Below are 55,884 nucleotides of genomic sequence, written 5' to 3'. Positions count from 1 at the left end.
ACCAGGGCCTGCACCATCGGCGTGCCCGCCGTGCCGCCCGGCTCGCCGTCGTCGTCGCCCTTCTGGACGCGCTGCCCGACGACGTACGCGGTGCAGTTGTGGGTGGCGCCGGGATGCTTCTGCCGCCGCTCGCCGATGAACGCGACCGCCTCCTCGACGCTGCGCGCGGGCGCCAGCGCGCAGATGAACCGGGAGCGCTTCGCCTCCGTCTCGTGCTCGACGACGGAGGTGAGGGTCAGGTACGGCGCAGGCACATTCGACAGGTTATGCCCTTGCCGGACGAACTCCGGAAGCTACCATCTCGTCAATCCGTAAGGACCTACGGGAGGGTCTCATGGACACTGTGAGCGACCTCATGCCCTTCGTCTCCTCGGCGATCGACGCCTACGGCGTGGGCGTGCTGGCCAAGACCCGTGAGCTGGCCGCCGACACGGCCGTGGCCCGCGGCACCCGCATCCTGCAGCGGGTCTTCGGCCGCGGTGACGCCGCGTCCAGACAGGTGATCGAGACGGTGGCGGGCGCCAAGCCGGACGACGAGCCGAGCCGCGCGGCGTTGAAACTGGCGATCATGGAGGCGTTCCGCGCCGACCCGCACCTGGCGCGCGAGGTCGCGGCCATGTTGCCGAGGATGACGGATGACATGATCGTGGCAGAGGACAACGCCCCCGTCCTCTGACGCGAAGGAGGGACGTCCCTTGCCCAGCGAAGGCGGGAGCAGGCTGCTGGCCGTCAGCGATCTGCACGTCGGCTACGAGGAGAACCGGGCCATCGTCCAGGAGCTGAAACCGGACGACCCCGGCTACTGGCTGCTGGTCGCGGGCGACGTCGGCGAACGGCTGGAGGACATCGCCCGGACGCTGGGCCTGCTGGCCGCGCGGTTCGAGCGGGTGGTCTGGGTGCCGGGCAACCACGAGCTGTGGACCCCGCCGGGAGACCCGCCGGAGCTGCGGGGCGTGGCCCGCTACAACCACCTCGTCGCCATGTGCCGCGATCTGGGCGTGGTGACGCCGGAGGACGACTATCCGGTGTGGGAGGGAGCGGGCGGGCCGGTCCGGATCGTGCCCCTGTTCCTGCTCTACGACTACACGTTCCGGCCGGCCGGCCATCTCACCAAGGCGAGCGCGCTCGCGTACGCGCACAGCACCGGCGTGGTCTGCACCGACGAGTATCTCCTGCACCCCGACCCGTACCCGAGCCGCGAGGCGTGGTGCCGGGCCCGGGTGGAGCTGACCGGGCGGCGGCTGGCCGGGCTGGACGACGTGCCGCTGGTCTTCGTCAACCACTATCCCCTGGTACGCGAGCCGACCGACGTCCTGCGCTACCCGGAGTTCGCCCAGTGGTGCGGCACGACCGCCACCAGGGACTGGCACACGCGTTACCCGACCGCCGCCATGATCTACGGCCACCTCCACATCCCCCGCGTCACCTGGTACGACGGCGTGCGCTTCGAGGAGGTGTCGCTCGGCTACCCCCGTGAGTGGCGGCGCAGGCCGGGCGGCCGCAAGCTCCTGCGCGACGTGATCGTCACCTAGCGGCCCCGCCCTCGCAGACCACCGCCCCGGCCAGGCGCCGTCGGCGGTCTCTTCCGTGAACCGCAAACACTTCTTCGCGAAGAAGTGTTTGCGAAGAAGTGTTTGCGGTTTAGGCTTCGCATCATGACGCCCTCCCCTGACAACGTGGTCGTCCTCGACGCCAAGGGCCTGCGCGCGCTCGCCCACCCCCTGCGGGTGCAGCTCGTCGACCTGCTGCGCAAGCACGGCCCGTCCACCGCCACCCGCCTGGCCGAGCGCCTGGGGGTGAACTCGGGCACGGCCAGCTATCACCTGCGCAGGCTCGGCGCCGCCGGGTTCGTGGAGGAGGACACCGAACGCGGCAACGCGCGGGAGCGCTGGTGGCGTTCGGTCCACCGGACGACCCGGCTCACCGACGACGACGGTCTGTCCGACCGGGAGCCGGAGGCGGTGCTGGCGTACATGCAGTCCATCGCCGCCCTCTACAACCTGCGCACCCAGCAGGCGCTCAACGAGCTGCAGACCATGCCGCAGCCGTGGCGCGGCGTGCTCGACCTCAGCGCCGTCCCGTTCCGCCTCACCCCGGAGGAGGCGGGGCGGCTGCGCGCGGACCTGACGGAGCTCTTCGCGCGCTACCGGCGCGACGGCGACGAGGCGCCGGCGGACGCGGTCCGGGTCTACCTGATGACGCAGGTCATCCCCGAGCTGGACGACCCTGAGGAGGCATGATGGAGCCGCGCGGGTCCTTACGGCCGATGGCCGGGCTGCTGGCGGCCATCGCCGTGTCGACGACCGGGACGCGGGTCTCGGCCATCGCGCTGCCCTGGTTCGTGCTGACGAGCACCGGCAGCGCGGTGTGGACGGGGCTGGTGGCGTTCGCGGAGATGGCACCGTACGTGCTGGTCAAGGCGCTGACCGGGCCGCTCGTGGACCGGGTGGGACCGCGCCGGATCTCGTGGGTCGCCGACGTCGTGAGCGCCTCGGCCGCCGCCGCGATGGTCGTGCTGCACGCGCTCGGCCTGCTGCCGCTGGGCGTGATCGTCGCGCTGGTGGCGGTGATCGGCGCGGCCCGCGGGCCGGGCGACCTGGCTAAGGAGATCATGGTCCCGGAGGCGGCCGAACGCGGGCGGGTGCCGCTGGAGCGGGCCACCGGCCTGATGGGCGTGACGGAGCGGCTGGCCGTGACCGTGGGGCCGGGGCTGGGCGGCGCGATGGTGGCGCTGCTGGGCCCGCTGTCCGGCCTGGGCGTCAGCGCCGCCCTGTTCGCGCTCGGATCGGCGGTCGTGGCCGTGGTGCTGCCGCGCGACCTCGGACATCGCGCCCCCGCGCACGAAGAGGAGGAGGGCTACTGGCGGCGGTTCGGCCAGGGCTTCGCGTTCCTGCGCGGCGAGCCGCTGCTGCTCGCGGTGATCGTCATGATCGCCGCCACGAATCTGCTGGACGCGGCCTGGAGCCAGGTGCTCGCGCCCGTGTGGGCCAAGGAGTCCGGCCACGGGCCCGCCGTCCTCGGGCTGAGCGTCAGCGTGCTCGGGCTGGCCTCGGTCGTGGGCAGCCTGGTGGCCGCCGCGGTGGCGCACCGGATGCGGCGCAGGCCGGTGTTCTTCGTGGCGTTCCTGCTCGGCGGGCCGCCGAAGTTCCTCATGTTCGCCGTGGACATGCCGGTGTGGGGGCTGGTGGCGGCGTCCGTGGTGATCGGGTTCAGCGGCGGGTTCCTGAACCCGATCCTGAGCGCGATCTCGTACGAGCGCGTGCCCCGGCACCTCCTGGGCCGGGTGGGCGCGCTGCAGGGCGCGGTGATGTGGGCCGGCATCCCGCTGGGCGGGCTGCTGGGCGGGGCGGCGGTTACGGCGGCCGGGCTGGCGCCGGTGCTGCTGGCGTGCGGGATCGCCTACGCGCTCGTCACGAGCCTGACCGGGCTGCGTCCCGAGTGGCGCGAGATGGACCGGCTGCGCGGCCACGGCCCTCCCGCCGTACCGGCGCCAGAGGGCAGCGCCGGTGCGGCGGGACGTTCCAGCGTGTGATCAGCCGCTGGTCAGCGGGTGGTCAGGCCCTGGGACAGGTCGGTGGCCGTGGCCGTGTGGGAGCGGCGGGCGGCGGGACCGTAGCCGCCGCCACCGCCCGACTCGCAGCGCAGCACGTCCCCCGCGGTGACCGGCAGCGCGTTCACCTTGAGCATCTCGCGGGCGTCCGGAGTGCCCGGGTTGAGGGTGACGCGGGGCGGCACGCCCGGTTCGCCGCCCGCCAGGCCCCAGGCGGGGGTGACCGAGCGCTCGAACCAGAGCGACAGCGAGGTGTCCCCGCAGAACTCGTACTCGCGCACCACCCCGTTCCCGCCCCGCCACTGACCGGCCCCGCCGGTGTCGGGGCGGATCTCGTAGCGGCGCACCTGGACCGGGAACAGCGTCTCCAGCACCTCGATGGGCATGTCCCGCAGCGCGCCGTTGACGTTGTTGATCAGGCAGGTCTCGCCGTCGCCGCCGTCCCAGGCGCCCCAGCCGCCGACCGTGGCCTCCTGGGAGACGTACAGCTTGCCGGTACGCGGGTCCGTGCCGGTGAACTGCACGATCATCGAGTCCCCGTACGACGCCGCGGCCGCCTTGTCCGGCAGCACCGGCGCCAGCGCCTTGACCACCAGGTCGATGAGCAGCCCCAGATGCGAGTAGTAGTACTGGCAGGCGGCGGGCGACTCGGCGGCCAGCATGGAGCCGGGCCGGGTCTCGACCGACAGCGGGCGGAACGAGCCGCCGTTGAGCGGCACGTCGCCCGAGACCAGCAGCTTGTAGCCGACGCGGACGGCGGCCACGGCCTGGGCCGCGCCGCAGTTGACCGGGCCGAGCGCCTGGTCGGCGCAGTCGGTCAGGTCGACGTGCATCGACTCGCCCGACACCGCGACCGTGACGTTGACGGGCAGCGGGGTGCCGAGGTCGATGCCGTCGTTGTCGAGGAAGCCGGAGGCCTCGTAGACGCCGTCGGGGATGGCCGCGATGGCCGCGCGTTCCATGCGCTCGGTCTGGGCGAAGATCTCGTCGCGGGCGGCCAGCACGGTGTCCAGGCCCCACCGGGACACGATCTCCTTCAGCCGCCGCTGGCCCGTCATGGCGCAGCTCACCTGGGCGCGCAGGTCGCCGAGCGTGGCGTGCGGGAAGCGTACGTTGCGGGCGATCACCTCGTGCAGGTCGCGGCAGGGCGCGCCGCCCGCGTACACCTTGACCGGGCCCATCCGCAGGCCCTCCTGGAAGATCGACGTGGAGTCCATGGAGCCGCCCGGGTCCTTGGAGCCGACGTCCAGCCAGTGCGCCCGCGACGCCGCGAAACCGGCCAATTCCCCGTCCACGAAGATCGGCCCGTAGACCGTGACGTCGTTGAGGTGCGTGCCGCCGATGTAGGAGTCGTTGAGCACCCACACGTCGCCCTCCCGCCAGACCTCCCGCCCGTACAGGCGCTCGGTCTCGCGGGTGCACACCTCCAGGTTGCCCAGGAAGATCGGCAGCCCGGACGACTGGCCCAGCACGTTGTGGTCGCGGTCGAGCAGCGCGACCGCGCAGTCCTTGGCCTCGTAGATGACGGGGGTGTAGGAGCTGCGGATGAGGGTGGTGTTCATGTCCTCGGCCGCCTGCAGCAGCGCGCAGCGGATGATCTCCGTGGTGACGGGGTCGATCACAGGTTCACCTTCACGATGAGGAAGCCGTTGGGGTCCACGGTGGCCATGCAGCCGGGCGGGATGACCGTCGTCGCGGTCTCCTCGACCACGATCGCGGGCCCGGTCAGCTCGCCGTCGAGGCTGGAGCGCCGCAGCACCGGGGTGCTGTGCACGGCCCCGTCGAAGATCACATCCCGTACGTACGCCGCCCGCTCCTCGGGGGCCTCCTGCGTGGCGGCGGCGGTGCGCGGGAACGAGCCCAGCCCGGTGCTGCGCAGCATGACGAACTCCACCGGCGCCTCCGGGGTGGCGTGCCCGTAGCGGCCGGTGTGCGCCTCGGCGTAGCGGGCCGCGATCGTCTCCAGGAACCCGGGCTCGGCGGGCTCGGCCGCGTCGCGCAGCGGGATGGTCAGCGTGTAGTCCTGGCCCTCGTAGCGCATGTCCACGGCGTGCTCGACCCGGTGCCGCTCCTCGGGAACGCCCTGGGCGGAGAGCGCCGCCAGGGCATCTTCCTCCAAGATCACGAAATTTCGGGACATGTCGGGGCCGTCGAGCGTGTCCTGCGACCGGAAGTACGGATGCGTCAGATCCCGGCGTACGTCGGCCTCCAGCATCCCCCACGCCGAGAACGCCCCCGGGAAGCGCGGCACCACCACCTCGGAGATCCCCAGCTCGCGCGCGATGAACACGGCGTGCATCGCCCCCGCGCCCCCGAACGCCACCAGCGCGAACTCCCGCGGCTCGATCCCGTGCTCCACGGTCAGCGTACGGATCGCCTGCGCCATCTTGGCGTTGGCCACGTCGCAGATCCCCTCGGCCAGCAGCAGCGGATCCATGTCCAGCTCGTCGGCCAGCGTGGCCACCGCCGTGCCCGCCGCCTCCACGTCCAGCGTCATCAGCCCGCCCGCGAACCAGGCCGGGTCCACCCGGCCGAGCGCCACGTTCGCGTCGGTCACCGTGGCCCGCGTGCCGCCCCTGCCGTAGCAGGCCGGCCCGGGCAGGGCCCCGGCCGACTCGGGCCCGACCCGCAGCGCGCCCGCCTCGGCGTACGCGATCGAGCCGCCGCCCGCGCCGATCGTGTGCAGGTTCACGATGGGCATGAGCACCGGGTAGCCCTCGATGCGGGCCTCGGCGCTGACGTCCGGCCGCCCGTTCACCACGAGCGACACATCGAACGACGTCCCGCCCATGTCGATGCAGATCGCGTTCTCCCTGTCCATGAACCGGGCCGCCGCGACCCCGCCCATCGTGCCGCCCACCGGGCCGGACAGCAGCGTCTGCAACGGCCTGCGCATCGCGTAGGAGGCGTTCACCAGCCCGCCCGACGACTGCATCACGTGCACCGGCACCGCCAGCCCCCGCTCGGCGAAGCGCCGCTCGATCCTGGCCAGGTAGCGGCGCACCACGGGCCCGGTGTACGCCTCCAGCACCGCCGACGAGGTCCGCTCGTACTCGCGCCACTCCCGCGCCACCTCGTGGGAGAGCACGACCAGCACGTCGTCGCCCAGCTCCGCGCGCAGGATCTCGCCGGCCCGCAGCTCGTGCGCCGGGTTCGCGTAGGAGAACAGCAGGCACACGGCCACCGCGTCGAACCCCTCCTCCCGCGCGCGCCGCGCCGCTGCCCGCACCGACTCCTCGTCGAGCGGCTGGAGTTCGCGTCCCAGGTAGTCGAGCCGGCCGCCGGCCTCCATGACGTCCTGGCGCGGGACCAGCGGCGCGGGCTTGCGGTAACGCAGGTCGAACATGCGGTCGCGGTTGCCCCTGGCGATCTGGTAGACGTCCCGGCCGCCCTGACCGGCCAGCAGCAGCACCCGGGCGCCCTTGCGCTCCAGCAGCGCGTTGAGCCCCTGCGTGGTGCCGTGCACGAAGAACGAGATCTCGGCCGGATCCTCGACGACCCGGCCCAGCGCGGCGAACACCCCCTCGGCCAGGTCTCCCGGAGTGGTGGGCGCCTTCGAGGCGGTGACCGTCCCGCTGCGTTCGTCGTAGCAGACGACGTCGGTGAAGGTGCCGCCGATGTCCATGGCGACGCGATAGCTCATGCGCTGCACCGTACGCCGACGGGGACGCCGCCCGCATGTGCGGCCCGCACAGGAGAAGGGCCCTCCCAGTGCATCACGCACGGCACGGAGAGGCAGCGTGCGGGCTCAGCGGAGGAGGACGTGGCAGGCGAGTTGCAGAGCCAGGCGGGTGGCGGCGTCGTCCAGGTCGAAGCCCGCGGACTTGATGCGCTCCAGACGGGTCGTGATCGTGTTGCGGTGCACGCCCAGCCGCTCGGCCGCCTTCAGCGCGCCGCCCTCGTCAAGGACGGCGGCCAGCGTCTCCAGCAGAGTACCGTCCTTGTCGACCGCCAGCAGCGGCCGCAGCACGACGGTGGCCGGGGTGCGCAGGACGCCGGTCGGCAGCGCGCCCAGCAGTTCGGCCGGGCCCATCCGATCCGCTCGCGCCACCGTGCCCGGTCCCGCCACGAACGCCGCCGCCTCGGCTCCCAGCAGCGACTCCTCGACCGACCGCAGGCCCTCCACCCGCGCGCCGATCCCGGCGGCGCACGGCCAGGGCATCGTCCGCAGGCAGCGGCGGAGGCGTTCGGCCAGCTCGCCGGGGTCCAGCGCCGACCATCCCGCCCAGCCCTCGCCGCGCGGCAGCACGGGCACCTGGCCCACGGCCGCGGCGATGAGCGTCCCGGCCAGCGCGGCGTCTCCCGCCTCCGCCGTCGGCCGGACCTGGTAGGCGGTCAGCGCGCCCTCGACGGGCCAGCCCAGCGCGATCGCCTCCGACCTCGCCCCGCCCTCCTCCGGCTCCCCGGGCTCCTGCTGGGCGTCGGCGAGCAGGCGTTCGGCCAGGGCGCGCCGCAGGGCGAAGTCGCGGGAGGCGCGCAGCCGCTCCTGCGCGGCCCAGGCGGTCAGCGGGGCCACCGCCAGTCTCAGCACGGTACGGACGGCTGCCGGCCATCCGGGCGACCGGGACGACCCGCCGGCCACGAGCGTGCCCAGCACGCCGCCGTCCAGATCGGGCACCTCCACCTCGGCCGACCAACGCGCCCCCACCCCACCACCTGCCCGGGCACCCCCTTCGGGCGGCCCGTCGCGGTCCGGCCCTCGGCCATCGGCGCCCTGGGCCTCCGTGCTCAGGCGGGCGATGCCCGGCCGGTCGACGGCGCGGGCCCCGGCCAGGTGCCGGCCGTACCGGTCGATGAGGGTCACCGAGGTGCCGGGCAGCTCGGCGTTCAGGACGCCCAGCACGCGGCGGGCCGAGGGCCCCGCCTCGGCCAGGCGGGTGGCGCAGCGGGCCACGAGCTGGGTGCGGGCCGCCTCCGGGCGGGCGGCGGCCGAGGCGACCCGGACCGCGACGATGAGCGGATCCTCGTCCACGAAGATCAGCGTGACGCCGAGCCGTTCCGCCAGCACCTCGCCGGAGCCCTCGCTCAGCCCGCCCGCCGGCGCGATCACGCACGCCGCCGCCTGCTCCCATGCCCGCCGGGTGGCCATCTCGACGGCCCACCCGCCGCTGGCCGCCGTCCCGATGAGGACCACCGCCGTGTGCGGCGCCACCGTCCCGAACACCGACAGCTCGTCCACGATCCGCACCTGGTGCACGGGGTTCTCGCCCGAGCCGTACATCCTGGCCCCGGCCAGCGGCCCGGCGTTGACCAGCTCGGCCACCGTGACCGGCGCCTCCCACCCCGCCCGCGGCCCCGTCACAGCGGGATCCCGAACGCCTGCAGCCCGCCCAGCCGCTGCCCCCGATCCGTGTGCCACACCGGTGCGGCCTTCACGACCATGACGTCCACCTCCAGGCCGGGCACCGCCTTGTCGACGTCCACGACCATCCCGTCGGCCGTGGAGATCATGCAGATCTGGTCCGGCGTCATCGCCACCGCGGCCCCGTCGGCCAGGGCGAGCACGATCTCGTTGTGGGCCTCCAGCCGTACCAAACGGCGCAGCCCCTCCGTCTCCTGCACCACGATGCTCGATGGCAGCGACGGCAGCGACACGTCGGCGCCGTGCCCGGTGCTGCCCTCCACCGTCAGGATCCGCCCCCTGCACAGGGTCCGCACGCCGAACGGCGCCGCGGTCGAGCGGGGCGCGCCGGGCTCGCCCGCCCGCAGCAGCAGGCTCACCGTCCCGGGCACGAGCACCCGTGCCAGGTCGCCGGCCGCCATCGGGTAGCAGGCCGCCACCGCCCACCCGCCGACCGACAGCACGACGGGGCGCATCAGTTCCTCCACCCGGTCGCCGGCCGTCTCCAGCAGCACCAGCTCACCCGACCCGCCCGCCAGCGCCAGGGGCGCCGGGCTCATCCCGCCCAGCGCGTACGTCGTCTGCTCCAGCAGCGGGAACACCCGTCCCGTGCCGTCGCCGTCCACCAGCGGCACCCCCAGCTGGGCCGCCGCGATGAGCGGGACGAGGGCGTTCTCGGCGGCCAGGTTGAGCGCGACCACGGCCCCGGCCCGCTCCCCCAGCCTGCGCTCCAGCGCCCGCACGGCACGGGCGGGCTCGTCGCCCCTCGGCAGCTGCTCCCCCAGCGCGGTCGTGGACCCGACCAGGCTGACCGCCACGCACAACGTGTCCGTGGCCAGCCCTTCGGCCGTCACCAGCTCGACGCCCGGCCCGATCAGCGAGCCCGCCCAGTCGAGGGTGAGGGTGTGCGCCGACTCCGCCGCGCCGGTCGCGAACATCCTCGCCCCGGCCGAGAGCCGCGCGAGCCCGTCCTCGTCGATCACCACGGCCCCGAGCGGATTCATGGGCGGATTCATGGGCGGGTTCATGGCATCGTCCCCTCGGCCGTCACCCGCACCCGGTAGAGCCCGTCCGGCAGGTACGACAGCGGGTTCACGGTCGTCTCCGCGATCCTGGCCGAGCCGGGCAGGGCGCCCGCGCTGACCACGCGGGTGAGCGCCTCGTCCCTGGCGTCCTGGAGCACCCGGTCCAGCTCCGCCCGCCCCCGCGCCTGCACGATCCGCTCCACCTGCGCCTCCGGCCGCCCGATCGCCGCCCCGTACGCCGCCGCCACCTCGCCGGGGACGCCGGGGAGCACCGCCCGCCCGCGCGCCAGGCTCGCCGTCCCGCCCAGGTCGCAGGCCAGCGGGTAGCGCCGGAAGTAGTGGGCCGACACCAGCCCGCCGCCCGACCTGGCGAAGAACACGGGCACCCCCGGCAGCTCCCGGGCCGCCTCGTCGGCGATCCGCCCCGTCTCGGGGCCGAGCGCCGCGTTGCGGATCGTGGCCTCCTCGCGCTCGCGCAGCCCCGGATGGCCGAACTCGTACGACAGCGTGATCCGCGCCCGCGGCACCTCGGCCGCGATGATCGCGGCCACGGCCAGCTCGTGGTCGGCCAGCATGGGGGAGCCGGTCGCGGTCACCGCGAAGTCGGTCAGCCCGCACGTGGCGGCGAAGCGCCGGACCGCCTCGGTGTCCAGCGGCGCCAGCACGCGCCCGGTGAGGCTGTGGCCGCCGCGCACGATCGTGGCCGTCCCGGAGCCGACGCGCGGCCGCAGCGCCTCGGGGCACGGCCCGCCCACCCGGATCGCCGCCACCGCGGCGGTGGGCACGTCGCCCAGGTCCACGGCCACGCACGCCCGCGCCGCCGCGCGGGCGGCGGCGCGGCTCACCGGCCACTCGGGCGCGCCGTCCCTGACGGCCACCAGCACCGGCGAGGGCCGTACGAGGGCGACGCCGAGGATCACTCCAGCTCGCGTCCTTCGGTCTCCGGCAGCGGCACGGCCAGCAGCGCCGTGGCCACCATGAACGCGTTGATGATCAGCATGGTAGCGGTGAACCCGGTGGCGTGGGCCAGCAGCGCCCCCACCGCCGACGGCGCGACCGTGGTTGCCACGAGCTGCGCGGCCGTGGCCCACGAGTAGCCGGTGCCGCGCAGGGCGGTCGGGTAGAACTCGCCGTTCCAGGTGTTCCAGACGCCCCAGGCGCCGAGGCTGAAGAACGACAGCACGAAGTTGCCGAGGTACAGTCCGGTGGTCGAGGAGGCGGTGGCGAACCAGAGCCCGCCCAGCAGCGCCGCCACGACGTAGACGAGGAACACCTTCTTGCGGCCGAACCGGCCGGTCAGCAGGGAGGCGCTCACGTACCCGGGGATCATCATCAGCGCGCTCAGCGCCGCGAAGCCGAGCGAGGCCGACAGCGTCAGGCCCTTCTGCTGCAGCAGCGTCGGCAGCCACGTCTGCAGGCCCCAGTAGCCCCAGTTGAAGACGAAGTTCAGCAGCAGCATGACCACGGTGATCCGGGCGAGCCCGCCGCGGAACAGGTCCAGCGGCCGGCCCACCCTCTCGCTCGCCACCGTGAACGTGGCGTCGGCGTCGGGGCTGTTCAGCGTGCGCAGCACCGCGCGCGCCTCCTCCTGGCGGCCCCGGGCGGCCAGCCAGTACGGCGACTCCGGCACCCACGCCCGGATCGCGAACGCCCACAGCCCCGCCGCCGCGCTGGCGATCACCACGACGTGCCAGCCCAGGCCGCCCAGCGTCGTCGAGGCCCCGATCGCGGCCAGCATGCCGATCGGCCACCCGATCGACAGGTAGACCGCCGCCCGCCCGCGCGAGCGGGTCGGCAGCAGCTCCAGGAAGTAGGGGAAGGTGATCGTGTAGACGCCGGCCAGCGCCAGCCCGGAAGCCACCCGCAGCGTCACCAGCACCGGCATGTTCGGCGCGAACGCCGAGGCGAGCGCGATCACCCCGTACGCCAGCAGCGACCAGAACGCGACCGGCTTGCGACCGACGCGGTCGGCCACCGGCCCCCACACCAGCACGCCGGGGATCATGCCGAAGGCGACCGCCGACAGCACGACGCCGACCCCGGCCTCGTCGATCCCGAGGGCGGTGCCGAGGTCGCCGGAGACGTAGACCAGGGCGAGCTGCTCCCACGACTCGATGACGAACGCGATGAACAGCGCGAGCGCGATGAGCACGTGCCTGCGGGTGAACGGCATCCGATCGAATGCCGCGCCGATGGGGATCGTTCGGGAGTCGACGGCGGTCATGGAAGCTCCTCGGAGGGGGGCGCTGAATATGGCCGCACCATAAAGCCGCCCTCGTCCGGCGGCCCTGTGCATGCCGCACCGGCGGGCCGCACGATCTGTGCGGCCCGCCCTGCGTCAGGGGCGGGCGGCGTAATAAGGGCCCCGGGGGAACCGCCGCGGGCGCGTAGATCAAGACTCGATCCACCGCCGCAGCGTGGTCGTGGCCAGTGTCATGGCCGTCTTGCAGGCGTTCGTGTCGCGCAGCTTGTCGAGCATGACGAAGTCGTGCACGATGCCGGCCATCCGCACCGCCGTCACGTCGTTGCCCAGCTCGCGCAGCCGCGCCGCGTACAGCTCGCCCTCGTCGCGCAGCACGTCCGCCTCGCCCGTGATGATCAGCGCGGGCGGCAGGCCGCGCAGCTCCTCCGACCGGGCCCGCAGCGGCGAGGCGTGACTCTCGCCCCGCTGGGAGGACTCGGGGGTGTACTGGTCCCAGAACCACTTCATGCCGTCGCGGTTGAGGTAGTAGCCGGAGGCGAACTGCCGGTAGGACTCGGTGTCGAAGCTCGCGTCCGTGACCGGGTAGAACAGGCACTGCCCGCGCAGCTGCACGAAATTGAGCTTCCTGGCCATCATGGCCAGCACGGTCGCCATGTTGCCGCCGACCGAGTCCCCGCACACCGCCATCCGCGCCGGGTCCAGGTCCTTCTCCTTGCCGTGCTCCGACACCCAGCGGGCCGCGACGTAGTTCTGCTGGATCTGCGTGGGGTACTTCGCCTCGGGAGCGCGGTCGTACTCGGGGAAGACGACGGCGGCGCCGCAGCGCACGGACAGCTCCCGCACCAGCCGGTCGTGGGTGTGGGCGGAGCCGAACACCCAGCCCGCGCCGTGGATGTAGAAGATGACCGGCATGGTCCCCGTGGCGCCCTTGGGCCTGACGATCCGGACCGGCACCAGGCCGGTCGGGCCGCCCTGGACCTGGATCCACTCCTCGTCGATCTCCGGCCTGGGCACGTTCGGGTCCGACTGGAGCCGCTCCAGCGCCTCGCGACCGTCCTCGGGCGGCAGCTCGTAGATGAACGGGCGCCGGGCGGTGGCGTCCGCGAACTCCTGCGCCGCCGGCTCCAGGACGACCCGCTTGATCATTGTGGTCACGATGACCCCCCGGTGAATGTCACGCCGAGGGATTTGTGCCTATTCGCACCTCCAGACCACCGCCCAAAATCGTCAAATTCCCCCCAAAATGGTCACTCCCGTCGCAGCTCGTGCGCCAGCTCCTCCAGCTCCGCCCCGCCCGCCATGAGCGCGGTCAGCTCCTGCGTGGTGATGTCGGCCTTGCCGTACTCGCCCACACTGGCACCCCGGTTGAGCAGCAGGAACCGGTCGCCCACCGGGTAGGCGTGGTGGGGGTTGTGGGTGATGAAGACCACGCCGAGCCCGCGGTCGCGGGCCCTGGCGATGTACCGCAGCACCACCCCGGCCTGCTTGACCCCCAGCGCGGAGGTGGGCTCGTCGAGGATGAGGACGCGGGCGCCGAAGTAGACGGCCCTGGCGATGGCCACCGACTGCCGCTCGCCGCCGGACAGCGTGCCGACCGGCTGGTCCACGTCGCGGATGTCGATGCCCATGGCCCGCAGCTCCTCGCGGGCGACCTTCCTGGCCTTGGCCACGTCGAAGGCCAGGCCCTTCGTCGGCTCCGAGCCGAGGAAGAAGTTCCGCCAGACCGACATGAGCGGGATCATCGCCAGGTCCTGGTAGACGGTCGCGATGCCGCGGTCGAGCGCGTCGCGGGGGCTGGCGAAGCGCACCTCCTGGCCGTCCACCAGCAGCGAGCCGGCGTCGTGCTGGTGCACCCCGGCGAGGATCTTGATGAGCGTGGACTTGCCGGCGCCGTTGTCGCCGAGCACGCAGGTCACCTCGCCGGCCCGCACGCCCATCGACACCTCGCGCAGCGCCAGCACCGACCCGAACGTCTTGCCGATGCCCCTGGTCTCCAGAATCAATGCTTCACCTCCTCGGCGTACCGCCTGACCAGGCGGTTGGCCAGCGTCGCCAGCAGCAGCATCGCTCCCAGGAAGAACTTGAACCAGTCGGCGTTCCAGCCCAGGAACACGATGCCCTTGTCGGCCATGCCGAAGATGACCGCGCCGATGGCCGCCCCGATCGCGGAGCCGTACCCGCCGGTGAGCAGGCAGCCGCCGATGACGGCGGCGATGATGTAGATGAACTCCTGCCCGATGCCGATGTTGGCCTGCACGGAGGTGTAGCGCAGCGCGAGGATCGAGCCGACCAGCCAGGCGGCGAACGCCGTCGTCATGAACAGGGCGATCTTGGTACGGGCGGCGGCCACGCCGACCGCGCGGGCGGCCTGCTCGTTGCCGCCCACCGCGAAGATCCAGTTTCCGGCCTTGGAACGCATGAGCACCCAGGTGGCCACGGCGGTCACCAGGATCCACCACAGGATCGCCACCCGGAACGAGGTCCCGCCGATCTGGATCGTCCCGGCGAGGATCGCGTTCGCGGCCTCGAAGCCGGAGGCCCGGCGCAGGCCGCTGACCTGCACCGTCCCGGTGATGGCCTTGGTGACGCCGAGGTTGAGGCCCTGCAGCATGAGGAACGTGCCCAGCGTGACGATGAAGCTGGGCAGCCTGGTCCTGGTGACGACCAGGCCGTTGGCCAGCCCGATGGCCAGCGCCACGACCAGCCCGACGAGCATCGCCGCCCACACGCTGAACCCGTAGCGGGTGGCCAGCGTGACCAGGATCAGCCCGCTCGTGCCGGTCAGCACGCCGGCCGACAGGTCGAACTCGCCGCCGATCATGAGCAGCGCGACCGCGACGGCCATGATGCCGAGGGTGGCGGCCGGGTCGAGCCAGTTCGCGATGCCGTCCAGGGACCGGAACACCGGCGACTGGGAGGCGAAGAACACGAACACCACGACCAGCCCGACCACCGCGCCCAGCTCGGGCCGGATCAGCAGCCGGCGGGCCAGACCGACGTCGGCGACCCGCTCGTCGGCCGCCAGGGTCATCGCGTGCCCGCCTCGGCCAGCTTGGCCACCTGCTCGGCGTTGTCCTTGGTCACGAAGCCCGGCCCGGTGTTGACGGGCAGGCCGCCGCCGACGGTGTTGAGGTTGTTCTTGTACAGGTTGAGGAACGTGATCGGCAGGTAGCCCTGCAGGTACTGCTGCTGGTCCACGGCGAACAGGATCTCCCCGTCCTTGATCGCGCTCACCACGTCGCCCGACAGGTCGAACGTGGCCAGCTTGGCCGGCGAGCCCGAGTCCTTGATGGCGTCCCTGGCGGCGATCGCGACGGCCGGGTTGAGCGCGAGCACGCCGTTGACCTGCTTGTCCGACTGGAGCTTGGCGGTGACCTTGGAGGTGACGTCGGCCAGGTTGCTCACGTCGACCTGCAGCCGCTCGACCGTGCCGCCCAGCGTCTGCTCGGCGCCCTTGCAGCGCTGGTCGAGGCCGACGTTGCCGGCCTCGTGGATGACGCAGAGCAGCTTGGTGACGCCGGCGGCCTTGAGCTGCTCGCCCGCGCCGCGCCCGGCCACGTCCTCCGACTGCCCGACGTGCGTGATCGCGCCGAACGCCTTGGAGGAGTCGGCGCCCGAGTTGATGGTGACCACCGGGATCTTCGCCGCGACGGCCTTGCCGATGGCCTCCTTGAGCGCGTCGGGGTTGGCCATGGAGACCACGATGCCGTCCACCTTCTCGGAGACGGCCTGGTCGATGAGCTGCGACTGTTTGGCGGGGTCGCCGTCACCCTGGTAGGTGACCTTCACTCCGTACTGTTTGCCCGCGGCCTCGGCGCCGTTCTTGACCACGTCCCAGAAGGAGTCGCCGGCGCCTGCGTGGGTGATGACGGCGAAGCTGGCGCTCGCGGCGGCCGGGGCTGCGGCGGAGCTCGCGGCGGGAGCGCTCTGCGCGCTCTGCCCTCCCGAGGAGGAGCAGCCGCTCACGGCGAGCGCGCCCAGCAGGGCCAGCACGATCGGGGTACGTCTCATAGGACACCTCCAAGACCAACGGGCTCGCCCTGGTTCTACCTCAATATCATTTCTATGTATAGACATGCGGACTTGTTCACACTAGAACGGAATCTTACGTTCCGATATACTGGCGGGTATGACGAGCGCACCCATGAGCGGCCGCAAGGCGCAGGCCGCCCGCAACGACGAGTTGATCCTGCAGGCGGCCCGGGCGGTCTTCACCGCCGACCCCGGCGCCCCCATCGCGGCCGTGGCCGAGAAGGCGGGCGTCGGGATCAGCGCGCTCTACCGCCGTTACCCCAGCAAGGAGGCGCTGCTGCAGAAGCTGTGCGGCGACGGTCTCCAGCTCTACAGCGAGGTGACCGAGCGGTCGCTGGCCCAGGAAGGCGACCCGTGGGAGGCGTTCGCCGCCTACCTGCGCGGCATCGTGGACGCCGACACCAACTCCCTGACGATCAAGCTGGCGGGCACGTTCACGCCGACCGAGGAGCTGGGCCGCGCCGCGGTCCGGGCCTCGTCGCTGGCCACCGAGGCGCACCGCCGGGCCGTGGAGGCCGGCGTGCTGCGGCCGGACGTGACCACGGCGGACATCGCGCTGCTGTTCGAGCAGCTGGCCTCGATCAAGCTCGGCGACGAGGAGCGCACCGCACAGCTGCGCCACCGCTACCTGGCGCTCGTGATGGACTCGCTGCGGGTGCCGCCGGCGCACCGGGAGCTGCCGGGCCCTCCCCCCGTGGACGAGGAGCTGTCGGTGCGCTGGTACCCGTCCTAACCCTCCGGGCCGGCCAGGCGGCTCGCCAGCGCCACGGTGCGGCGGGCCCGGGCGACGATGGGGGCGTCCACGAAGCGGCCGTCGGGTAGCGCGACCGCGCCGAGGCCCGCGCGCTCGGCCTGCTCGGCCGCCTCAACGATCTCCGCGGCCCTGGCCGTCTCCTCCTCCGAGGGACGGAACGCCCGCCTGATCACGGGGATCTGGCGGGGGTGGATGGCGGTCCTGCCGAACATGCCGAGCCTGCGGCCCGCCAGGCAGGAGGCCAGCAGGCCGGCCTCGTCCTTGACGTTCGGGTAGACGGCCATGGGCACCTGCGGCAGGCCGGCCGCCGCCGCGGCGAGCACCACCTGGAGCCGCAGGTGGTCCATGGCCCGCTCGTCGGTGATGGCCAGCTCGGCGGACAGGTCCTGCTCGCCGAGCGCCACGCCGGCGACCTTCGGGTGCGCCGCGATCTCGCGCGCCGCGACGATCCCGGCCGCCGACTCCAGCAGCGCGTACGCCGGAGCGCCGGTGACCGCGTCGAGCACGGCCACGGACTCGACCTTGGGCAGCCGCACGGCGTCGGCGAGCTCCCCGACGGCCTCGAGGTCGGCCAGCCCCCGCCCGGTGGCCAGGTCGTTGACCCGCACGTGCACCCGCGCCTCCCCCTCGGAGCCGCGACGGGCGCGCAGGTAGGCGACGGCGTTGGCGCGGGCCTCGTCCTTGCGGGCGGGCACGACCGCGTCCTCGAGGTCGATGATGACGACGTCCGCCCCGGAGGCGACGGCCTTGTCGAAGCGCTCGGGCCGGTCGCCGGGCACGTACAGCCAGGTGACGTTCACGCGATCACGCCCTCTTCGCGCAGGGCGGCGATCGCCTCGCCGGTGTAGTCGAGCTCCGCGAGCACCTCGTCGGTGTCGCGCCCGAGCCGCCGTCCCGGCCAGCGGATCTCTCCGGGCGTGTCCGACAGGCGGAACAACACGTTCTGCAGGGTGACCGAGCCGAGCTCCTCGTCCGGCACCTCCACGAACGTCTCCAGCGCCGCGTACTGCGGGTCCTCGGCGATGTCGGAGACGTCGTAGATGGGCGCGATCGCGGCCTGCGCCTCCTCGAAGCGGGCGATGACCTCGTCGGCGTCCCGCTCGGCGATCCAGGACGCGACGGCCTCGTCCAGCTCGTCCACGTGCCGCACGCGCCCGGCGCCGCTGGCGAACCACGGCTGCTCCACCAGGTCGGGCCGCCCCACCAGGGCGACCACCCGCTCGGCGACGGGCTGGGCGCTGGTGGAGATGGCCAGCCACCGCCCGTCACGGGTCCGGTACGTGTTGCGCGGCGCGTTGCTGCTGGACCGGTTGCCGGTGCGGCGCGGCACGACGCCCAGCGCCTTGTACGCCGTCATCTGCGGCCCCAGGATGCCCAGGATCGGCTCGATGATCGCCAGGTCGATGACCTGCCCCCGCCCGCTCTGCTCCCTGGCGCGCAGGGCCACCATGATCGCGTACGACATGGCCAGGCCCGCGATGCCGTCGGCGAGGGCCAGCGGCGGCAGCGTGGGCGGCCCGTCGGGCTGCCCGGTCATGGCCGCGAACCCGCTCATCGCCTCGGCCAGCGTCCCGAACCCCGGCTGCTTGGCCATCGGCCCGAACTGCCCGAACCCGGTCATCCGCGCCACGATCAGCCGCGGGTTGAGCTCGAGCAGGTCTTCGGGGGCGAGGTTCCAGCGTTCCAGGGTGCCGGGACGGAAGTTCTCGATCAGCACGTCGGACCGCTCGGCCAGGCGGCGCAGGATCCCCTGGCCGTCGGGGTGCGACAGGTCCACGGCCGCCGTGCGCTTGTTGCGCGCGAGCGTCTTCCACCACAGCCCCACGCCGTCCACGGACGCGCCGTGCCCGCGCGACGGGTCGCCGCGCCGGGGATGCTCGATCTTGATCACGTCGGCGCCGAAGTCGCCCAGCATCATCGCGGCGGAGGGACCGGCGAACAGGGTCGCCGCGTCGATGACCCGAAGGTCTGCGAGGCTCGTCATAGGTATGTAACTTATAAGAAATATGTCATAGGTCAATCTATGGAAAATGGGGACATGTCGCCTACTGAGCCGCGGCCGCCGATGAGCAAGGCCGAGTACGTCTACAGCGTGCTGCTCGACGAGATCCGCACCGCGCGGATCCCGGGCGGCACGGCGCTGCGGGCCGGGGAGGTGGCCCGCCGGCTGGGCGTGTCGGTCACCCCCGTGCGCGAGGCGCTGCGCAGGCTGGAGAAGGACCGGCTGATCAGCTACGAGGCGCATCACGGCGCGACCGTCGTGGACCTCGGCGACGAGGCCCTGGCCGAGTACTACGGCCTGCGCGCAGTGGTCGAGGGCCTGGGCGCGCGCCTGGCGGCGGGCCGGATCACCCCGGAGGAGCTGGCCGGGCTGCGCGAGCTGCACGCGTCGATGGCCGAGGACGCCGCGCACGGCAGGCACGACCGGCTCGGGGAGCAGAGCGTTCGATTCCACCTGCGCATCGTGGACATCGGCGGCCCGGCCTTCCTGGGCGCGCACGCCAGGTCGGTGCGCACCAGCGTCCCGGTGCCCGCCGACGCGTCGCTGTGGCTGGACGAGGCCCAGGTGCGGGCCCAGCTCGACGCGCACGAGGGCATCCTGGCCGCGCTGGCGGCCGGCGACGCCGAAGCCGCCGAACGCATCATGATCGACCACGTGCGCCGGGCCGGGGATTACCGGCAACAGCACTGACCGAATACGTACGTCACGGCCGCCGATGACAAAAATCAGCGTTCGGCCCTGCTCTATTGCAACTCGATTACACCTGTTGCACGATGGCCACTCAAGTGGTCTGGCACCCGAGGGGGCAGGGACTGTGGCGGACGCGTGGATACTGCATCCCGACTACCGGACCCCTCCGGTCCCCGCAGCCGCCGGCATCGTCCCGGGCCCCTGGCGGCACCCCGACGACGACCAGATCATGAACGGCACCTACGAGCGGCCCCTTCCCCACCGGCGGGTCGAGGTCGTCACCATCTGGTACGGCTACGCGCTCAGCCACTGGAGCGGGCCGCGCATGCCGCGGTTCAGCAGCCCGCTGGTGTCGGCCTGGAACCCGGTGCTGGCCCAGGGGCTGGCCGTCGACCCGGGCTCCCCCTCGCCTTACCACGACGAGCTGTGGTGCGACCGGTGGATCGCCGACGCCCTGCTGTACGGGCGCAAGCCGTACGGGGCGTTCACGCTGCCCGCGGCCGAGGCGCTGCGCTGGTTCGCCAAGAGCGGCGGCACCGGCCTCGTCTACCACGCCGAGCCGGTCGGCGGGCTGATCAGGGTCGTGGCGGGCACGGCCGAGCGCTACGCGCAGCTGTTCGACCTGGATGCGCTGATCGCCGACTACCGCGGCGCGCTGCCGCCCGACCTGGCCGAGCCGGAGGTGGCGGCGCTGGAGGCGCACGGCGGCCACTCCCCCGCGCTGCACTACATCCTCAGCGAGAACGGCGAGGCCCGCTTCGCCCGGGCGCCGCTGTCGGTCCGCGGCCTCACCCTCGGATACCCTCCACGGGAGACGGCCGCCCGCATTGCCGCCGCGGCCCTTTCGTGACCGCACCCACCACCGGAGCGCCGCCGTGACCGCGAGACCCATGCCGGGCGTCAAAGGGGTCCTGTTCGACCTCGACGGCACCCTGTTCGACCACCGTGGCGCCGCCGACGCCGCGATCATCGCGTGGGTGACGGCGCACTCCCCCGGTCATCCGCGCCTGGACGAGGTACCCGCGCTCTGGGCCGGCTTGGAGGCGGTGTACCTGGCGATGTGGCAGGCGGGCGAGTGCTCCGCGCAGGAGCAGCGGCGCCGCCGTCTGCGCGCGCTCTGCCAGGAACTGGCCGTGCCGGCGCCCGGCGACCTGGACGCCGCCTACGCGGACTTCGGCGAACGCTACCGGCAGGGCTGGATCGCCTACCCGGACGCGGCGGGGGCGGTGGCGGAGCTGGGCGGGTTCGCGCTCGGGGTGCTGACGAACGGGGTGCTGCCGATGCAGGAGGCGAAGGTCCGCACGATCGGGCTGGCCGACCTGGTCGGGCCGGTGCTGACGGGCGAGGTGCTGGGCGGCCACTTCAAGCCGTCACCCGCCTCCTACACCGGCGCCGCCGCGGCGCTGGGGCTGGCGCCGGAGCAGGTGCTGCTGGTGGGCGACGACGTGATCAACGACGTGACGGGGCCGGCGGCGACCGGGATGCGCTCGGTCTGGCTCGACCGGCTCGGGGTCGAGCCGCCACCCGCCGGCTTCCCGCGCATCACCTCACTGACCGAGCTCCCGCGGCTGCTTCGCTAGCGGCGTCACCGGGGCGCCAGCTCGGCCAGCACCGAGCCGTCCAGGTCGAAGCCGCCTACATGCGCCAGGTAGGACCCCTGTGCCAGCGGGTCGCCGAGGTAGACGCCGCCCGCCTGGCGCACCAGCAGCGCCCCCGCGGCCACGTCCCAGGGGTGGGCGCGGGTGCCGTAGGCGGCGTCCGACCAGCCGGCGGCGACGTGCGCGAGCTTGAGCGCGGCGCTGCCCGGCTTGCGCACGGCCGAGAAGGACTCCAGGAACCGGCCGTAGCGGCGCAGCGCCTCCTCGCCGTCCGCCTCCAGGTCCGCGGGCGTCGGATAGCTCGACAGCAGCATCGCCTCCCGGTCCCTCGTGGCTCCGGCGCTCCTCAACGGCGTGCCGTTGCACCAGGCCCCCTCGGTGGAGGCGCCGAACTCGTCCTCGCGTACGGGGTCGTACACCACGCCGGCGACCAGCTCGCCGCGCGCGGCCACCGCGATCGACACGCAGAAGAACGGCAGCCCGGCGGCGAAGTTGGCGGTGCCGTCGATGGGGTCGATGTACCAGACGAGGTCGCCGGAGCCGGTCGTGCCGCCCTCCTCGCCGACGATCACGCTCTCGGGCACCCGAGCGGCGATGACCGCGCGGATCGTCTCCTCGGCGGCGCGGTCGTGCTCGGTCACCGGGTCGTGGAAGTCCCGTTTGGTGGACACCTCGGGCCGGGATCTGAAGGCCTTGCGCAGCCGGGGCCCGACGGCTCTGGCCGCCTCGGTGGCGATGTCCAGCAGGTACGTCACGTCCATCTTCACTCCTGAAGCAGGGGAAAGGGCATCATGACCCTCTATGCCCACTTCGCCCGGCCCGGTTGTTTGTCAGGACATTCTGACCTGCGTTAAGCTGATCAGCATGACCGCGAATCTCGCCATCGACCTGGACCGATCCAGTCCCGTGCCGCTCTACTTCCAGGTGGCCGAGCAGATCGCCGAGGCCATCCGGCGAGGGGACCTGGCGCCCGGCTCCCGGCTGGACAACGAGATCCTGCTGGCCGACAAGCTGGGCCTGTCGCGGCCCACGATCCGCCAGGCCATCCAGTATCTCGTGGACAAGGGCCTGCTGGTGCGCAAGCGCGGCGTCGGCACCCAGGTCGTCCACGGGCAGGTCAAGCGCTCGGTGGAGCTGACGAGCCTCTACGACGACCTGCGCAGGGCGGGCCAGGAGCCGGCCACGCAGGTGCTGGCGCTGGAGCCGCGCCCGGTCGAGGAGGAGGTCGCCCAGATCCTGGGCGTGGAGGCGGGCGCGGAGATCCTCTATCTCGAGCGCCTGAGGTTCGCGGCCGGGGAGCCCCTGGCGGTGCTGCACAACTGGCTGCCGCTCGGCCTGGCCCAGCTCACCGCCGCCGACCTGGAGAGCCGCGGCCTGTACGAGCTGCTGCGCGCCGCAGGCGTGCGGATGCGGGTCGCCAACCAGCGGATCGGCGCGCGGGCCGCCACCCAGGCCGAGGCCAGGCTCCTGGACGAGCGCCGCGGCGCGCCGCTGCTGACCATGATCCGCACCACGTACGACGACCAGGGCCGGGCCGTCGAGCACGGCTCACACGTCTACCGGGCCTCGCACTACTCCCTCGAGGTCACTCTCATCGAGCGCTGAGGCGGCCCGCCGCTTCAGGTAGAGCGTGGTGCAGATCCCGAACACCACGGCCACCACGAGCCCCACCCACGAAAAGCCCTTCAGCCACTTCTCGGCGACGAGCCCGAGATAGAAGATCACCGTGGTGGTGCCGCCCGCCCACACGATCCCGCCGAGCACGTTGGCGACGGCGAACTTCCAGTACGGCATGCGCAGCGCCCCCGCCAGCGGCCCGGCCAGGATGCGCAGCAGCGCGATGAAGCGCCCGACGAAGACCGCCCACACCCCGAACCGCTGGAAATACCCTTCGGCCTTGGCGATGTGCCGGGGCCCGAAGTGCTTCGGGAAGCGCCGCCCGAGCCGCTCGAACAGGGGCGCGCCGCCCCTGCGCCCGATCGCGTAGCCCGCGGAATCCCCCAGGATGGCCCCGGCGCTGGCGCACGCACCGACCCAGAAGGGGTGCACCACGCCCTTGGAGGCCAGGATCGAGGCGCTGACCAGGACGATCTCGCCGGGCAGCGGGATGCCGAGGCTCTCGAACCCGATCACCAGCGCGACCATGGCGTAAAGCCAGCCGGCCGGGATCGCCTGCAACCATTCGTCGATATGCACGGCCGCAACCCTAGCGCCGTCACATCACCACAAGACCCGCGATCGAGACCTTCCTTCCGCACCGGACGGTCAGCGTTCGCTGTCCAGCATGGACATCTGCGCCTCGGCGTACCGCGAGCCGGCGGCGGCGCCCTCGGGGACGGCCGCCTCGATCGCCGCCAGGTCCTCGGCAGTCAGGCTCACGTCCAGCGCGCCCAGGGCCTCGGCCAGCCGCTCGCGCCGCCGCGCCCCGACGAGCGGGACGATCTCCCGGCCCCGGGCCAGCACCCAGGCGATGGCCAGCTGCGCGACCGTGGCCCCCTTGGCCTCGGCGAGACTCCGCAGCGCCTCCACCAGCGTGAGGTTGTGCGCCAGGTTGTCGCCGGAGAAGCGCGGGCTGGCGGCGCGGAAGTCACCGGCGACCACCTCGCGGTCCTTGGACCAGTGGCCGCTGAGCAGCCCCCTGGACAGCACCCCGTACGCGGTCACGCCGACGCCCAGCTCGCGGCAGGCCGGCAGGATGTCCCGCTCGATGCCCCTGGACAGCAGCGAGTATTCGAGCTGCACGTCGGCGATCGGGTGGACGGCGTGGGCCCGCCGGATGGTCTCGGCCCCGGCCTCGGACAGCCCGATGTGCCGCACGCGTCCCTTGGCGACCTCCTCGGCGATGGCGCCGACGGTCTCCTCGATCGGCACGGCCGGGTCGACCCGCGCGATCCGGTAGACGTCCACGTGGTCGGTGCCGAGGCGGCGCAGGGTGTAGGCGAGCGAGCTCTTGACGGCCGCGGGCCGGCCGTCGTAGCCGAGCCAGTTGCCGTCGTAGTCGCGCTGCGCCCCGAACTTCACGCTGATCCGCACGTCGTCGCGCGAGCGGCCGTCGAGCGCCTGGCGGATGAGGAGCTCGTTGTGGCCCATGCCGTAGAAGTCGCCGGTGTCGAGCAGCGTGATGCCGGCGTCGAGGGCGGCGTGGATGGTGGCGATGGACTCGGACGTGTCGGCCGGCCCGTAGAAGTCGGACATTCCCATGCAGCCCAGCCCGAGGTCGGACACGACTGGTCCGCCGGTTCCCAGAGTTCTCATACGGCCAGTATGCCTATTGGACTGACAGATTTCAATTTTTGTCAGCCCGTCCGAGCCGCTCGGCGTCGGCCCGGGAGGCCACGCGGACGAAGGTGAGATGCGCGTTGGCGGGATCCTCGGCGGCCCGCCGGTAGCGCTCCCGGTAGACGGCGTGCCGCTTCCAGGCGAACCGGATGATCGACTCGTCCTTGTCGAGGAGGAAGCGGAAGGATTCCCTGTTGCCGTTCCACAGCTCGGCGCCGGTGGCCATCCGGCGGAAGGTCCTGACCAGGAGCTGGCGCATGACCGCCGGCCTGGGCAGGTCGATCCAGACCACGGTGTCGGCCCGCGACCACACCAGGTCGCGTACGGCGGAGTAGTTGCCGTCGACCACCCAACCGTCGCCCGCCGTGAACGCGTCGACCTCGGCCCGGAACTCCTCCCGCGGGCGCGGCGTCCACCCCGCCATGTGGAAGACGGAGTCGAGCTCCAGCCACGGCACCCCCAGCCGCCCGGCCAGCGCGGCCGCCAGCGTCGACTTCCCCGACCCGGAGTTCCCCACCACGGACACGCGTCTCACCCGGCACAATCTACTGCCGGGCGGGCCGGCCAAAGGAGCCGCGCTCCACGTACAGCAAGTTCACGTGGGAGTGGCCGCAGCGCTTCGACGGGCTCGTCACATGCTGAGGTCCCCCGTCTCCATGTAGATCTCGTCGACCACCTCCACCTGGGCGTGGAAACCGTGCTCCCCGGTACGGGAGACGCCCAGGTCGAAGGCCCCCTCCACCGTGTCGCCCACCACGAGCCGCCGCCGCGGCGTGTCCACCCGGCCGAACGTCACCGGCACCGGACGCTCGAAGTCCGCGGGCGGCTCGCCGGTGACGCCGGGCTCGTGGCGCACGGTCCCCCGGACGAGGCGGACGGCGAGGACCTGGTCGAAGTCGGGGCGGGCGGTGATCTCGTGCGCGAGGTGCAGCCCGCCCGCCCGGCCGAAGCACAGGTAGCTCAGCGGCGCCTGGTCGTCGTGACGCGTCGCCGGGTCGAGCCGCCGGAAGAAGAAGACGCGCTTGATGCGCGCCGTGACGTCCTCGGCGATCGGGGTGCCGCCGCGCTCGAAGTGCCCCCGGAAGACGGTGCCCCGCACCGAGGTCCGCACCGGCCCGCCGTCGGGGTCGAGCTCCAGGATGTCGAACGGGTCCGGCACGAACGTGCGCAGGTCGTCGACCTTGCGCACCGCCTCGCGCACGTCGTCGCGGAACCCGACCTCCATGAGCACCTGGAAACGGTGCGCCGGGACGTGGAACATCGGCAGGTGCGAGAAATAGAGCGGGTCGTCGCCGAAGAGCAGCATTCCGTGGACGTCGAACGTCTCGGGCTGGGCCCGGTCATGGCCCTGGTCATGGCCCTGTTCATGGCCCTGTTCATGGCCCTGGTCGTGGTGCGCGTGCATGGTCGCCTCCGGTTTTCCGCTGGGCACCCAGTACAGCCCGGCGGCGCGATGAACGCCTGAGTACGGGCTACTCAATCGCCCCCGTGTAATCGGCGATCAAGTGACGTGCAATCCGTCCCGCGTACAACTCGGGAAACGCCTGCGGCGGGCGAGGAGAGGGCGGGGAGAGCGATGGGCACGGGACTGGGGCTGGCCATGGCGATCACGGGGGCGACGATGCTGGTCCTGGCGTGCGTCGGGCTGCCGTTCCTGATCGCCTCCTGGACCGGCCGGCAGCTCCTGGCCGCCGGCATCGCCGCGCAGGCGGTGATCGAGTCGATGGCCGACACCGGCGTGACGATCAACGGGCAGCCGCTCGTCAGCTTCGTCCTGGGCGTGCGGACGCAGGACGGGCAGGTGCACCGGGTCACGCACCGGCAGTCGCTGCCGCGCCTGCCCATGGGCATGGTCGTGCCCGGCGCGGTGGTGCCGGTCAAGGTGGATCCGCAGCGGCGCGACCGGGTGCGCATCGACTGGGCGTCCTGGCGCCCCGCCCCGTACGGCGCATAGGCGCCCAGCGCCAGACCGACCCGTCCGGTAGTTTCCGGACGGGTTACGTTCTTTTTTCCATCCGGTCCTAACCCTTGGCAACTTACCTCCCAGACACCTAAGGTTCAGTGCAATGCCACACATTACTGGGAAGGTTCATGACGTCCAAGCAGGTCAGGCCCCTGGCCGGCGCCGTACGCACCATCGCAGGAGCAGTTCGGCCGCTGTCCGGAGCACGTATCACCGGCGGACTGCTGCATGACTGGCAGCGCCGCAACCGCAGGGCCACAATCCCCCACACCGTCGAGCAGCTCCGCGCGGCGGGCAACGTCGCCAACCTGAGCCGCCTCCTGGAGGACGACCCCGCCCCCTACCGGGGCCGGTACCCGTTCCTCGACACCGACCTGTACAAGACCCTCGAAGGTCTGGCGTACGAGCTCGGCGACGGAGACACCTCGGCCGGGGAGTTCTTCGACGAGGTGGTCGGCCTGCTGGAGCGGGTCCAGGCCGGCGACGGCTACCTCAACTCCTTCTTCCAGGACCCCTCCTCGGACAAGAAGCCATGGGAGGACCTGGCCTGGGGGCACGAGCTGTACAACCTGGGCCACCTCATCCAGGCGGCCGTCGCCGCGAACCGGCGGATGGGCGACGACCGGCTGCTGCGCGTGGCCACGCGCTTCGCCGACCTGGCGGTGGAGCGATTCAACGAGACGGGCGTCTGCGGCCACCCCGAGGTGGAGATGGCGCTGGTCGAGCTGTACAGGGAGACGGGCGAGCGCCGCTACCTGACGCTTGCGGCGGCGTTCGTCGACCGCCGCGGCACCGGGCAGATGGAGCACCGCATCTTCCCCGGCGAGTACTTCCAGGACCACGTGCCCTTCCGCGAGCTGCCGTCGGTGACCGGCCACGCGGTGCGCATGGCCTACCTGGCGGCGGGCGCGGCCGACGTCTTCCTGGAGACCGGCGACCGGTCGCTGTTCGAGGCGCTGGAGCGGCTCTGGGACGACATGGTGGCGACCAAGCTGTACGTCACCGGCGGCCTGGGCAGCCGCCACTCCGACGAGGCGATCGGCGACCGGTACGAGCTGCCGTCCGAGCGCGCCTACAGCGAGACCTGCGCGGCCATCGGCGTCATGCAGTGGGCGTGGCGGATGTTCCTGGCCGGCGGCGACGCGAAGTACCTCGACGTGTTCGAGCGCGTGCTCTACAACGCCTACGCCGTGGGCCTGTCGGCCGACGGCACGGCCTTCTTCTACGACAACCCGCTGCAGCGCCGCCCCGACCACGCGCAGCGCAGCGGCGCGGAGGCGGGCGGCGAGGCGCTGCGCCGCGCCTGGTTCACCTGCCCGTGCTGCCCGCCCAACATCGTGCGGTGGATGGCCCAGCTCGCCGACTACGTGGCGGCCGAGCGGGACGGCGCCGTGCTGATCGCCGCCTACACGCAGGCCACGATCCGGACGGCCGGGCTGGAGCTGGCGATGGAGACGGCCTACCCGTGGGACGGCGACGTGCGCATCACCGTCGAGCGGGCAACGGACGGGCCGTACGGGCTGGTGCTGCGCGTCCCCGGCTGGGCCAGGAACGTGACCGTCACCGTCAACGGCGAGCCCTGCGACGCGCCGGAGTCCGGCGGCTGGGTCACCCTGCACCGCACGTGGTCGCCGGGCGACGAGGTGCGCCTCACCCTGCCCATGCCGGTCCGGGCGCACGGCTCGCACCCCTACCTGGACGCCACCCGGGGCGCGGTCAGCCTGGCCCGGGGGCCGCTCGTCTACTGCGTCGAGCAGCACGACAGCCCGCAGGCCCCCGTCGACGACCTGCTCGTCGGCGCCCACGACGTTGTTAACGCGCACACCGAGCGCCGCGACGCGGCCGTCGTGCTGCGCGTGGAGGCGGACGCGGCTCCCCCGCCCACCGCCGAGCTCTACCCCGAGCTCCCTCTGCACGAGGCGCTCCCGGAGACGAGGGCCGCGGCGACCTTCGTCCCCTACTTCCTGTGGGGCAACCGCGGCCCCCAAGCCATGCGGGTCTGGGTCAGGACCCCCTGGACCAACGGAAAGAAGGCATCATGATGAGGAGATCGGCGGCGCTCGCGAGCGTCACCATGACCACCGTGCTGGCGCTCAGCGCCTGTGGCGGGGGCGGCGGCGCGGCGGCCCCCGGCGCGGGCACGGGCACGGGCGCCTCGGGCGGGCCCGGCGCGCCGGCCGCGACGGGCGGCACCGTGCGCATCCTGAACAAGGCGGATTTCTCCCATCTGGACCCGACGCGGGGCTTCGACGGTGGAGTGAACAACTTCTACCGGCTCATCTACCGGGGGCTGACGATGTTCGGCGCGGGTCCGGGGGCCGAGGGCACGAAGATCGTGCCCGACCTGGCCACCGACACCGGCACGCCGTCGGACGGCGGCAAGACGTGGACGTTCAAGCTCAAGGACAACCTGTTCTTCGAGGACGGCTCGCCGATCAACAGCGAGTCCGTGAAGTTCGGCTTCTCGCGCACGTTCGACCCGGAGGCCGGGATCGGCTCTCCGTACGGGAAGCTGCTGCTGGACGCGCCCAAGGACTACAAGGGCCCGTACCTGGACGGCGACCTGAAGACCATCGAGACGCCCGACGACAAGACGGTCGTCTTCCACCTGAAGAAGCCCTACGCCGACTTCCCGAGCGCGCTGGCGCTGGCCAACTTCACCCCCTTCCCCAAGGGCACGGGGGCGGGCGCGGCCTTCGACACCAAGCCGATCGCGAGCGGGCCGTACAAGGTGGCGAGCTACCAGCGCGGCGTGTCGCTGAAGCTGGAGCGCAACCCGCAGTGGAAGCGTGAGACCGACACCGTCCGGGCGGCCAAGCCCGACGCGTTCGAGTGGACGTTCGGCCTCGACGCGGCCACCATCGACGAGCGCATGCTGGCCGGGCAGGGCACCGACACCGACGCCATCGGCCCGTCGATCCAGGCGGCGACCGTGGCGCGGGTGCAGGCGCCGCAGATCAAGCAGCGCACGCTGGCCGGGCTCAACGGCTGCACCACGTACATGGGCCTGAACACCACCAAGAAGCCCCTGAACGACGTGCGCGTGCGCCAGGCGATCAACCTGGCGATCAACAAGGACACCGTGGTCGCGGGCATGGGCGGCGGTGCCCTGGCCGCCAAGGGCACCTCGATCCAGCCGCCCACGGTCGCGGGCCGGGTCGACTACGACGCGTACCCGTACAACCCCGAGGAGGCCAAGAAGCTGCTGGCCGAGGCCGGCCAGGCAAACGGGTTCACGCTGACGCTCGACACCCGGCCGGACCCGAAGATGGCCGCGGTGGCGGTGGCGATCCAGGACGCGCTCAAGCAGGTGAAGATCGACGTCAAGATCAACAACATCGACACCTCGACGTACTACGAGGTCATCGGCACCCCGGCGCAGCAGCACGACGCCGCCGTCACCGGCTGGTGCCCTGACTGGGCCTCCGGCGCGACGTTCCTGCCCCCGCTGTTCGACGGCCGCAACATCACCGACAAGGGCAACGCCAACCTCGCGCAGATCAACGACAAGGGCATCAACCAGCGGATCGACGAGATCGCCGCGATGACGGACGTGCAGGCGGCCAACGCGGCCTACGGCGAGCTGGACAAGCAGATCATGAAGGAGGCGCCGATCGTCCCGCTGGCCTACGAGAAGCTCATCCTCCTCGTCGGCTCGAACATCGCGGGCGCCTACCAGTCCAACTCCTTCTCCGGCGGCATCGACCTGATCTCCGTCGGCCTGGCGAAGCCGACGAAGTAGATGGCCGTCGTCGCTTACTCCCCGAGCACGTCGAGGGCACGGGTCACGAGCGCGCTGCTGCATGACAAGGGCGCGGTGCTGAGCACCGCGTTCCTCGCGCTCATCGTCCTGATGGCGATCGGCGCGCCGCTGATCAGCGCGATCACCGGCCACGGCCCGAACGACTTCGACACCGCCGCCGTCAACACCGACCTGGGCGGGGTGCCGCGCGGGTCCCTCGGCGGCATCAGCGCCGACCACCTGCTCGGCGTCGAGCCGCAGAACGGCCGCGACATCCTGGCCCGCATCGCCTACGGCGCGCGCGTCTCGCTGCTGATCGCGGCCTCCGCCACGGCGCTGACGACCCTGCTGGGCGTGGTGCTGGGCATGCTGGCCGGGTTCTACCAGGGCTGGGTGGACCAGGTGATCTGCCGGGTCATGGACTTCCTCATGGCCTTCCCCGCGCTCATCTTCATGATCGCGATCCTGTCGTCGCTGCCGCAGGGGAACCGGCCGGTGCTGCTGGTCCTGGTGATCAGCTTCTTCGGCTGGCCGTACCTGGCGCGGGTGGTGCGCGGGCAGACGATGACGCTGGTGAACAGGGAGTTCGTGGAGGCCGCCCGCGCGTCGGGCGCCTCCACGAGCGCGCTGGTGTTCAAGGAGATCCTGCCGAACCTGCGCAGCTCGCTGATCGTGATGACCACCCTGTCCGTGCCCGGCTACGTCGGCACCGAGGCGGGGCTGTCGTTCCTCGGCGTCGGCGTGACACCGCCGACGCCGTCGTGGGGCCAGATGATCGCGAGTTCGGTCGGGTGGTACGCCGTCGATCCGATGTACTTCGTGATCCCCGGCATTCTCCTGTTCCTCACCGTGCTGTCGCTGACGGTGCTCGGCGACCGACTGCGGGCCACGCTCGACGCCGGGGAGGCCTCATGATGGCGCGCTACATCGCCGGGCGGCTCGGCGGGGTGCTGCTGGTCCTCTTCCTGGTGTGCCTGTTCACGTTCATCATCTTCTTCACGCTCCAGCCCGACCCTGCGGTGATGATCTGCGGGAAGACGTGCACGTCCGAGCGTATCGACCAGATCCACGCCGTGCTGGGCCTGGACGAGCCGTTGCTGACGCAGTTCTTCGCCTTCCTCGTCGGGATCTTCGCCGGGCGTGACTACGGCGAGGGCGCGAATCTGGTGCACTGCGCCGCTCCGTGCCTGGGCTACAGCTTCCAGACCGGCCAGTCCGTGTGGGACATGGTGGTCGAGCGGCTGCCGGTCAGCGCCACGGTCGCGATCGGGGCCGCGGTGCTGTGGCTGCTCATCGGGATCGTCGCCGGCCTGGTCAGCGCGGTCAAGGAGGGCACCTGGTGGGACCGCACGGCCATGGGCCTGGCGCTGGGCGGCTCCAGCGTCCCCAACTACGTGCTGGCGCTGGCGCTGCAGTACGTGCTGGTGGTGCAGTTGCAGGTGCTGCCCTTCCCGCAGGCGGTGGCGTTCGCCGACGATCCGGTGGTGTGGTTCCAGTCGTACCTGATGCCGTGGGTCGTGCTGGCCACCGTCTACGCCTGCCTGTACGCGCGGCTCACCCGGGCGAACGTGATCGACACCCTCGCCGAGAACTTCATGCGCACGGCCCGGTCCAAAGGACTGAGCCCGGCCCTGACTCTGCGCAGGCACGCCCTGCGCCCGGCGCTGACGCCCATCGCCACGATCTTCGGCATGGACTTCGCCGCGCTGCTGGGCGGCGCGCTGATCACCGAGAAGGTGTTCGGGCTGAACGGGGTCGGCAAGATGGCGGCCGACTCCATCGACAAGAACGACCAGCCGGTGATCATGGCGGTGACGCTGCTGGCGGCGTTCTTCGTGGTGGTCGGCAACCTGGTGGTGGACCTCGTCTACACGATGCTGGACCCGAGAGTGAGGATCACGGCGAAATGAGCGACCTGCTTGTCGTGGAGGACCTCACCGTCACCTTCCCCACCACGCGCGGCCCGGTGGACGTGGTCAAGGGCGTGTCCTTCACCATCGGACGGGACGAGACCGTCGGGATCGTCGGCGAGTCCGGGTCCGGCAAGTCCATGACCAGCCTGGCGGTCATGGGACTGCTGCCCAAGGGCGCCAGGACCAGCGGGAGCATCCGGCTGGACGGCACGGAGCTGCTCGGCCGCCCGGACCGGGAGCTGCGGCGGCTGCGCGGCGACCAGATGTCGATGATCTTCCAGGATCCGCTGTCGTCCCTGAACCCGTACTACACGGTCGGCCTGCAGATCGAGGAGATGTACCGCGCCCACCGCGGCGGCTCGCGCGCGCAGGCGCGGAAGGTCGCGGTCGAGGCGCTGCGGCAGGTGGGCCTGCCGGAACCGGAGCGGCGGGTGGGCTACTACCCGCACCAGTTCTCCGGCGGGCAGCGGCAGCGCATCATGATCGCGATGGCCCTGGTGTGCTCGCCGGCTTTGCTGATCGCCGACGAGCCGACCACGGCCCTGGACGTGACCGTGCAGGCGCAGATCCTGAAGCTGCTGGCCGGCCTGCGGCAGGAGCGCGGCATGGGCATGGTGTTCATCACGCACGACCTGGCCGTGATCAGCTCGATCGCCACCCGCGTGCTGGTGATGCGGCAGGGCGAGCAGGTCGAGTACGGCACGGCCGAGCAGGTCTTCGCCGAGCCGCGCCACGAGTACACCCGGATGCTGCTGGAGAGCATCCCGCGCATCGACGATCCAGTAGACGGCGAGGTGAAGGCATGACGCTGCTGCGGGCCAAGGACCTGACCAAGCGGTTCGTCTCGCGCGGCCCACTGGGCGCCAAGGCCGAGTTCACGGCGGTCGACCAGGTCAGCTTCGAGGTACGGCTCGGCGAGACGCTGGCCGTGGTCGGCGAGTCCGGCAGCGGCAAGTCGACGACCGCCCGGATGATCGCCAAGCTGATGGACCCGAGCGAGGGCACGCTGGAGTTCGACGGCGAGGACGTCACCCACGCCAAGGGGGCCGCGCTGGCCCGCTTCCGCGCCAACGTCCAGGTCGTCTTCCAGGACCCGTTCTCCTCGCTCAACCCCCGCCACACGGTGGAGCGGATCCTGATGGCGCCGCTGGACTACCAGGGCATCGCGCCCGACGGCGGGCGGCGGGCGCACGCCAAGGAGCTGATGGAGCGGGTCGGCCTGAACCCCGACCACTCGCTGCGCTACCCCGCGCAGTTCTCCGGCGGGCAGGCGCAGCGCATTGGCATCGCCCGCGCGCTGGCCGTCAACCCCAAGCTCGTGATCTGCGACGAGGCCGTCTCGGCGCTGGACGTGTCGGTGCAGGCACAGGTGATCGAGCTGCTGCGGCGGCTGCAGCGCGAGAGCGGCTTCAGCTACGTGTTCATCGCCCACGACCTGGCCGTCGTCCGGCAGATCGCGCAGCGGGTCGCGGTGATGAGCAAGGGGCAGATCGTCGAACTGGGGGACGCCGAGCAGGTCTTCGGCGAGCCCCGGCATGATTACACGCGTACGCTGCTGGCGGCCATCCCGCGCATCAACCCGGAGTGGGACCGCCGCAGGAGGGAGAAGCTGTGATCACCGCGACCTACACGATCCCGGGGATGCGGGTACGCGACCACGTCGTGGAGGTGCCCCTCGACTGGTCGGACCCGGAGGCCACGATCAGGGTCTTCGCCAGGGAGCTCGTGGACCCCACCCGGGACGGCCACGACCTGCCGTGCCTGCTCTACCTGCAGGGCGGGCCCGGCGGCAAGGGGCCGCGTCCCGTCGGCACGTCGGGCTGGCTCGGCCAGGCGCTGGAGAAGTACCGGGTGATCCTGCTCGACCAGCGGGGCACGGGCCGCAGCTCGCGGATCGACGGGCGGGTGATGAGCGCGCTCGACCCGCAGGAGGGCGCCGACTACCTGGCCCGCTTCCGCGCGGACTCGATCGTGGCCGACGCCGAGCACCTGCGCAAGACCGTCTTCGGCGGGCGGCGCTGGTCGACGCTCGGGCAGAGCTACGGCGGCTTCCTGACGCTGACGTACCTGTCGCAGGCGCCCGAAGGGCTGAGCGCCTGCTACGTGGCGGGCGGGCTGCCCTCCGTGGACCCCGACGCGTCGGAGGTCTACCGGCGCACCTATCCCCGGGTCGCGGCCAAGAACGCCGAGTTCTACCGCCGCTACCCGCACCACGCCGAGACGGTGGCCCGGCTGGCCGACCGGCTGGCCTACGGCGACGTGCTGCTGCCCGACGGCGACACGCTCACCGTGCGGCGGCTGCAGTCGCTGGGGATCGACTTCGGCATGAAGCCGGGGTACGAGCGCATGCACTGGCTGCTCGACGAAGCCCTGCTGGAAGGAGGGGAACTGCCGGAGACGTTCCTGCACCAGGTGCTGACCCGCTCCTCCTACGCCGACAACCCGCTGTTCGCCGCGCTGCAGGAGAGCATCTACGGCTCCGGTCCCGGCGCGACCGCCTGGGCGGCGCAGCGCGAGCGCGCCAACCACCCCGCCTTCGCCGAGGACGCCCGGCCGCTGCTGTTCACCGGCGAGATGATCTATCCGTGGATGTTCGCGGAGATCCGCGCGCTGCGCCCCTTCCGCGCCGCCGTCGACCTGCTCGCCGAGCGGGCCGAGTGGCCGGCGCTGTACGACCTGGACCGCCTGGCGGCCAACGACGTGCCGGTGGCGGCGGCCGTGTACTTCGACGACATGTACGTCGACTCGGGACTGCAGCTGGACACCGCCTCCAGGGTGGGCAACACGCAGGCCTGGGTCACCAACGAGTACGAGCACGACGGCATCGGCGAGGAGCGCGTCTTCGCCCGCCTGACCGGACTGGTGCGCGACATAGGAGGAGGAATCACCAGTGAGTGACGGCAGACCCCCCAAGCTGACAGAGGTCCCCGCGTTCCGCGAGTTCATCGCCCAGGGCTGGGACGCCCCCGCCCGTACCCCCGACCTCGTGCCCGGGGCGGCCGAGGCGGCCGCCGCGCACCGCGAGCGCCTGGCCGCCGCGCTGCCCGGCAGGACCGTGGTGGTGAAGGCGGGCCGGGCTCCGGTACGCAGCAACGACACCGCCTACGACTTCCGCGTGGACAGCGACTTCTACTGGCTCACCGGCTGCGCCATGGAGAACGCCGTCGCCGTGATCGCTGACGGCGCCGCCACCCTCTACCTGCCGCCGCCCGCCCGCCCCGGCGACACCGGCTTCTTCGCCGACGCGGCGTACGGGGAGCTGTGGGTGGGCCCGTCCCCGTCCCTCGCCGAGTGGTCGGCGGCGCTCGGGGTCGCGGTGAAGCCGCTGTCGGAGTTCACGGAGACCTCCGAACCGGTGGAGGAGCTCCCCCGGGTGCTGGCCGAACTGCGCATGATCAAGGACGAGTGGGAGATCGGCCAGCTGCGCGAGTCCGTGGACCGCACGGTCGAGGGCTTCGCGGCCGTGCTGGCCGAGGTCCCGGCGGCGATCGAGGGGGCGGGCGAGCGGTGGCTGCAGGGCACGTTCGACCGCTACGCCAGGGCGTACGGCAACGGCCCCGGCTACGCCACCATCGTCGGCAGCGGCCCGCACGCCCCCACCCTGCACTGGGTGCGCTGCGACGGACCCGTCCTGCCGGACCAGCTGCTGCTGCTCGACATGGGCGTGGAGGTCCGCAGCCACTACACCGCCGACGTCACCCGCACCTTCCCCGCCTCCGGCGCCTTCTCCCCCGCCCAGCGGCAGGTGCACGACCTGGTGGAGAAGGCGCACCGGGCGGGCCTGGCCGCGGTCGGCCCCGGCCGGCGCTTCACCGACTTCCACCACGCGGCGATGGAGGTCATCGCGCGCGGGCTGGACGACTGGGGGCTGCTGCCGGTCTCGGTGGACGAGGCCCTGTCGGACACCGGCCAGCACCACCGCCGCTACCTGATCTGCGGCATCGGCCACCACCTGGGCCTGGACGTGCACGACTGCGCCCAGTCCCGCCCGGAGGCCTACCACGGGGCCGCCATGGCGCCGGGGATGGTGCTCACCGTCGAGCCCGGCCTGTACTTCCACGCCCACGACCTCACGGTCCCGCCGGAGCTGCGCGGGGTGGGGGTGCGGATCGAGGACGACCTGCTGGTGACGCCGTCCGGCGCGGAGATCCTGTCGGACGCCCTGCCCATCGACGCCTCCGGCCTGGAACGCTGGGCCAAGGAGTCCACCGTCTGACCCCCGCGGGTTCTTCCGGCACCACCCCACACGGCGCCGGAAGAACCCGCCCCCACCCCCGGGGCGGGCCACCGGGTCAGGGTGAGCCGCTGTAGCGGGCCTGGCGGGCGGTGGCGGTGAGGGCCGCCGCACGGGCCGCCTCCGTCGGCGTGAACGGCAGCTCGGGACGCCGGATCAGCAGCGCCCGGTCCGGATTGACCGAGATCACCATCGTGGTGTTGAGCTCGGCCCCCTCGTCCACCGTGTCCCCCGGCCGCCGCCACTCCACCTCCGGCACCCGCAGCAGCTCCCCCATCGCCTCGGGCAGCCGGTCCGGGTCCGCGCTCACCCGCTGAGCCAGCACCAGAGCCTGGACACCGGGATCGGTGAGGTCCTTGACCTGCGCGGCCACGATCACGACGTCATGCCCGCCCGCCTCCGTCAACGCCCCGGAAAGCGCCTCCAGCGCCAGCCCCGGCGGCGCCTCGATGACGAACTCGTCCAGCGCGTCACACCCCGCGGGCGTGATCGCGCTGCTGCCGGTCGGCGCGATGTGCAGCGCCAGGATGTTGCAGCCCAGCCGCCCGAACGCCCCCGCGACCGAGGCGAGCCGCCCCGGCCGCTCCACCACCCGCATGCGGATGCGCCACAGCACCATGGCCGCCCCCGCGCCCTCCCCCACGGGCAGCGCGGGGACCTTGCGTACGGGGCGGTGGCCCATCCGCTTGTGGACCGCCGCCCCCACGATCAACGCCGCCCCCAGCCCGACCATCACGACCGGACCCGGTTCGCGGTGGCCGAGCAGGGTCGCGAGCAGGTGCGCCAGGCCGACCGCGAGGAACAGCGCGGCCAGCTCGACGATCTCTCGCCGCCAGGAGCGCCGATTACCGTTCATCACCTTCGGTGCATCGCTCATGCACCCCAGTGTCTGCGGGGCGTGTTTCCCGATCACGAACGGCGCGGTTGCGGCGGCATTAAACCGCCCTAACCGCATGGCCCGTTCATGACGGGCCCCTTACACCCGCTCGACCTCGAAGACCAGCGCCGACTCGGCCCGCAGCACGGGAGCGGGCAGCCCCAGCTCGCCCAGGACCGCGCCGCTCAGCCGCACCGGGCCCGAGGTCCACTCCGGCAGCCCGGCCGCGCGGGGCTTGGGGCCCGCGACCCGCACCTCGTACGTCGCCGCCGGGTCGAGCCCGGGCAGCCGCAGCGGCGCGGGCCCGATCGCGACCCTGGAGGTGAGCTGGACGAACGCGAACACTCCGCGCTCCGGCAGCACCGCCCCGTGCAGCAGCGCCGACGGGTCCGGATGGTCGGCCCGCACCACCCGCCCGGCGTGCAGCGTCGGCCGCAGCCGCTTGTGCAGGGCGATCCACTCGGCCAGCTCCTCCAGCTCCACCTGGCTCGCCGAGGTCAGGTCCCACTCCACGCCCATGTGCCCGAACAGCGCGGTCGCGGCCCGGAAGGCCAGCGGCAGCGACCGGCCCGTGCTGTGGTCCTGCGGCGCGCCGACGTGGCTGCCCATCCGCTCCGGCGGCACGAGCAGCCCGGTCCAGCGCTGGATCGCCTGCCGGTCGAGCGCGTCGTTGCAGTCGGACGTCCACACCCGGTCGGTGCGCGCCAGGACGCCGTAGTCGACGCGGGCGCCGCCCGACGAGCACGACTCGATCTCCAGCCCGGGATGGCGGGCCCGCAGCTCGTCCAGCAGCCGGTAGGCCGCCAGCGTCTGCGCGTGCACCCCGGGCACCCCGTCGTGCACCGGCTCGGCGATGTCGCGGTTGTGGTCCCACTTGATGTAGTCGAGCGCGTACTCGCTCACCAGGCTGTCCAGCCGCTCCAGCAGGTAGTCGTACGCCTCGGGCCTGGCCAGGTCGAGCACCTGCTGGTTGCGCTGCGGCGGCGGCACGCGCCCGGCCTGCCCGAGGATCCAGTCGGGGTGCGCGCGCAGCAGGTCGGAGTCCGGGTTGACCATCTCCGGCTCGAACCACAGCCCGAACTGCATGCCGAGCTTGCGCACGTGCTCGGCGAGGGGGTTCAGGCCGTCCGGCCAGACACCCTCGTCGACGTACCAGTCGCCGAGCCCGGCCCGGTCATGGCGGCGGTGGCGGAACCAGCCGTCGTCGAGCACGAACCGCTCGATCCCCGCCGCCGCGGCCTTGTCGGCCAGCTCCAGCAGCCGGTCGAGGCCGTGATCGAAGTAGGTGGCCTCCCAGTTGTTCAGCGTGACCGGGCGGACCCCCAGCGGGCGGGCGGCGCGCAGGTGGTCGTGCAGCCGCGTGCTCGCCGCGTCCAGCCCGCCGCCCGACCAGGTGAAGTACACCAGCGGCGTGCGGTAGCTCTCCCCCTCGGCCAGCACGATCTCGCCGGGCTCCAGCAGCTCGCCCGCCGCCACCAGCGCCGGGCCCTCGGCCAGCCGCTCGGCGTAGTGGAGGTGGTTGCCGCTCCAGCCCGCGTGCACCCCCCACACCTCGCCGCCCCGGAACCCGAACCCCGCGGTCCCGGCCACCAGCAGCCCCGTGCCGTCGTGCCCGGTCCGGCCGCGCCGGTTCTCCCGCGACCACACGCCGTACCCGAACGCCGTGCGCTGCGGCACCTTCTCCAGCGCCCACCGCCCGGTGAAGTCCAGCAGCTCACCGGCGCGCGCCGGCACCGGCAGCGCGCAGACCAGCCCTTCCAGCCGGTATGGGGCGGCGGCGGTGTTCGTCAGCGTGTGCCGCATCGTCACCAGGCCGCCGGCGTCCATGGCCAGCTCGCTGACCAGTTCCAGGCCCGCGCGGGCGTCGGAGGCCGCGACGGTGACCGTGCCGCCCTGACCGGGCGTCGCGTCCACGTCGAGCCGGTCCAGCGTCCAGCGCACCGGCCAGTGTTCGCCGTCCCGGCCGCCCGACAATCCCGGCCTGCCGTACCAGCTGTCTCCCTGGGCGGGCAGCAGCGGCGGCGCGGCGGTGAGGGAGGCCAGCGCGGGCGTCAGGTCGGCGCCGGTCGCGGACCCGAGGTCGGCGCCGAAGTGGCGCACGCGCGGCAGGCCGGGGCCCGAGGCGTCCAGCACCAGGGCGGCCCCCGCGGCGGAGAGGATGAGGGGTGACAAGTCAGGCTCCTCGTTCAGCTCGGCGTTACGACGCGAACCTACATGAACAGCACACTTGCCTCGATCATGGGGCGGCCCCTCCGGGGCGGGAGCCGGAGGGGCCGCGAGGGGGGTGAGCGTCAGACGGAGATCCGCCCGGCGCCGGCGCCCGAGGTGACGACGGACTTGACGGTGGAGGCGGTGTCGAGCGAGTAGGAGTAGGGGATCGAGCCGACGCTGCCGCCGCTCTGGCCGCTGCCGGAGTTGACGAAGTGGTTGTTGCGCGCGACCAGCGTGCCGGGGCCGGAGTCACCCTCGCCCAGGTGGAACGGGTCCTGGGTGTTCTCGAAGTAGTTGCCCTCGACGAGCACGCCCGCGCCCTCGGTGGAGGCCACGCCGTAGCTGCCGACGCTGCCGTAGTAGTTGTTGTAGACGTGCACCGGGTTGCCGAACCGCACGCGCGGGTGGCGCTGGTTGGTGCCGTCGAACCAGTTGTGGTGGTACGTCACGCGCAGGTGACCGCGGTCCTCGCCGCCGTTGTCGTCGCTGTGGCCGAGCAGCATGGTCTTGTCGTGGTTGGAGAACTTGTTCCACGAGACGGTGACGTAGTCGCTGGCCCGCTTGATGTCGATGGCGCCGTCGTAGCCGTGGCTCAACGAGTTGTGGTCGAGCCAGACCCGGGTCGAGTACTGGACGTTGATCGCGTCGTCGCCCCAGTCGCGGAAGGTGAGGTTGCGGACGATCACGTTCGAGGCCTGGGAGATGTTGAACCCGCAGCCCGCGATCGTCGCGCCCGAGTTGCCGAGCACCGTCTTGTTCGAGGCCACCTTCAGCATGCCCGAGCAGGAGATCGTGCCCGACACCCGGATCACCGAGGCGCCGCTCGCCGACAGCGCGCTGGTCAGGGCCGAGGCGCTGGTGACGGTGACCGGCGAGGCGTTGCCGCCGCCCGTCGTGCCGCCGCCCTGCGTGGCCCAGCCGACCAGCCCGTTCGCGTTGCCCGGAGGCGTGGTCGGCGGTGGATCGGTGGGCGGGTTGGTCGGGTTGCCGCCGGCGGGGACGAGCCGCCACTGCTTGGTGGCCACGGAGTCGCAGGAGTTCTGCTGCACCAGGGCGCCGGAGGAGGTCGCGTTGTCCTTGGTGTTGAGGCACTTGCCGCCGTTGGCGTTGACGATCCTGACGGTGAAACTTTCAGCACAGCCGGGATTCCACGCTGTGCGGAGCCGTACTGACCTGCGGATATCCGCCGTGGAGCAGGACGTCAGGCGGGCTCGGGCGTGCTGCCGAGCACGACGCGCAGGTCCGCCTGCGTGGGCGGCTTCGTCCAGGTGAGCCCCGGCCCACCGGCGGCGATCAGGCGCGGCGCGACCTCGCGCAGCAGCTCCCCGGCCGCGGCCTCGGGCTGCTTCTCCCGGGCCTCCCGGTACAGCTCGAGCACCCTGGCCAGGTCGAGCATCATCGTGTTGGTCTCACGCACGGTGACCTGCAACGCTCCAATGGCGGGCTCGGCCGACCAGGGGCACTCGCCGGACACGGCCTCGCGCACCGCCTCGGCGAAGGCGGCCCGGTCCATGCCGTCCACCTCGCCGTCCAGCCAGTCCTCGCGCAGGTGCAGCACGCCCGGCCGCTCCACCGCCCCGAGGTGCGCGATCAGGGCCACGACCGTGCCCTGCGGATCGTGCAGCGCGGCGTCCCCCCTGGCCGCGAAGGCGTCGGCGAGCAGGTGCAGCGAGATCAGCCGGGGCGGCTCGTACGTCGTGAGCACCCCCCGCCGGCCACTCACCCGCAGCGGGTAGGCCCGCAGACCCTCCATGAACGCGGGCTCGACCTCCGCCGGGATCCCGAGGTCCATGTCCGCCTCGACCGTGGTGGAGGCGGCACCGGCGGCACTGCCGGCCGGGTCACGGCGGAACCACCAGACCATCGCCCCCACGACAATGGCGGCCAGCGCCACGACTGCGATCCACACGATGTTGTTTGCTTTCCCCTCGTACCTGCCAGCGGTAGCAGCGTAGTGTGCTCCGACCGGATGAATGCACAAATTTCTGCAAATGTGGCTGGCCGCACCCGTGGGTCGTGTATACCCGGGCGGCTGACAGAATTGGAAAGGTGACAGATGGCATCCTGACACCGGACCAGATCCTCGCCGCGGCCCAGGACGTCCTGCGCCGCTACGGTCCGGCCAAGGCCACGGTCGTCGACGTCGCCCGGGCGCTCGGCGTCAGCCACGGCAGCGTCTACCGGCACTTCCCCAGCAAGACGGCCCTGCGCGAGGCTGTGACCCAGCGCTGGCTCGACCAGTCGCACGCCGAGCTGGCCACCGTGCTGGCCTCTGACGCCCCGGCTGGCGTGCGGCTGCGCGAATGGCTGGGCGCGTTGTTCCGCTCCAAGCGCAAGCGGGCGCTCGACGACCCCGAGCTGTTCGCCACGTACGTGGCGCTGGTGACCGAGTCCAGCCAGGTCGTCGAGGGGCACGTCGCCGACCTGGTCGGCCAGATCCGGCAGATCCTGGACGCCGGGCTCGAGCGGGGCGAGTTCGCCGCCCCCGACCCCGCCGCCACGGCCCGCGCCGTCTTCGACGCGGCGGTACGCTTCCACAACCCGGCGCACGCCGCCGAATGGAGCCGGCCGGGCATCGAGGATGACTTCACCGCTTTGTGCGATCTCATCCTTCTCGGGCTGGAAGTCCGCTGATGGTGTGATGTTTTTACATCTGGTAACCGGAATTGTTGTCCTGGGGGATTAGTCCTGTCCCCCGCATGTCTGTTCAGCCCTGAACAGACATGTACACTCAGAGCCAACACTGTCGCTCTCAGTGACGCCTTCATGGCAACAAGTGCCCAACGCAAGGGCTGGCCCGCGCAACCGGCAGGAGGTTCCCGGCCCTGACAGAGCGCGGAGCCGATTCATGGAGCCACTACAGCTGACCACCACCCGCCGCAACGGGAGCCTGACCGTCAGCGTGTCCGGCGAGCTCGACATCGCCACCACCGAACAACTCCGCGCCCACCTGCTCGACCTGCTGCAGGAGGCCGGACGCGCCCCGCACAAGCAGGTCGCGCTGGTCATCGAGGTGAGCCGGCTGACCTTCATCGACGCCGCCGGGCTCGGCATCCTCGTCTGCGCCCGCAACCACGCCCAGGCCCAGCAGACCCCGCTGCGCCTCACGGGCGTCCCGCCCGCCATCCGGCGGCTGCTGCGCCTCACCGGCCTGGAGGCGCGCCTCACCTGAACACCCGCCACCTGTAGGTTGTCAGGCGTGATTCAGGTTCCCGATCAGATACCCCTGAAGCTGGAGGACGGGTTCGAACGCGTCAGGCGGGAGCTCGACCTGCCGGACGACTTCCCCCGCGCCGTGCTCGACGAGGCCGCGTGGGTGGCGCGGGTGCCGCGGCTCGACGCCGAAGACCTGTCCGACGTACCGTTCGTCACCATCGACCCGCCCGGCTCGATGGACCTCGACCAGGCCGTGCACCTGGAGCGGCTGCGCGCCGGCTACCGCGTCTGGTACGCGATCGCCGACGTCGGCGCGTTCGTCCGGCCGGGCGGCCTCATCGACGGCGAGGCCCGCACCAGGGGCGAGACCGTCTACCTTCCCGCGGGCAAGGTGCCGCTGCACCCCAAGGTCCTGTCGGAGGACGCGGCCAGCCTGCTGCCCGGCGCGCTGCGGCCGGCCGCGGTCTGGCGCATCGACCTCGACGCCGACGGCCGCATGGTCGGCGCCGACGTGCAGCGCGCGCTCGTCCGCAGCCGCGAACGCCTCGACTACGCCTACGTGCAGGCGGCCGTCGACACCGGCACCGCCGACGGCGTCCTGGGGCTGCTGGCCGAGATCGGCCGCCTGCGGCTGGCCCTCGAACGCGAGCGCGGCGGCGTCACCCTGCCCACCCCCGAGCAGGAGGTGGTCTCCGACGGCGACGGCGCCTACCGGCTGGAGTTCCGGCTGCCGCTGCCCGCCGAGGCGTGGAACGCGCAGATCTCCCTGCTGACCGGCATGGCCGCGGCCTCGATGATGCTCGACGCCGAGATCGGCATCCTGCGCGTGCTGCCCCGGCCGCACGCCGACGACCTGGCGAAGGTCCGCAGGGTCGCCCGGGCGCTGGACGTCCCCTGGCCCGACGGGGCCGCCTACGGCGCCGTGGTGCACGACCTGGACCCCAAGAACCCGCAGCAGGCGGCGTTCCTGCACGAGTCGAAGGTGCTGCTGCGCGGCGCGGGCTACGTGGCCTTCGACGGCGCGCCGCCCGCGCTGGCCGAGCACGCTGCGGTGGCGGCGCCGTACGCGCACGTCACGGCGCCCCTGCGGCGCCTGGTCGACCGGTACGCGACCGAGGTGTGCCTGGCGGTCGCGGCGGGCGTGCCGGTGCCGTTCGACGTCCGGGCGGGCCTGGCGGCCCTGCCCGCCGTCATGGGCTCGACCGGCCGGCGCGCCGGGGCGGTGGAGCGGGCGTGCGTGGACCTGGTGGAGGCGTTCCTGCTGCGGGAGCGGATCGGGCAGGCGTTCGACGCGGTCGTGATCGACGTGGACGAGCGCCGCGGGGGCGGGCAGGTGCAGCTCGCCGACCCGGCCGTGATCGCCCGCTGCGACGGGCCGCTCCCCCTCGGCGAGCAGGTCACGGTACGCCTCACGCAGGCGGACCCGGCCACCCGCGAGGTCCGCTTCACCCTGGCGACGTGAACCTCGGGCGACCCGCGGGGCCGCGCACGGCATGTTCCGCGCGCGGCCCCGCACCGGGCTTCACTTCTTGGGCTTCACTTCTTCAGCAGACTCCACCCCGCGCCCACACCCATGAGGTGGAGCGCGACGCAGAGCAGCCCGGCGGTGCCGAGCGTGGCGACCGTGACTACGCTGCCGACCGCGAGGCCGGCGATCTCGAAGACGAGGGCGAGCACGAACAGCAGTGCGGCGACAAGGGCGAACATGTGGTGGCTACCTCCGAACGGGGCCGGCGGACGCCACGCGGCCGAGGGGGGCCTCGGCGAGTGCGTCCGAGGATGTCTCTGACATGGGGATTTCCAGCAACATCCGCCGAAAAACTGCCCCGAAGGTGACGTTCCGTGAACGAATGACGACACCGCTTTGACCGGCCGGTCAGTCTCCCGCCATGAGGCTCAGGCCCCTTTCACCCGCATCCCGTCGCAGATCACGTCCACCATCCGTACCGAGGCCCCTCTGGCCCGCGCCCGGCGCTCGGCCACCAGGCACCCGCGCAGCAGATCCAGCACGTCCTCCCCCGCCAGATCCCCGCGCGCCGCCCCGGCCCGCTGCGCCCGGACCAGTAATCGGGCGACGGCCCTGCCGAGATCGTCCTGCAACGAGACCCTCATCCCGGCCCCGCTGTCGAGCATGTCGCACAGCGCCTGGTTCCCCGACGCCTGCTCGACCACCTTGGCGAACCAGGCGAAGAGCGCCTTCTCGGGATCCTCCGCCGTGGCCAGCGCGCGGGCGTCGGCCACGAACCGCTCGATCCGCCCCAGCAGCACCGCCTCGAAGAGCGCCTCCTTGGTCGGGAAGTGCCGGTAGACGGTGCCCACCCCGAACCCGGCCCGCCGCGCGATCTCGTCGAAGGAGATCGTCAGGCCGTCACTGGCCAGGGCCTCCTGCGCGATCTGCAGCACCCGCTCCCGGTTCCGCCGGGCGTCGGCCCGCAACGGCCGGGCCGAGCTGTGGTCGTCGCCCATGAACGAAACCTGCCTTCAACAACCGGAGGGATCTCTCCGATTCTATCGACGGCCCCTCGCCCCCGCACCCATCCCGATCATCCTTCCCCCGCCCCGGCGCACCCCCGGACGCCGCCGTGCGTACCCCGCTCCAAAGGACGGGCAGCCGCCGACCCCGGACACCGGAACACCCGCCCCCGGAAAGAAGGCGGGTGTCGGGCTCGGGGGTGTGGTGCGGCGGTCGGTCAGGGAGGGGTGGTCAGCGGGCGCGGGTGGGCGCGGGCGAAGCGCTTGAGGCGGATGCGCTCCTCCCGGTGCACGGGCGACAGCTCCACGATGCGCGCCCCCTCCGGCACGAACCGCAGGTCGTGCGTGATGAGGAGCGTCGTGCGCCCGGCCATGAGCCGCAGGAGCGGCTTCATGACCTGCGCGGCCGTGGCCTCGTCCAGCCCCGTCATGGGCTCGTCGAGCACCAGCACCGGCGCGTCCCGCAGCACGGCCCTGGCGATGGCGATCCGCTGCCGCTGACCGCCGGACAGGAGCCGCCCCCGCTGCCCCACCGGCGTGTCGTAGCCCTGCGGCAGGAGTTCGGCGAACTCGTGCACCCCCGCCGCCTCCGCCGCCCGCACGATCTCCTCCAGCGAGGCGTCGGGGCGGCCGTAGGCGATGTTGTCGCGTACGGACGCCGAGAACAGCAGCGTCTCCTGGTGCACGATCGTGATGTTCTCGCGCAGCGACTGCCGCGTCAGGCGCCGGATGTCGGCCCCGTCCAGCAGGATGCGGCCCGCTTCCGGGTCGTAGAAGCGCAGCATCAGCTTGGCCAGCGTGGACTTGCCCACCCCGCTGGGCCCGGTGAGGACGACGACCTTGCCGGGCGAGGCGGTGAACGTCACGTCCCGCAGCACCTGCCGCCCGCGCCTCGGGTACGTGAAGGCGACCCGGTCGAACTCGACCAGGCCCCGGCTCCGCCCGGCGGGCACGGCGTCCTGCGCGTCGGTGACGGCGGGCCTGACCCTGAGGATCTCGATGACCCGGTCGGACCCCGCCGCCGCCTCCGACACCGTCAGCGCCAGCTCCCCCAGCGCCTGGACCGCCGGGTACAGCAGTGCCAGGTAAGCGGCGAAGGCCAGCAGGCCGCCCAGGGTCAGCCGGCCCGCGGCGATCTCCCACGCGCCGAACCCCAGGACGACGATCAGGCAGACGGTCTCGATGACCTGGACGGTGGGCCCGTACAGGCCGGACAGCCAGGCCTGCGACATGTTGGCGCGCAGCCACATGCCGCCCTCCCGGTGCAGGCGGCCCGACTCGGCCTCCTGCCGGTTGTACGCCTGCACGAGCGGCTGGTTGGCCAGCCCCTCCTCCAGGACGCTGTTCATGGCGCCGTTGCTGTAGCGCTCCCGGGCCGCGGCCGTTCTGAACCTGCCCGCGAACACCTTGGACACCACCAGGAACAGCGGGATCAGCGCCATCGTGACGAGGGCGAGGTCCCAGCGGATGAAGAAGGCCGCCCCGGCGAAGAACACCACGCTGGCCGCCGTGGTGAGCGCCTTGACCAGCCCGGACCCCACGAGCTCCTCGATGGCCTCGATGTCGTCGGTCAGCCGTGCCATCAGGTCGCCGAGGCGCCGGTGCTCCGAGAAGTCCGGCGCGAGCGTCTGCAGGTGCGCGTAGACGCGGTCGCGCAGGGCCAGCAGGAACCGTTCGGCGCCCAGCGCGGTGGCGTACGTCGCCGCGAAGGAGGTCACCCCGGCGATCGCGGCGAGCCCGAGCCAGGCGAACGCCGGGACCCAGAACTCGTTCAGCCGCCGGGTGGTCAGCACCTCGTCGGTGATGTGGCCGAACAGGCGGATCGCGGCGACCTCGCAGAGCGCGGCCACGACGGCGAACACGACGCCGGCCGCGAATAGGCGGCGCAACCCGCGGGTGTCCGGCCAGAACTCGCGAAAAGTGCGGCGAATGGAAATCGCCGGGGCGAGTTCGCGGCCGGAGACAGTCAATGAGAGCCGGCGGCCAGGCCACCGGCTCTCACGGGAGCGATTTACCACCCCCACCACCAGCGCCGGGAGCGGCAGCGCCAACCGCGCCAACCACAACGCCAGCGCCTACGGCGACGGCAGCAACCCTGCTGGAAGTCGATCCTGGTGAGCTGAGAGCCAGCCATGATTCCTCCCCCGTTTGCTGACTTGCACAAATCGCACGTTAGCACCCGAAAAGCGACAAAGCACGAGATATCGCCTTTTTAAAAGGAACTTGACCAGTGAAACCGCCCGACAAAGGCCGTTGCCTGCCGCCGTTAAATCGACCGTAAATAAAAAGAACCGCTAACTCGGGTAACGGTAATCCCAAAGGATGCTGCTCAGAACTGGTTCCAAGGTGTAGGTCACCCGATACTTTGGTCCGATGGATCGGACGTCTGCGCCGGGGATCATGGGCGCATGGCATTCATCGGCGTCATCCTCATGATCCAGGGCTTCGGCGGCCTCATCGCCGATCACTTCTTCGGCAAGAACTTCGGCCTGCTGCACCTGGTGCTCGACGGCACCGCCCTGACCGTCGTGAGCGCCGTGGTGGGCGTCGCGGGCCTGCTCCTGACGATCGGCGCCATCAGCGGCGCCATCAGCAAGGACTCCTGAGGACCCGCCCTCCGAAGAGGGCGGGTAGGACCTTTTCCGAGAAGGTCAGGTGAGCGAGGAGTAGGCCACCACGCCGCGCCGCATCGCGTCGACGGCCTTGCCCGCCGTCTGCTTGATCTTGCTGCCGGGCGGGGCCGCGTTCCCGAGCTGACCGAGCAGGTCCATCAGCTGCTTGACCCACCGTACGAAGTCACCGGCCGCCAGCTCGTTGCCGTTCACCCCGTCCCGCAGGACGGCGTCCAGGGCGTGCCCCTTCGTCCACCGGAACGCCGCCCACGCGAACGCCAGATCCGGCTCCCTGATCGTGGACAGCCCATGGTCGGACTCGATGCCCTCCAGCTCACCCCACAGCCGGATCATCGACGTCAGCGCCTCCTGCGTCCGCCCGGCGGGCACCTTCGGGCGGCGCGCGTCATCGGCGGCCCGCGACTCGAACACCAGCGCCGACACGCACGCCGCCAGCTCGGCCGGGTCGAGCTCCTCCCACAGCCCCTGGCGCAGCGACTCGGCGGTCAGCAGGTCGAGCTCGGTGTAGATGCGGCCCAGCCGGCGGCCCTCGTCGGTGACGGCCTCACCCTCGAGGTAGCCGAGCTGCTCCAGCACCGAGCAGATGCGGTCGAACGTCCGCGAGATGACGTGCGAGCGCCCCTCCACCCGGCGGCGCAGCCCCTCGGTCTCGCGCAGCAGCTTGTAGTAGCGCTCGGCCCAGCGGGCGTGGTCCTCACGCTCGTCACAGCCGTGGCACGGGTGCTGGCGGATGAGCCGGCGCAGCTCGTTGACCTCGTCGTCCTCCACCGTGTGGTCACGCGCCCTGTCCGGCTTGCCCAGGTCGCGGTCGCCGAGCTTGGCCAGCAGCGTGGAGACGAGGTTGGCGCGCTCCTTGGGCGAGCGGCCGTTGAAGTTCTTCGGGATGCGCAGCTTCTCCAGCGGCTCGACCGGGACGGGGAAGTCCGCCGGGTCGAGCTTCTTGATCTGCTTGCCGATCGTCAGCACCAGCGGGCTCGGCCCCTGACCGCGCGGGTTGCGGCCCGGGTCGAGCACGATCGCCAGCCCCGCCCGGCGCCCGCCCGGCACCCGGATGACGTCACCCGGCTGCAACGCCTCCAGCGACCGCACGGCCGCCGCCCGGCGCGCGGCGCCGCGCTGCCTGGCCAGCTCGGCCTCACGATCGGAGAGCCTGCGGCGTAGCGCCGCGTATTCGGGGAAGTCTCCCAGGTGGCACGTCATAGCCTCCTGGTAGCCCTCCAGCGCCTCCTCGTGCTTGCGCAGCTGCTTGGCCAGCCCGACCACCGCCCGGTCGGCCTGGAACTGCGCGAACGACTCCTCCAGCAGCGTCCTGGCCCGCTCCCGGCCGAACTGCCCGACGAGGTTGACCGCCATGTTGTACGAAGGCTGGAAGCTCGACCGCAGCGGATACGTCCGCGTGCCGGCCAGCCCCGCCACCGACAGCGGATCCATGCCCTGCTGCCACAGCACCACCGCATGGCCCTCGACGTCGATGCCGCGCCGCCCCGCCCGCCCAGTCAGCTGGGTGTACTCGCCGGGCGTGAGGTCGGCGTGGGTCTCACCGTTCCACTTGTCGAGCTTCTCGATCACCACGCTGCGCGCCGGCATGTTGATGCCCAGCGCGAGCGTCTCCGTCGCGAACACGGCCTTGACCAGCCCGCGCGTGAACAGCTCCTCCACGACCTCCTTGAACGCCGGCAGCATGCCCGCGTGGTGCGAGGCCAGCCCGCGCTCCAGGCAGTCACGCCACTCCAGGTAGCCCAGGACGGCCAGGTCCTCGTCCGGCAGATGCGCGGTGCGCTCGTCCACGAGCTGCCTGATCTCGTGCCGCTCGCGGTCGGTCGTGAGCCGGATCCCGGCGTACAGGCACTTCTGAACGGCGGCGTCGCACCCGGCACGGGAGAAGATGAACGTGATCGCCGGCAGCAGCCCCTCGGCGTCGAGCTTCTCGATCACCTGCACCCGGTCCGGCGGGCGCGAACGCTGCGGCCGGCCGTAGCCGCGCCTGCCCCGCCCCTCCGTCAGCCGCTCGGCGTCACGGGTCACCCGCATCAGCGTGGGGTTGACGCGCGGGGTCAGGTCGTCGTTCACGAACATGTCGTAGAGGCGGTTGCCGACCATCATGTGCTGCCACAACGGCACCGGACGGTGCTCGTCCACGATCACCGTGGTGTCGCCGCGCACCTCGCCCAGCCACTCGCCGAACTCCTCGGCGTTGCTCACCGTCGCCGACAGCGCCACCAGCCGCACCGACTCCTGCAGGTGGATGATCACCTCTTCCCACACCGCGCCGCGGAAGCGGTCGGCGAGGTAGTGGACCTCGTCCATGACCACGAACCCGAGCCCCGCCAGGGTCGCCGACCCCGCGTAGAGCATGTTGCGCAGCACCTCGGTGGTCATGACGACGATGGGGGCCTCGCCGTTGACGCTGTTGTCGCCGGTCAGCAGGCCGACCTTGGCGGTGCCGTAGCGCTTGACCAGGTCGTTGTACTTCTGGTTGGACAGCGCCTTGATGGGGGTGGTGTAGAAGCATTTCTGGCCCTGCTCCAAGGCCAGGTGGACGGCGAACTCGCCGACCACCGTCTTGCCCGACCCCGTGGGCGCCGCCACCAGCACGCCGTCTCCGGCCTCCAGGGCGCGGCAGGCGTCTAGCTGGAAGTCGTCCAGCTCGAAGTCGTAGAGACCTCGGAACGATCTCACCGCGGCCCCGTCGTCCCCATACTTGTGACGGAAGGCCGCATAGCGTTCCGCTGGCGTTGTCATACCCGTCAGCCTACCGAAATCGCCTTTCCGGTCGGTCCCCCAGTGGTCCGGCCGATCCTCAGCCGGCGTCCGAGCCGGGCGCCTTTACAATGTAGATTTCAAACGATGACCCGTAACGCCCCCGGGCGCACCTCGCACTGGACCGGCGCCGGGCCCACGCGTTCGCCGTCGGCGTAGGCGATGACGTCCGCGGCCTCCAGCCGCACGCTCCGCACCCGCCGCACCGACACCGCCGGATGCCCCACGTGCGTCCCCCGGTAGACGCTCGGGAAGACCCGCAGGAACTCGGTCTTGGACACCGCGTCCAGCATCATCACGTCCAGCAGCCCGTCGTCGGGCTGCGCGTCGGGGCACACGCGCATCCCCGCCCCGTACGAGGACGTGTTGGCCACCGCCACCAGCATGGCCTCGCGTTCGACGACCTCACCGTCGTCGAGGGTCATCCGGAACGGGATCGGCCGGAACGAGCGCAGCTCCTCCACCGTCGCCACCAGATAGCGCGCCATCCCCGGCGGCCACGTCTTCCGGTTGGCCCGCTCGTTGACCCGCGAGTCGAACCCGCAGCACATCACCCCCGCGAACAGCTCGTCGGCCTGCCCGGCCCGGATCCGGGCGACGTCCACCAGGCGCGACTTCATGCGCAGCACGACGCGGGCCGCGGCCATGGGATCGGCGCAGGGCACCCCGAGCGCGGCCGCGATGTCGTTGCCGGTGCCCGCGGGGATGATGCCGAGCGGCACGTCGGTGCCGGCCACGGCCTGCACGGCCAGGTGGACCAGCCCGTCGCCGCCGAAGGCCACGAGCGCGTCGGGGCGCTCGGCCACGGCGGTGCAGGCACGTGCGAGGGCGTCGGCGGCGTCGGCGCCGACGATCACCGACAGCTCGGCCCCGCCGGCGCGCAGCCGGCGCGCCACGGGTTCGAGCAGGCGCAGCGTACGGCCGCCGCGTGCGGCGGGGTTGACGAGCAGGGCGATGTGAGGGGACACGCCCGGAACTTATCGCCTATCGCGTGGAACCGGAATCCTCCCCGGGGCGATCGTCGTCGACCGAAGTGGAGTCCTCCACCAGCGGGGAGGCCTCGTCGTCGGACAGGTGGGAGAAGTCCTCGGTGGCGGGCCTGCGCTTCTCACGCATGAACATGAAGAACTCGGCCAGGAAGTAGAGCACGATCATCGGCATGGCCAGCGCCATCATCGTCAGCGGGTCGCCGCCGGGGGTGATGACCGCGCCGAAGACGAACATGGAGAAGATCACCCAGCGGCGGTACTTCTTCACCGTGGCGTGCGGCAGCACACCGATGATGTTGAGGAACACGAGCAGGAGCGGCAGCTCGAACGAGATGCCGAAGATCACGAGCATGATCAGCACGTAGCTGACGTACTCGTCGATCTGGATGATGGCCACGGTGTCGCTCGGCGCGAACCCGAGCAGGATGGCCAGGCTGGTGTCCATGATCACGTACGCCAGGAAGGCGCCGATCACGAACAGCGGGATCGCCAGCCCGAGGAAGGCGATCGAGTAGCGCTTCTCGTTGCGGTAGAGGGCGGGGGTGACGAAGGCCCAGACCTGGTAGAGCCAGACGGGCGAGGACACGACGACGCCCACCATCGCCGAGACCTTCAACGTCAGGAAGAACGACTGGAAGATGCCGCCGTAGGTCAGCGTGCACTCGCCGACACGCAACTGCTGGGCCTGCGGCGTCTCGCAGAAGGGCTCCTTGATGAACGCCCAGACCGGATCGAAGAAGATCCAGCCGATGATGATGCCCACGACGACGGCGGCGGCCGCGATGAGCAACCTGTTACGCAGCTCGCGCAGGTGCTCCATGAGGGGCATGCGGCCCTCGGTGTCGTGGTCGGGTGCCGGCTGGCTCGACCGTTTGAGCAGCGCCATCTAGCAGTCCAGGTGAGGAGGAGGGATGGGGTCAGACGCGCTTGTCGGCCTGGGCGGCGGCGCTGGCGCGCAGCCGGGCGGCCTGCTCCTCGAGCTGCCTGGCCTGCTCCTCCGCGGAGAGCGCGGGGGCGGGCGTGGCCTGGATCTGCGGGGGCTGCGCCGCCGGGGGCTGCGGCTGAGCCGGGGCCTGCGCCTGGGCCTGGACGGTGTGGTTGTCGTCGTCGTCCTCACGGAGCTTGGCCGTCTCGGACTTGAAGATGCGCAGAGAACGGCCGACGCCGCGGGCCATCTCGGGCAGCTTCTTCGCACCGAAAAGCAGGACGAGCACCAGCGCGATGATCAGAAGTTCGGGGACTCCGAGTTGCGACATGAAACGCCCTTTTCTAGCGAGTGCCTGTTTCAGCCACGATCGTACGCTGCCTGGGGCGTGGTCTCACCCCCCTGGCCCGCCAATCTGGCCCGCCGCGGCTCCAGCTGGGCCGTCGCCTCGGCGATTTCCCTTTTCAGGGTACGTGCCGCCACGACGACGCGGGCACCCGCGACCCCGACCACGCCGAGCCCCGCCACGCACAGCCCGCCGGCCACGTAGATCCACATCATGACTGGTGAGCGTACAGGGCCAGGGCCCGCTCGGCCTCCTGGCGCACGGTCTCGGCCATCTCAGGGGGTGAGACGACCCGGCCGGTGTCGCCCAGGCGCAGCGCCAGCTTGAGGATCCAGTCCTCGTCGCGGGCCCGCAGCGCCACCCGCAGCCGCCCTTCACCCAGCTCGGTGACCTGCTCGCACGGGTAGTACTCGGCCACCCACCGCCCGGCGGCGCTGAGCTCCAGCTCGACCAGCTCGTCGGTGGGCGAGGGCCGGAAGACGCCCCGGGTGACGTCGATGGGCTCGGCCTCGGCGGGCGGGTCGGCGGGCACGTCGAGCACCTCGACGCCGAGCATCCGGTCGAGCCTGAACAGCCGCATCGCCTCGGCCCGGTAGCACCAGCCCTCCAGGTAGGTGCGGCCGTCGACGACCACGACCCGCGTGGGGTCGACCTCGCGCGGCGTCACCTCGTCGCGCCCGGGCACGTAGTAACGCAACGACAGCCGGCGGCCCCTGGTGAGCCCCTCGCGCACGCGCGGCAGCGCGTCGGGGGCGGCGTCCACGTCGACCGCGAGCTGGCTGCTGAGAGTGGCGGCGCCCTCGCCGGCGGCCCGCTCCAGCTTGGCCGTCACGCGGGGCAGCGCGTCGCCCGGCACCTCGTTGGCAGGCAGGGCCAGCTCGGGGGTCGCGGCCAGCATCCGCAGGGCGACCAGCAGCGCGCTGGCCTCGTCGATGCCCAGCCGCAGCGGCCTGGCGATGGTCTCGGCGTTGTCGATGATGATCTCGCCGCCGTCCCAGGAGACGTCGATGAGGTCGCCGGGGGTGTGGCCGGGCAGGCCGCACATCCACACGAGCTGCAGGTCGTCGATGAGCTGCTTCTCGCTCAGCCCGAAAACCGCGGCCACCTCGTCGACCTGCGCCCCCGGGTGGGACATCAGGTACGGCACCAGGGCCAGCAGCCTGGGCAGCCGGTCGGCCGACCCGCTCATCGCAGCTCCTCTGTCATGCCATTGCCCCCTTCAGTCGGCGGATGACGGCCTCGCGGGCGTCCGGCGGCCCGGCGACCTCCACGTCGGCGCCGAGGCTGGCCATCCAGCCGGCCAGGCGTTCGGGGTCGGTGAAGGGCAGATCGGCCTCGTCCCACCCGTGCTCCCCCGTGCGCACGGCCGCCGCGAGCTGCCGCAGCCCCTCGCACGTGCCCTGGCGTACGCGGACGACGGCCACCCGCTCGTCCGTCGAGTCGTCGGGAAAGCCGACCATACCCCGGAGATCGACCCCTTCCGGCACCTCGACGGCGCCGGGCCTGCCCATGACGGCGACCTGGCCGGTGACGCGGCTGAGCCGGAAGACGCGCGGCGCCTGCCGGTCGCGGTCGAACCCGGCCACGTACCAGCGGCCGTTGCGGCTGACCACGCCCCACGGCTCGACGGTGCGGGCGCGCACGCTCTCGCTGCCGGCGCTGCGGTAGTCGAAGCGCACCACGCGCCGGTCGCGCACGGCGTCCCACAGCGCGGGGAAGGCCGGGTCGCGGGTGTCCACGCGCAGCTCCAGCGCGCCCCCGCTCATGGACCCGCCCATGGACGCGCCGACGGGCCGGTCGGTGGCCACGCCGCCGGCGCGCAGCTTCAGCAGCGCCCCCGAGGCCGCCTCGGCCAGGCTGGCCCGCTGCCACACCTGCGCGGCCAGGCCGAGCACGGCGGCCTCGTCGGGCTCCAGGGTGATCTCCGGCAGCTCGTACGACTCGCGCTCGATCCGGTAGCCCGGCTCGTCCTCCCAGGGGTCGCGCACCACATCGATGGGGATGCCGATCTCGCGCAACTCGTTCTTGTCACGCTCGAACATGCGCTGGAACGCCTCGTCGCCATCGCGGTCGTAGCCGGGGACGGCCTGGCGGATCTGCTCGGCCGACAGCGGCCTCCGGGTGGCGAGCAGGCAGATCACGAGATTGAGCAACCGTTCGGTCTTCCGGCGCGACATCTGCCTCACTCCTCCTCCATCGACGCTACCCTGCCCCCGTGATCAGATGGCGCAAGGGCGAGGTTGTACGGATCCGACGCGAGTGGCCGGGAGCGGTGGAGCTGGACGTCGCCGTCCCCGAAGGGGAGTGCCGGGCACTGGCCTATCCGCCGTTGGTCGGCCGCCCGGAACCCGGCGACGAGGTGCTGCTCAACACGACGGCACTCGCGATGGGTCTCGGTACGGGAGGTTACGCCATGGTGGTCGCCGTCCCTAACCGTTTGCCGCAAGATCCCGCCGGTCCGGGCCACCTGGTGAAGGCCCGCTACACGCCGCTGCAGGCCACGGTGCTGGGCGCCGACGAGCAGGACTCCCCGTATCACGACAGATTGCGCGAGGCCGACTCCCTCGACGGGATGCCGGTGGTGGTGGCCGACCTGCACTCGGCGCTGGCGCCGATCCTGTGCGGCCTGTACGCCGACCGGCCCGGCACGCGGGTGGCGTACGTGATGCAGGACGGCGGCGCGCTGCCGGTGTGGTTCTCGATGGCGGCGGCCCGGCTGCGGGAGATCGGCTGGCTGGCGGGCGTGGTCACGGTCGGGCAGTCGTTCGGCGGCGACGTGGAGGCGGTCACCGTCCACACCGGGCTGCTGGCGGCCCGCCACGTGCTGGAGGCCGACGTGGCGATCGTCGCGCAGGGCCCCGGCAACCTGGGGACGGGCACCAGGTGGGGCTTCTCCGGGGTGTCGGCGGGCGAGGCGGTGAACGCGGCGGGCGTGCTGCGCGGCCGCCCGGTGGCGGCGCTGCGGGTCAGCGAGGGCGACCGGCGCGAGCGCCACTACGGGGTCTCGCACCACTCGCTGACCGCCTACGGCCGGGTCGCCCTGACGCCCGCCGACGTGCCGGTGCCGGAGCTGCCCGGGGAGTTCGGCGAGCGGGTCAGGGACCAGTCCGAGCTGCTGGCCGTCCGGCACCGCCTGGTGCCGGTGCCGGTGGAGGGCCTGCACGAGGCGCTGCGGGAGTCCCCGGTGCG

The 55,884-nt window shown here is 72.1% G+C and carries 56 protein-coding genes (2 of these 56 running past the window's edge); 24 read left to right on the top strand and 32 right to left on the bottom strand.

Annotated features, from left to right (window positions below; translation table 11 throughout):
- Nucleotides 1-254, bottom strand: the 5' portion of a protein-coding gene (locus AB0L65_RS39935) for a YigZ family protein (protein ID WP_355377622.1). It extends 367 nt beyond the left edge of the window; only the first 254 of its 621 coding nucleotides appear in the window; its start codon is at nt 252-254; its stop codon lies beyond the left edge, outside the window.
- Nucleotides 255-334: 80 nt separating this feature from the next.
- Between AB0L65_RS39935 and AB0L65_RS39930 the strand changes: the two genes are divergently transcribed.
- The 4 genes from AB0L65_RS39930 (at nt 335) to AB0L65_RS39915 (ending at nt 3,532) form a co-directional block, all read left to right on the top strand.
- Nucleotides 335-676, top strand: coding sequence for a hypothetical protein (locus AB0L65_RS39930; RefSeq protein WP_364256767.1), 342 nt, complete (start codon nt 335-337; stop codon nt 674-676).
- 19 nt (nt 677-695) lie between these two features.
- Nucleotides 696-1,532, top strand: a complete 837-nt coding sequence (locus tag AB0L65_RS39925; protein ID WP_364256764.1) for a metallophosphoesterase — start codon at nt 696-698, stop codon at nt 1,530-1,532.
- Between the two features lie 123 nt (nt 1,533-1,655).
- Entirely contained in the window at nt 1,656-2,240 is a 585-nt protein-coding gene (locus AB0L65_RS39920) for a winged helix-turn-helix domain-containing protein (RefSeq protein ID WP_364256761.1), read from the top strand.
- Nucleotides 2,237-3,532 carry an MFS transporter gene (locus AB0L65_RS39915; RefSeq protein WP_364256758.1) on the top strand — a complete coding sequence of 432 codons (1,296 nt, stop codon included), beginning with the start codon at nt 2,237-2,239 and terminating at the stop codon, nt 3,530-3,532. Before AB0L65_RS39920 ends, AB0L65_RS39915 begins: the two co-directional genes overlap by 4 nt.
- An 11-nt stretch (nt 3,533-3,543) precedes the next feature.
- On the opposite strand, the gene AB0L65_RS39910 is transcribed toward AB0L65_RS39915, so the two are convergent.
- The 10 genes from AB0L65_RS39910 to AB0L65_RS39865 all read right to left on the bottom strand — a co-directional run bounded on the left by AB0L65_RS39910 (nt 3,544) and on the right by AB0L65_RS39865 (nt 16,130).
- Nucleotides 3,544-5,172 carry a hydantoinase B/oxoprolinase family protein gene (locus AB0L65_RS39910; protein ID WP_364256755.1) on the bottom strand — a complete coding sequence of 543 codons (1,629 nt, stop codon included), beginning with the start codon at nt 5,170-5,172 and terminating at the stop codon, nt 3,544-3,546.
- On the bottom strand, nt 5,169-7,193 hold the full coding sequence (locus AB0L65_RS39905; RefSeq protein ID WP_364256752.1) for a hydantoinase/oxoprolinase family protein: 2,025 nt from the start codon (nt 7,191-7,193) through the stop codon (nt 5,169-5,171). The genes AB0L65_RS39910 and AB0L65_RS39905 overlap by 4 nt, the downstream gene beginning before the upstream one ends.
- A 105-nt stretch (nt 7,194-7,298) precedes the next feature.
- Nucleotides 7,299-8,852, bottom strand: coding sequence for a helix-turn-helix domain-containing protein (locus tag AB0L65_RS39900; RefSeq protein WP_364256749.1), 1,554 nt, complete (start codon nt 8,850-8,852; stop codon nt 7,299-7,301).
- Nucleotides 8,849-9,895 carry a DUF917 domain-containing protein gene (locus tag AB0L65_RS39895; RefSeq protein ID WP_364256746.1) on the bottom strand — a complete coding sequence of 349 codons (1,047 nt, stop codon included), beginning with the start codon at nt 9,893-9,895 and terminating at the stop codon, nt 8,849-8,851. Before AB0L65_RS39895 ends, AB0L65_RS39900 begins: the two co-directional genes overlap by 4 nt.
- A gap of 20 nt (nt 9,896-9,915) precedes the next feature.
- Nucleotides 9,916-10,836, bottom strand: coding sequence for a hypothetical protein (locus AB0L65_RS39890; RefSeq protein ID WP_364256743.1), 921 nt, complete (start codon nt 10,834-10,836; stop codon nt 9,916-9,918).
- Complete coding sequence (locus AB0L65_RS39885; protein ID WP_364256740.1) at nt 10,833-12,140, bottom strand: MFS transporter; 1,308 nt, start codon at nt 12,138-12,140, stop codon at nt 10,833-10,835. Before AB0L65_RS39885 ends, AB0L65_RS39890 begins: the two co-directional genes overlap by 4 nt.
- A 168-nt stretch (nt 12,141-12,308) precedes the next feature.
- Nucleotides 12,309-13,265, bottom strand: coding sequence for an alpha/beta hydrolase (locus AB0L65_RS39880; RefSeq protein ID WP_364256869.1), 957 nt, complete (start codon nt 13,263-13,265; stop codon nt 12,309-12,311).
- 101 nt (nt 13,266-13,366) lie between these two features.
- Nucleotides 13,367-14,122 (bottom strand): ATP-binding cassette domain-containing protein, encoded by a 756-nt coding sequence (locus AB0L65_RS39875; protein WP_364256737.1) that lies wholly within the window; start codon nt 14,120-14,122, stop codon nt 13,367-13,369.
- Entirely contained in the window at nt 14,119-15,150 is a 1,032-nt protein-coding gene (locus tag AB0L65_RS39870) for an ABC transporter permease (RefSeq protein WP_364256734.1), read from the bottom strand. The genes AB0L65_RS39875 and AB0L65_RS39870 overlap by 4 nt, the downstream gene beginning before the upstream one ends.
- Nucleotides 15,147-16,130: a sugar ABC transporter substrate-binding protein gene (locus tag AB0L65_RS39865; RefSeq protein ID WP_364256731.1), complete on the bottom strand. Its 984-nt coding sequence runs from the start codon at nt 16,128-16,130 to the stop codon at nt 15,147-15,149. The genes AB0L65_RS39870 and AB0L65_RS39865 overlap by 4 nt, the downstream gene beginning before the upstream one ends.
- 118 nt (nt 16,131-16,248) lie before the next feature.
- Between AB0L65_RS39865 and AB0L65_RS39860 the strand changes: the two genes are divergently transcribed.
- The gene (locus AB0L65_RS39860) at nt 16,249-16,884 is read left to right on the top strand and encodes a TetR/AcrR family transcriptional regulator (protein ID WP_364256728.1); all 636 of its coding nucleotides are present in this window, start codon (nt 16,249-16,251) and stop codon (nt 16,882-16,884) included.
- Here the strand turns inward: AB0L65_RS39860 and AB0L65_RS39855 are convergent.
- Nucleotides 16,881-17,705: a CoA ester lyase gene (locus AB0L65_RS39855; RefSeq protein ID WP_364256725.1), complete on the bottom strand. Its 825-nt coding sequence runs from the start codon at nt 17,703-17,705 to the stop codon at nt 16,881-16,883. The two genes, AB0L65_RS39860 and AB0L65_RS39855, sit on opposite strands and share 4 nt — an antisense overlap.
- Nucleotides 17,702-18,889: a CoA transferase gene (locus tag AB0L65_RS39850; RefSeq protein WP_364256722.1), complete on the bottom strand. Its 1,188-nt coding sequence runs from the start codon at nt 18,887-18,889 to the stop codon at nt 17,702-17,704. Before AB0L65_RS39850 ends, AB0L65_RS39855 begins: the two co-directional genes overlap by 4 nt.
- 54 nt (nt 18,890-18,943) lie before the next feature.
- On the opposite strand from AB0L65_RS39850, the gene AB0L65_RS39845 reads away from it, so the two are divergent.
- The 3 genes from AB0L65_RS39845 (at nt 18,944) to AB0L65_RS39835 (ending at nt 21,177) form a co-directional block, all read left to right on the top strand.
- Nucleotides 18,944-19,597 (top strand): GntR family transcriptional regulator, encoded by a 654-nt coding sequence (locus AB0L65_RS39845; protein ID WP_364256719.1) that lies wholly within the window; start codon nt 18,944-18,946, stop codon nt 19,595-19,597.
- Nucleotides 19,598-19,721: 124 nt separating this feature from the next.
- On the top strand, nt 19,722-20,447 hold the full coding sequence (locus tag AB0L65_RS39840; protein WP_364256716.1) for a hypothetical protein: 726 nt from the start codon (nt 19,722-19,724) through the stop codon (nt 20,445-20,447).
- Nucleotides 20,448-20,472: 25 nt separating this feature from the next.
- Nucleotides 20,473-21,177, top strand: coding sequence for an HAD family hydrolase (locus AB0L65_RS39835; protein ID WP_364256713.1), 705 nt, complete (start codon nt 20,473-20,475; stop codon nt 21,175-21,177).
- Between the two features lie 5 nt (nt 21,178-21,182).
- On the opposite strand, the gene AB0L65_RS39830 is transcribed toward AB0L65_RS39835, so the two are convergent.
- Entirely contained in the window at nt 21,183-21,956 is a 774-nt protein-coding gene (locus tag AB0L65_RS39830) for an inositol monophosphatase family protein (RefSeq protein ID WP_350731948.1), read from the bottom strand.
- 103 nt (nt 21,957-22,059) lie between these two features.
- Between AB0L65_RS39830 and AB0L65_RS39825 the strand changes: the two genes are divergently transcribed.
- Nucleotides 22,060-22,800 (top strand): GntR family transcriptional regulator, encoded by a 741-nt coding sequence (locus AB0L65_RS39825; RefSeq protein ID WP_192785521.1) that lies wholly within the window; start codon nt 22,060-22,062, stop codon nt 22,798-22,800.
- Here AB0L65_RS39825 and AB0L65_RS39820 read toward each other — a convergent pair.
- From AB0L65_RS39820 to AB0L65_RS39805, 4 genes are all read right to left on the bottom strand, one after another.
- A complete protein-coding gene (locus tag AB0L65_RS39820) occupies nt 22,744-23,391 on the bottom strand; it encodes a DedA family protein (protein WP_350731945.1) in 648 nt (215 codons plus the stop codon). The genes AB0L65_RS39825 and AB0L65_RS39820 overlap by 57 nt on opposite strands.
- A 69-nt stretch (nt 23,392-23,460) precedes the next feature.
- Nucleotides 23,461-24,450, bottom strand: a complete 990-nt coding sequence (locus AB0L65_RS39815) for an aldo/keto reductase (protein WP_364256710.1) — start codon at nt 24,448-24,450, stop codon at nt 23,461-23,463.
- Nucleotides 24,451-24,481: 31 nt separating this feature from the next.
- Nucleotides 24,482-25,009, bottom strand: a complete 528-nt coding sequence (locus AB0L65_RS39810; RefSeq protein ID WP_364256708.1) for a hypothetical protein — start codon at nt 25,007-25,009, stop codon at nt 24,482-24,484.
- 96 nt (nt 25,010-25,105) lie between these two features.
- A complete protein-coding gene (locus tag AB0L65_RS39805) occupies nt 25,106-25,780 on the bottom strand; it encodes a hypothetical protein (RefSeq protein WP_364256705.1) in 675 nt (224 codons plus the stop codon).
- A 3-nt stretch (nt 25,781-25,783) separates the two neighbouring features.
- On the opposite strand from AB0L65_RS39805, the gene AB0L65_RS39800 reads away from it, so the two are divergent.
- From AB0L65_RS39800 to AB0L65_RS39755, 10 genes are all read left to right on the top strand, one after another.
- A complete protein-coding gene (locus tag AB0L65_RS39800; protein WP_364256702.1) occupies nt 25,784-25,939 on the top strand; it encodes a hypothetical protein in 156 nt (51 codons plus the stop codon).
- A gap of 111 nt (nt 25,940-26,050) precedes the next feature.
- Complete coding sequence (locus AB0L65_RS39795; protein ID WP_364256699.1) at nt 26,051-26,428, top strand: DUF3592 domain-containing protein; 378 nt, start codon at nt 26,051-26,053, stop codon at nt 26,426-26,428.
- A gap of 137 nt (nt 26,429-26,565) precedes the next feature.
- Nucleotides 26,566-28,479, top strand: a complete 1,914-nt coding sequence (locus tag AB0L65_RS39790; RefSeq protein ID WP_364256696.1) for a beta-L-arabinofuranosidase domain-containing protein — start codon at nt 26,566-26,568, stop codon at nt 28,477-28,479.
- The gene (locus tag AB0L65_RS39785) at nt 28,476-30,179 is read left to right on the top strand and encodes an ABC transporter substrate-binding protein (RefSeq protein WP_364256693.1); all 1,704 of its coding nucleotides are present in this window, start codon (nt 28,476-28,478) and stop codon (nt 30,177-30,179) included. The genes AB0L65_RS39790 and AB0L65_RS39785 overlap by 4 nt, the downstream gene beginning before the upstream one ends.
- On the top strand, nt 30,180-31,094 hold the full coding sequence (locus AB0L65_RS39780) for an ABC transporter permease (protein WP_364256690.1): 915 nt from the start codon (nt 30,180-30,182) through the stop codon (nt 31,092-31,094).
- A complete protein-coding gene (locus AB0L65_RS39775; RefSeq protein WP_364256687.1) occupies nt 31,091-32,089 on the top strand; it encodes an ABC transporter permease in 999 nt (332 codons plus the stop codon). Before AB0L65_RS39780 ends, AB0L65_RS39775 begins: the two co-directional genes overlap by 4 nt.
- Nucleotides 32,086-32,898 carry an ABC transporter ATP-binding protein gene (locus AB0L65_RS39770; RefSeq protein WP_364256684.1) on the top strand — a complete coding sequence of 271 codons (813 nt, stop codon included), beginning with the start codon at nt 32,086-32,088 and terminating at the stop codon, nt 32,896-32,898. The genes AB0L65_RS39775 and AB0L65_RS39770 overlap by 4 nt, the downstream gene beginning before the upstream one ends.
- A complete protein-coding gene (locus AB0L65_RS39765; protein WP_350731928.1) occupies nt 32,895-33,707 on the top strand; it encodes an ATP-binding cassette domain-containing protein in 813 nt (270 codons plus the stop codon). Before AB0L65_RS39770 ends, AB0L65_RS39765 begins: the two co-directional genes overlap by 4 nt.
- The gene (locus AB0L65_RS39760; RefSeq protein WP_364256681.1) at nt 33,704-34,990 is read left to right on the top strand and encodes an alpha/beta fold hydrolase; all 1,287 of its coding nucleotides are present in this window, start codon (nt 33,704-33,706) and stop codon (nt 34,988-34,990) included. The genes AB0L65_RS39765 and AB0L65_RS39760 overlap by 4 nt, the downstream gene beginning before the upstream one ends.
- Nucleotides 34,983-36,308, top strand: coding sequence for an aminopeptidase P family protein (locus AB0L65_RS39755; RefSeq protein WP_364256678.1), 1,326 nt, complete (start codon nt 34,983-34,985; stop codon nt 36,306-36,308). The genes AB0L65_RS39760 and AB0L65_RS39755 overlap by 8 nt, the downstream gene beginning before the upstream one ends.
- 76 nt (nt 36,309-36,384) lie before the next feature.
- Here AB0L65_RS39755 and AB0L65_RS39750 read toward each other — a convergent pair whose 3' ends face one another.
- From AB0L65_RS39750 to AB0L65_RS39735, 4 genes are all read right to left on the bottom strand, one after another.
- A complete protein-coding gene (locus AB0L65_RS39750) occupies nt 36,385-37,203 on the bottom strand; it encodes an ACT domain-containing protein (RefSeq protein WP_364256675.1) in 819 nt (272 codons plus the stop codon).
- 99 nt (nt 37,204-37,302) lie between these two features.
- A complete protein-coding gene (locus AB0L65_RS39745; protein WP_364256672.1) occupies nt 37,303-39,375 on the bottom strand; it encodes an alpha-galactosidase in 2,073 nt (690 codons plus the stop codon).
- A 119-nt stretch (nt 39,376-39,494) separates the two neighbouring features.
- Nucleotides 39,495-40,595, bottom strand: a complete 1,101-nt coding sequence (locus AB0L65_RS39740; RefSeq protein WP_364256866.1) for a right-handed parallel beta-helix repeat-containing protein — start codon at nt 40,593-40,595, stop codon at nt 39,495-39,497.
- Nucleotides 40,596-40,615: 20 nt separating this feature from the next.
- Complete coding sequence (locus AB0L65_RS39735; RefSeq protein ID WP_364256669.1) at nt 40,616-41,323, bottom strand: hypothetical protein; 708 nt, start codon at nt 41,321-41,323, stop codon at nt 40,616-40,618.
- Between the two features lie 140 nt (nt 41,324-41,463).
- Here AB0L65_RS39735 and AB0L65_RS39730 point away from each other — a divergent pair, with 140 nt between their 5' ends.
- The 3 genes from AB0L65_RS39730 to AB0L65_RS39720 all read left to right on the top strand — a co-directional run bounded on the left by AB0L65_RS39730 (nt 41,464) and on the right by AB0L65_RS39720 (nt 44,032).
- A complete protein-coding gene (locus tag AB0L65_RS39730) occupies nt 41,464-42,048 on the top strand; it encodes a TetR family transcriptional regulator (protein WP_364256667.1) in 585 nt (194 codons plus the stop codon).
- A 214-nt stretch (nt 42,049-42,262) separates the two neighbouring features.
- Nucleotides 42,263-42,586 carry an STAS domain-containing protein gene (locus tag AB0L65_RS39725; RefSeq protein WP_364256664.1) on the top strand — a complete coding sequence of 108 codons (324 nt, stop codon included), beginning with the start codon at nt 42,263-42,265 and terminating at the stop codon, nt 42,584-42,586.
- 27 nt (nt 42,587-42,613) lie between these two features.
- Nucleotides 42,614-44,032, top strand: coding sequence for an RNB domain-containing ribonuclease (locus AB0L65_RS39720; RefSeq protein ID WP_364256661.1), 1,419 nt, complete (start codon nt 42,614-42,616; stop codon nt 44,030-44,032).
- Nucleotides 44,033-44,106: 74 nt separating this feature from the next.
- Here AB0L65_RS39720 and AB0L65_RS39715 read toward each other — a convergent pair whose 3' ends face one another.
- The 3 genes from AB0L65_RS39715 to AB0L65_RS39705 all read right to left on the bottom strand — a co-directional run bounded on the left by AB0L65_RS39715 (nt 44,107) and on the right by AB0L65_RS39705 (nt 46,931).
- Nucleotides 44,107-44,277 (bottom strand): hypothetical protein, encoded by a 171-nt coding sequence (locus tag AB0L65_RS39715; RefSeq protein ID WP_350731913.1) that lies wholly within the window; start codon nt 44,275-44,277, stop codon nt 44,107-44,109.
- A gap of 189 nt (nt 44,278-44,466) precedes the next feature.
- Nucleotides 44,467-45,036: a TetR/AcrR family transcriptional regulator gene (locus AB0L65_RS39710; protein ID WP_364256658.1), complete on the bottom strand. Its 570-nt coding sequence runs from the start codon at nt 45,034-45,036 to the stop codon at nt 44,467-44,469.
- 224 nt (nt 45,037-45,260) lie between these two features.
- A complete protein-coding gene (locus AB0L65_RS39705; protein ID WP_364256656.1) occupies nt 45,261-46,931 on the bottom strand; it encodes an ABC transporter ATP-binding protein in 1,671 nt (556 codons plus the stop codon).
- A 519-nt stretch (nt 46,932-47,450) separates the two neighbouring features.
- Here AB0L65_RS39705 and AB0L65_RS39700 point away from each other — a divergent pair.
- Nucleotides 47,451-47,648, top strand: coding sequence for a hypothetical protein (locus AB0L65_RS39700; RefSeq protein ID WP_364256653.1), 198 nt, complete (start codon nt 47,451-47,453; stop codon nt 47,646-47,648).
- A 45-nt stretch (nt 47,649-47,693) separates the two neighbouring features.
- On the opposite strand, the gene AB0L65_RS39695 is transcribed toward AB0L65_RS39700, so the two are convergent.
- The 7 genes from AB0L65_RS39695 to AB0L65_RS39665 form a co-directional block, all read right to left on the bottom strand.
- Nucleotides 47,694-50,417 carry a DEAD/DEAH box helicase gene (locus AB0L65_RS39695; protein WP_364256650.1) on the bottom strand — a complete coding sequence of 908 codons (2,724 nt, stop codon included), beginning with the start codon at nt 50,415-50,417 and terminating at the stop codon, nt 47,694-47,696.
- 98 nt (nt 50,418-50,515) lie between these two features.
- Complete coding sequence (locus AB0L65_RS39690) at nt 50,516-51,403, bottom strand: YegS/Rv2252/BmrU family lipid kinase (protein WP_364256647.1); 888 nt, start codon at nt 51,401-51,403, stop codon at nt 50,516-50,518.
- Nucleotides 51,404-51,419: 16 nt separating this feature from the next.
- On the bottom strand, nt 51,420-52,310 hold the full coding sequence (gene tatC / locus AB0L65_RS39685; protein WP_364256644.1) for a twin-arginine translocase subunit TatC: 891 nt from the start codon (nt 52,308-52,310) through the stop codon (nt 51,420-51,422).
- A gap of 31 nt (nt 52,311-52,341) precedes the next feature.
- Entirely contained in the window at nt 52,342-52,680 is a 339-nt protein-coding gene (gene tatA / locus AB0L65_RS39680) for a Sec-independent protein translocase subunit TatA (RefSeq protein ID WP_350735433.1), read from the bottom strand.
- A gap of 29 nt (nt 52,681-52,709) precedes the next feature.
- A complete protein-coding gene (locus AB0L65_RS39675) occupies nt 52,710-52,910 on the bottom strand; it encodes a hypothetical protein (RefSeq protein ID WP_350735430.1) in 201 nt (66 codons plus the stop codon).
- On the bottom strand, nt 52,907-53,884 hold the full coding sequence (locus AB0L65_RS39670; protein WP_363969720.1) for a WYL domain-containing protein: 978 nt from the start codon (nt 53,882-53,884) through the stop codon (nt 52,907-52,909). Before AB0L65_RS39670 ends, AB0L65_RS39675 begins: the two co-directional genes overlap by 4 nt.
- 13 nt (nt 53,885-53,897) lie before the next feature.
- Nucleotides 53,898-54,872: a WYL domain-containing protein gene (locus AB0L65_RS39665; RefSeq protein WP_364256641.1), complete on the bottom strand. Its 975-nt coding sequence runs from the start codon at nt 54,870-54,872 to the stop codon at nt 53,898-53,900.
- Between the two features lie 38 nt (nt 54,873-54,910).
- On the opposite strand from AB0L65_RS39665, the gene AB0L65_RS39660 reads away from it, so the two are divergent.
- Nucleotides 54,911-55,884, top strand: the 5' portion of a protein-coding gene (locus AB0L65_RS39660) for a DUF3866 family protein (protein ID WP_364256638.1). The gene runs 94 nt beyond the window's last position; the window shows 974 of its 1,068 coding nt (coding positions 1-974); the start codon lies at nt 54,911-54,913; its stop codon lies beyond the right edge, outside the window.

The sequence above is a fragment of the Nonomuraea sp. NPDC052116 genome (assembly GCF_040680035.1).
GTDB lineage: Bacteria > Actinomycetota > Actinomycetes > Streptosporangiales > Streptosporangiaceae > Nonomuraea > Nonomuraea angiospora_A.
This window is presented reverse-complemented; position numbering and strand designations above follow the sequence as displayed.

What these genes read in the sequence shown, in the direction of transcription:
- AB0L65_RS39930 (WP_364256767.1), top strand. Translation starts at nt 335, where the DNA reads ATGGACACTGTGAGCGACCTCATGCCCTTCGTCTCCTCGGCGATCGAC.
- AB0L65_RS39920 (WP_364256761.1), top strand. Translation starts at nt 1,656, where the DNA reads ATGACGCCCTCCCCTGACAACGTGGTCGTCCTCGACGCCAAGGGCCTG.
- AB0L65_RS39915 (WP_364256758.1), top strand. Translation starts at nt 2,237, where the DNA reads ATGATGGAGCCGCGCGGGTCCTTACGGCCGATGGCCGGGCTGCTGGCG.
- AB0L65_RS39905 (WP_364256752.1), bottom strand. Translation starts at nt 7,193, where the DNA reads ATGAGCTATCGCGTCGCCATGGACATCGGCGGCACCTTCACCGACGTC.
- AB0L65_RS39895 (WP_364256746.1), bottom strand. Translation starts at nt 9,895, where the DNA reads ATGAATCCGCTCGGGGCCGTGGTGATCGACGAGGACGGGCTCGCGCGG.
- AB0L65_RS39885 (WP_364256740.1), bottom strand. Translation starts at nt 12,140, where the DNA reads ATGACCGCCGTCGACTCCCGAACGATCCCCATCGGCGCGGCATTCGAT.
- AB0L65_RS39880 (WP_364256869.1), bottom strand. Translation starts at nt 13,265, where the DNA reads ATGATCAAGCGGGTCGTCCTGGAGCCGGCGGCGCAGGAGTTCGCGGAC.
- AB0L65_RS39870 (WP_364256734.1), bottom strand. Translation starts at nt 15,150, where the DNA reads ATGACCCTGGCGGCCGACGAGCGGGTCGCCGACGTCGGTCTGGCCCGC.
- AB0L65_RS39865 (WP_364256731.1), bottom strand. Translation starts at nt 16,130, where the DNA reads ATGAGACGTACCCCGATCGTGCTGGCCCTGCTGGGCGCGCTCGCCGTG.
- AB0L65_RS39860 (WP_364256728.1), top strand. Translation starts at nt 16,249, where the DNA reads ATGACGAGCGCACCCATGAGCGGCCGCAAGGCGCAGGCCGCCCGCAAC.
- AB0L65_RS39850 (WP_364256722.1), bottom strand. Translation starts at nt 18,889, where the DNA reads ATGACGAGCCTCGCAGACCTTCGGGTCATCGACGCGGCGACCCTGTTC.
- AB0L65_RS39845 (WP_364256719.1), top strand. Translation starts at nt 18,944, where the DNA reads ATGTCGCCTACTGAGCCGCGGCCGCCGATGAGCAAGGCCGAGTACGTC.
- AB0L65_RS39830 (WP_350731948.1), bottom strand. Translation starts at nt 21,956, where the DNA reads ATGGACGTGACGTACCTGCTGGACATCGCCACCGAGGCGGCCAGAGCC.
- AB0L65_RS39825 (WP_192785521.1), top strand. Translation starts at nt 22,060, where the DNA reads ATGACCGCGAATCTCGCCATCGACCTGGACCGATCCAGTCCCGTGCCG.
- AB0L65_RS39815 (WP_364256710.1), bottom strand. Translation starts at nt 24,450, where the DNA reads ATGAGAACTCTGGGAACCGGCGGACCAGTCGTGTCCGACCTCGGGCTG.
- AB0L65_RS39805 (WP_364256705.1), bottom strand. Translation starts at nt 25,780, where the DNA reads ATGCTGCTCTTCGGCGACGACCCGCTCTATTTCTCGCACCTGCCGATG.
- AB0L65_RS39795 (WP_364256699.1), top strand. Translation starts at nt 26,051, where the DNA reads ATGGGCACGGGACTGGGGCTGGCCATGGCGATCACGGGGGCGACGATG.
- AB0L65_RS39790 (WP_364256696.1), top strand. Translation starts at nt 26,566, where the DNA reads ATGACGTCCAAGCAGGTCAGGCCCCTGGCCGGCGCCGTACGCACCATC.
- AB0L65_RS39785 (WP_364256693.1), top strand. Translation starts at nt 28,476, where the DNA reads ATGATGAGGAGATCGGCGGCGCTCGCGAGCGTCACCATGACCACCGTG.
- AB0L65_RS39780 (WP_364256690.1), top strand. Translation starts at nt 30,180, where the DNA reads ATGGCCGTCGTCGCTTACTCCCCGAGCACGTCGAGGGCACGGGTCACG.
- AB0L65_RS39775 (WP_364256687.1), top strand. Translation starts at nt 31,091, where the DNA reads ATGATGGCGCGCTACATCGCCGGGCGGCTCGGCGGGGTGCTGCTGGTC.
- AB0L65_RS39770 (WP_364256684.1), top strand. Translation starts at nt 32,086, where the DNA reads ATGAGCGACCTGCTTGTCGTGGAGGACCTCACCGTCACCTTCCCCACC.
- AB0L65_RS39765 (WP_350731928.1), top strand. Translation starts at nt 32,895, where the DNA reads ATGACGCTGCTGCGGGCCAAGGACCTGACCAAGCGGTTCGTCTCGCGC.
- AB0L65_RS39750 (WP_364256675.1), bottom strand. Translation starts at nt 37,203, where the DNA reads ATGAGCGATGCACCGAAGGTGATGAACGGTAATCGGCGCTCCTGGCGG.
- AB0L65_RS39725 (WP_364256664.1), top strand. Translation starts at nt 42,263, where the DNA reads ATGGAGCCACTACAGCTGACCACCACCCGCCGCAACGGGAGCCTGACC.
- AB0L65_RS39715 (WP_350731913.1), bottom strand. Translation starts at nt 44,277, where the DNA reads ATGTTCGCCCTTGTCGCCGCACTGCTGTTCGTGCTCGCCCTCGTCTTC.
- AB0L65_RS39710 (WP_364256658.1), bottom strand. Translation starts at nt 45,036, where the DNA reads ATGGGCGACGACCACAGCTCGGCCCGGCCGTTGCGGGCCGACGCCCGG.
- AB0L65_RS39700 (WP_364256653.1), top strand. Translation starts at nt 47,451, where the DNA reads ATGGCATTCATCGGCGTCATCCTCATGATCCAGGGCTTCGGCGGCCTC.
- AB0L65_RS39695 (WP_364256650.1), bottom strand. Translation starts at nt 50,417, where the DNA reads ATGACAACGCCAGCGGAACGCTATGCGGCCTTCCGTCACAAGTATGGG.
- tatC (WP_364256644.1), bottom strand. Translation starts at nt 52,310, where the DNA reads ATGGCGCTGCTCAAACGGTCGAGCCAGCCGGCACCCGACCACGACACC.
- tatA (WP_350735433.1), bottom strand. Translation starts at nt 52,680, where the DNA reads ATGTCGCAACTCGGAGTCCCCGAACTTCTGATCATCGCGCTGGTGCTC.
- AB0L65_RS39675 (WP_350735430.1), bottom strand. Translation starts at nt 52,910, where the DNA reads ATGATGTGGATCTACGTGGCCGGCGGGCTGTGCGTGGCGGGGCTCGGC.
- AB0L65_RS39670 (WP_363969720.1), bottom strand. Translation starts at nt 53,884, where the DNA reads ATGAGCGGGTCGGCCGACCGGCTGCCCAGGCTGCTGGCCCTGGTGCCG.
- AB0L65_RS39665 (WP_364256641.1), bottom strand. Translation starts at nt 54,872, where the DNA reads ATGTCGCGCCGGAAGACCGAACGGTTGCTCAATCTCGTGATCTGCCTG.